The sequence below is a fragment of the Spongiactinospora sp. TRM90649 genome (assembly GCF_029382225.1).
In the GTDB taxonomy this organism is placed as follows: Bacteria; Actinomycetota; Actinomycetes; order Streptosporangiales; family Streptosporangiaceae; genus Spongiactinospora.
Genome location: NZ_JARLTC010000005.1, coordinates 167,590 through 224,382, shown reverse-complemented (window position 1 = coordinate 224,382; position 56,793 = coordinate 167,590). Strand labels below are relative to the sequence as shown.

Here is a 56,793-nt window from a genome sequence, read left to right as displayed (position 1 = left end):
GGCCCGTGCCACGGACTGCTCACCCGCGTCGACCAGGATCTCGGCCTCGTCCGCGTGCCAGTGCCGAACGACACGGGGCCGGACGACACGGGGCCGCGTGGCACGGTCACCGCCGAGTACCTCGTGACCCGCGAACGCGTCCACCAACCAGGCCAGTCCGGGCCGCTTCTCGCCCTGCACTGGGCGGGCGTGCCGGTGCGTGTCTGCCGGGGCGGAGGGCCCTGAGCGACACCGGACTTTTCTGTCGGTGGCACCACCTATGCTGACCGGGCCTGACCGGCCCGGTCGCAGGAATCGGGCCGCTGACATGGGAGGACACACGATGGCACCGCTTCAGTCGCGGATTCAGCGGATCGCCGACGAGTTGGTGGGCAGCGGTGCGGAGGTCGGTCTCCAGGTGGCCGTCTACGAGGGCGGCGAGCAGATCGTCGACGTCGTCGCCGGCCAGGCCGACTCGGTCACCGGCCGGCCCGTCACCGCCGACACGCCGTTCTACGCCTATTCGGTGGGCAAGGCGATGACGGCCGTAATCGTGCACATGCTCGCCGAGCGGGGCGCGTTCGGCGAGGCCGGATACGACGCCCCGATCGCCCAGTTCTGGCCGGAGTTCGCCCAGCACGGCAAGGAAGGCGCGACCATCCGGCACGCGCTCACCCACACCGCGGGCATCCCCGGGCTGCCGTCCGACGTGACGCCGGAGGAGGTCTGCGACTGGGAGCGGATCTGCGCACGGGTCGCCGGGCTGGAGCCGTGGTGGAAGCCGGGCACGGCCACCGCCTACCACGCCTACACGTTCGGCTTCATCCTCGGCGAGCTGGTCCGGCGCGTCACCGGGCGCCCGATCTCCGACCTGCTGCGCACCGAGATCGCCGAGCCGCTCGGTGTCGTGGGCGAGCTGTGGTTCGGCGTGGCCGAGAGCGACATCCCGAGGGTCGCCCGGCTGGAGGACGACCCGGCCGCGGCCGGGTTCGAGATGCCCGACGACTCGCCGTTCTGGAAGCTCGCGCCGCGCGCGGTGAGCCCGGACGCCACCTTCGGCAACCGCCACGACGTGATCGCGGCCGACATCCCGGCGGGCGGCAAGGTGTCGGCCCGCGCCGTCGCGCGCATGTACGCCGCGCTGGGCGGCGAGGCCGGCGGCGTGCGCCTGCTGCCGCCGGAGCGGGCCGCCGGGCTTACGCGCGTCGCCTACTCCGGCACCGACGAGATCTTCGGCATGCCGTCCTCGTGGAGCCTGGGGCTGGCGCTCGGCCGCCCCGGCGCCGCGCCCGGCGCCCCCGACACCTGGTACGGCTGGGGCGGCGTCGGTGGCGCGTACGCCGGGCTCGACACCAAGACCGGCCGCACCCTCGGCATCTGCAAGAACCGTCTCAGCGTCGACTTCGAGACGGCCGCCCGCATCGCCGCCGCCGTGGCCGAGTAGCCAGGGCCGAGAAACCGGGGTGGCCCCCTGGCCAGGGGGCCACTCCGAGTTGTTTCATCCCTTTTCGCCGGAAACCCGATGTTGACCCCCTGGATGGCCGTTCTTCGCGAATCCCCGCGTGATTGGCCATAGTTAAAAGGAGAGTGGACGGTCGTTACGGGGGAGCGAAATGACTCACGTCTCGCGCGCGCCGCGCCGAGCTGGAACACTCATCGACATCCTGGCGGCCAGGGCGGAGGAGACGCCGGAAAGGCTCGCCTACTCCTATTTTCCCGCGCCTGACTCCGGCCCTGACCGGCTCACCTACGGCGAGCTGTGGCGCACCGCGGCCGGGATCGCGGGCCGGGTACGGGCGGTGGGCGGGCCCGGTGACCGGGTCCTGCTGCTGTCCGGGCTCGGCGCGCACTTCGTGGGCGGCTTTCTGGGCTGCATGCTCGCGGGACGCGTTCCCGTCCCCGTCGTGGCCACGCACGAACCGGCCGCCATCGCCGCGCTCGCGGCGACCGCCGCCGACTGCGACGCGACGGCCGTCCTCGCCCCGGCCGCGATCATCGACGCGGCCCGTGCGCTGTGCGCGGGGCATCCGCCGCTGGCCCGCCTGCACTGGATCCCGGCGGACGGCCCCGCGCCGGAGCCGGAGCCGGGGGAACTGATCCTCCCCGAGCCGGGCGACATCGCGTTCCTGCAGTACACCTCCGGCACGACGACGTCGCCGCGCGGGGTGATCGTGCGGCACGAGAACCTGATGCGCAACCTCGACGCGGTGCGCGGCGCCTACCGGCACTCACCGGAGAGCCGGGGGGTCATCTGGCTGCCGCCGCATCATGACATGGGGCTTATCGGCGGCATTCTGCAGCCGCTCTTCGTGGGATTTCCGGCGAGCCTGATGTCGCCGATGACATTTCTCGGCGACCCGCTCACCTGGTTGCGTGAAATCGCCACCGGAAACGCCCCGACCACGGCCGGTGGGCCGAACTTCGGCTACTCGTATTGTGTGCGGAAAGTGTCCGCCGAGCAGGCAGCCGACCTCGACCTGAGCAATTGGCGGGTGGCGTTCGCCGGAGCCGAGCCGATCGACCCGGGCGTGCTCGCCGCCTTCGCCCGCCATTTCGCCCCGAGTGGTTTTCGCGCCGACGCCTTCACCGCCGGATACGGCCTGGCCGAGGCGACCCTCGGCGTGAGCAGCGCGGTTCCCGGCACCGGGCTGGTCACCGCGCGGCTGTCCACGCCGGCGCTGGAGCGCGGCACGGTCGAGGAGGTCGCCACCGGCGGCCGGGTGATCGCGAGCTGCGGCGCCCCGATGGACGGCACGGTCGTCATCGCCGACCCGCACACCCTGGAACGCCGCGCGCCCGGGGAGATCGGCGAGATCTGGCTGAACGGCCCGGGCGTCGCCGCCGGTTACTGGGGCAGGGAGGAGGGGAGCGAGCCGGTCTTCCGCGCCCGCCTGGCCGATGAGCCCGGCTCCGCGACGACCTACCTGCGCACCGGCGACCTCGGCTTCCTGCGCGGGGGCGAGCTCTACGTCACCGGACGCCTGAAGGACCTGATCATCATCCGGGGCCGGAACATCGTCCCCCACGACGTGGAGCGGTCGATCGAGGCGAGCCACCCCGAGGTCCGCAGGGGCGGCTGCGCGGTGGTCGCCGTGGACGTGGGCGGCGAGGAGCGGCTGGCCGTGCTGGCCGAGATCGACCGGTCCAAGACCTCCCGCCCGGAGGACGACCTGCGGGCCTCGATCCGGCACATCGTCTCCCGCGACCACGCACTCGACGTCCACCGGGTGGTACTGCTCGGCCCGAAGGAGATCCCGAAGACGACCAGCGGCAAGATCCAGCGCGTCAGGGCGGGCCAGATTTTCCTCGGCCGGGAGACCGAGCGCGGCGCCGACACCGAGACCCACCTGCGTGCCTGGCTGTCACGCCAAACCGGCCTCGACCCCGCCACCCTCGACCCCACCCGCCCCCTGACCTCCTTCGGCTTCGACTCCCTCAAGGCCGTCGAACTCAACACCTTCCTGGAGGAGCACTACGGCCTGAAGATCCCCGCCGAGACCCTCTTCAACGGCCTGACCCTCGCCACCCTCGCCACCCACATCGACTCCCTCCCCTCACCCTCGCACCCCGCACCTTCAGAGTCCGCGTCCCGCCGGGCGGTACCGCCGGAGGCCGCGCCGCCGCAGGCCGTCCCTTCACGGGCTGTGCCCTCGGTGCCGATAGAAGGGGCAGGGGTGTTGCGTGAGGTGGGGGGCGGCCCAGGCTCGCAGGGACTGGACTTTAGTTTGTTCTTCTTTTCCAGTGATGCGGGGGGTGAGGGGGCGGGAGATGGAGGGAGGTATCGGCTGTTCTTGGAGGCTGTGAAGTTCGCGGATCGGCATGGGTTCAGGGCGGTTTGGACGCCGGAGCGGCACTTTCATCGGTTTGGGGGGTTATTTCCTAATCCGTCGGTGCTTGGGGCGGCGGTGGCGGCCACTACCGAGGGGATTCGGATTCGGGCGGGGAGCGTCGTGCTGCCGTTGCACGATCCGGTGCGGGTGGCCGAGGAGTGGGCGGTGGTCGACAACCTGTCCGGTGGGCGTGTCGATCTGTCGTTCGCGGTCGGCTGGAACGCCGACGACTTCGTTCTCGCCCCCGCCGACTACGAGGCGCGTGCCCAGGTCACCTTCGACGGCATCGAGACCGTGCGCCGTCTGTGGCGGGGCGAGTCGGTGACCCTTCCCAACGGGAAGGGGGCGCCCACCGAGATCCGGATCTTCCCGCCGCCGGTGCAGTCCGAGCCGCCGCTCTGGATCACCTGCAGTGGCGGAGTGGAGCGGTTCGAGCAGGCCGGACGGCTCGGCGCGAACATCCTCACCGCGCTGCTGTTCCAGGACGTGGACGAGCTGCGGACCAAGCTGGACGCCTACCGCAAGGCCAGGGCCGCCGCCGGGCACGATCCGCGGACCGGCCATGTCACGCTGATGCTGCACACCTACCTCGGCCCCGACGAAGCCTCCGTCCGCGCCGCCGTCGAGGCGCCGTTCAAGAAATACCTCAGAGACTCGGTGGACCTGTGGCGGCGCGGTTCGACCGCGCTCGACCGGCTCGGTGAGGCCGAGCGGGCCACCGTCCTGGACTACGCCTTCGAGCGCTACTACCGCACCAGCGCCCTGTTCGGCACACCCGACCAGGCCGCCGGGCTGGCCGGACGGCTGGCCGCCGCCGGAGTGGACGAGATCGCCTGCCTGATCGACTTCGGCGTGGACGACCAGCGGGTGCTGCAAGGGCTCGGCCACCTGCGCGACCTGAAGGACCGTCAGGCGCGCCCCGCGCCCCCGCCCGGTGACGACGAGCTGAACGCCGCGCTGGCCGAGCGCCACGCGCTCCCGCACCGCAACGCGCTCGGCGTGCTGGCCAAGGCGCGCGGCTTCGACCTGGCCGCGAAGCTGGGAGACGCCGGGCTGCTCCCCTTCTACCTCGACCTCGGCGACAACGACGGCGCGACGGTGGTCCACGAGGGCCGACGGCTCGTCATGCTGGGCTCCAACAACTACCTCGGCCTGACCGCCGACCCGCGGGTCAGGGAGGCCGCGTCGGCGGCGGCGCTCGCCGACGGGCCGAGCGTGACCGGCTCCCGGCTGATGAACGGCTCCACGCCCGCCCACGGCGAGCTGGAGCGCCGCCTGGCCGCGTTCGTCGGCCGGGAGGACGCCCTGCTGTTCACCACCGGCTACCAGGCCAACATCGGCCTGCTCTCCGCGTTCGTCAACGGCGGCACCGTGCTGCTGGTGGACGAGGAGTGCCACGCCTCGATCTTCGACGGCGCGGCGGTCGGCGGCGGCCGGGTGCTGCGGTTCCGCCACAACGACCTGGCCCACCTGGAGCTGCGTCTGGCCGAGGACGTGCGGTCGACACCGGCGATGGTGATGGTGGACGGCGTCTACTCCATGTCGGGAGACCTTGCCCCGTTGCCCGCGCTTCGCGAGATCTGCGACCGGTACGGCGTGCCGCTCGCCCTCGACGACGCCCACGGCCTGGGCGTGGCCGGTCCCGGCGGGCGCGGCGTGGAGGAGGAGTTCGGCATGGTGGGCGCGTCCGACGTGCTCACCGGCACCTTCTCCAAGAGCCTGGCCTCCGTGGGCGGCTGGCTGGCCGGGCCGCGCCACCTGATGGACTGGGTCCGCTACTACGGGAGGTCCATGCTGTTCTCCGCCTCCATCCCGCCGCCCGCCGTGGCCGCCGCCTCGGCCGCCCTGGGCGTCCTGGCCGCCGAACCGGCGCTGCCCGCCAGGGTGCGCGAGCTGTCCGACCGCTGGCGGCGGGGCCTGCGCGAACTGGGCTTCGACACGGGCACGTCACAGACCCCGATCGTGCCGGTGATCATCGGTTCGGAGCTCGACTGCCTGCGCTTCAACCGGCTGCTGCTGGCGAGGGGCGTCTACGCCAACTGCGTGATCGCGCCCGCCGTCGCCCCGGACCGCGCGCTGATCAGGACCACCGTCACCGCGGCGCACGAACCGCACCATCTGGACCGGGCGCTGGCGGTCTTCGCCGCCGCCGGGCGCGAGAGCGGGCTGATCGGGTGAGGCCCGCCGGGCCTCACCGGCGGCCGTAGAGGAGGCGGAGCAGCCCGGCGATGCGCCGGTCGTCGGACGGCCTGCGGGTGAACGTGGTGGTGCGCAGCGGCCCGGGGAAGCGCTGGCGGGTGACGGCCTTGGACCTGGACCACTCGCGCAGGCCGTCCGGGCCGTGGATGCGCCCGAACCCGGAGTCGGCGGTGCCGCCGTAGGGCAGCGACGGCACCCCGGCGAAGGACAGCACGGAGTTGACCGAGGTCATGCCCGAGCGCATCCGGCGGGCCAGTTCGACGCCGCGCGCCCGGGAGTAGACCGCGCCGCCGAGCCCGAACCGGGTGGCGTCGGCCAGGCGCAGCCCTTCGTCCATGTCCGTGACCCTGGCGACGGTGAGTACCGGGCCGAAGGTCTCCTCGCGCACCACCAGGGCGTCTTCCGGGACGTCCACCAGGACGGTGGGCTGCACGTAGCGCTCGCCTACCGCGCCGGGGCCGCCGACCACGGCCCGGCCGCCCCGGTCCAGCGCGTCGGCGATGTGCCGCCGGACGATCTCGGCCTGCGCGGGCATCGTCATCGGCCCGATCGGCGCGCCGGGGCCCGCGCTCAGCCGCCCGGCGATCGCGGTGACCTTGGCCACGAAGGCGTCGTAGACCCGCTCGTGAACGTAGACGCGCTCGATGGCGATGCAGGTCTGCCCGGCGTTGCTCATCGCGCCCCACACCGCGCCGTCGGCGGCGGCGTCGAGGTCGGCGTCGTGGTCGACCAGCATCGCGTCGGAGCCGCCGCCGTCGATCAGGACGGGGGTGAGCGTGTCGGCGCAGGCCCTGGCGACCTTCTGGGCGGTGGCGGGACACCCGGTGAAACCGATCTTGTCCACGCCGGCGCGGCACAGCGCCTCGCCGGTGGCCGCCGCCCCGGTGACGACCTGGAACAGCGCGGGGTCGCCGCCCGCCTCGCGCCAGGTCGCGGCGAGCCGGAGCCCGGTCGCGGTGGTGTGCTCGCTGGGCTTGAGCACGGCCGCGTTGCCCGCCGCCAGCGCGTAGCCGACGGTGCCGATCGGGCCGAAGACGGGGTAGTCCCACGTGCCGAGGACGCCGATCACGCCGAGCGGGCGGTATTCGACCCGGGCGGAGTGGTTCGCCATCAGGATTCCGGACGGCGCCCGCCTCGGCCCGAGCACGGCGCGGGCGTGTTTCGCCGCCCACGTGAGGTGCTGAGCGGTGACGAGCAGTTCAAGCATCGCGTCGGGGTAGGACTTGCCGTTCTCCTGGTGCACCAGCCGGGCCAGTGAGCGGGCCTCGCGCACCAGGGCCGCCCGCCATGCCCGCAGCACCCGCCCGCGCGCGGTGAAGCCGGTCTCGGCCCACGCCCCGGCCGCCGCGCGGGCCCGGCGCACCGCCGCGCCGACCTCGGCGGCTGAGTGCACGGGGAAGTGGGCGATGATTTCCCCGCTGGCCGGATTGAACGATTCGAATGTGTCTCCGGACAGGGCTGGACCCCCGATGGCCACCATGGCGATATTTTACTTCACCGGCCCCCGCCCTGCGGGTTTTGCTCACCGGCCGGTGAATCCGGCCATTCTGTCCGGCGAATTCGTGCCGGATTTTCCCGGCGGAGGTTTCGCTTCGAATGCCCGTGGACGGTCCCCGCGGCGGTCGCGCGGACCCCGTCTCCGGCCCCCGTGGGCGCCTCGAACCCGCGATCGCGGGACGTGTGCGGTCGCCTGGCGGCGGCGGAGCGTTTCAGGGAGCGTGGGCGAGTACTTCTTTTTTATTCAACAATTTCCGGCCGAACGGACCGTCCCGATGTTTGCCCCGTTGTGCGGAACGCTTATATTGAAGGAGACGGGCAGGTGGGGATCGCGGGCTCCACCGCTCGGTGACATGTCGTTTTCCGCTGTGCGCGGGCACCGTAGCATACGGGCTTTGGGTGGGGTGTCTCCATGTTACGAGTGGCATTATCGGGCTGTATTCTGTGCGATTTGAGGTCCCCCCGGACGAAAGACGGCCGATGAACAGCGGCCCGCCGGGGGAGCGCCCCCAGATCCTGGACCTGCTGGCGGCGGGCCGTGAGGTTCGCCCCGACTCACCGGCCGTGACCGACCCCGAGGGCGTGCTGACCCGGCGTGAGCTGGAGGAACACGCGCTGCGGCTGGCCGCGGCACTCAAGGGAAGGGGCCTCCGGCGGGGCGAGGCCGTCGAGATCAGGGCCAGGCCGTCCCGGTGGGCGGTGGCCGCGATGCTCGGCGTGCTGTACGCGGGCGGCCACTACGTGCCGATCGACGTGGCGCTGCCGCCGGGCCGCCGCCGCGCGATGGCCCGTGCCGGGGGCGCGCGGCTCACCGTGGTCGAGCCGGACGCGGATCCGCCGCAGGGCGTCGCGCCGGAGGCGGTGGTGCGGATGGGGCGGCTGCCGGCCGTACCGGCGTGCCCTGAGGCCGGCACCACGGCCCGGCAGGGCTCCGACGGCGCCGAGCTGCCCGCCTACGCGCTGCTCACCGGCGGCCCGGACGGCGAGCCCGCGCCCGTCGTGGTGACCAGACGCGCGCTCGGATACTCCACCGCCGCGCGGATGGGCCACTACTCGGAGCCGCCGTCGGTCTTCCTGCTGTGCTCGTCCATCTCCTCCGACAGCTCGGCGGCGGGCGTCTACTGGTCGCTGGCGACGGGAGCGCACCTGGTCGTCCCGGCCGCCGATCCGCTCGACGTGGCGGCGATCGGCGCGGCGGCCGAGCGGCACCGCGCCTCCCACGCGCTGCTGCTCCCGTCGCTCTACGACATCCTGCTCGACCGCGCCGAACTGCTCCCGTCGCTGCGCACGGTCATCGTGGCGGGCGAGCCCTGCCCACCGGCGCTGGTGCGCCGGCACTTCGCGCTGCTGCCCGGCACCGCGCTGCACAACGAGTACGGCCCGCCGGAATGCACCGTGTGGGCGCTGGTCCACCGGTGCGAGCCGGTGGACGGCGAGGGCGGCGACGTCCCCATGGGACGGCCCATCCCGGGCACACGCGCCCACGTCAGGGCCGACGGCCACCCGGCGCGCACCGGCCAGGTGGGGGAGCTGTGGATCGAAGGGCCGGGTGTCGTGGCCGGTGGCAGGGCGGGCGGCGATCCGCCGCCGTTCCGCACCGGCGATCTGGTCCGCCGCGACGCCCGGGGGCACCTTCGCCTCGCCGGGCGGCGCGACACCCTGGTCACCCTGGCGGGCACGCGGCTGGAACTGGAGGAGGTCGAGCGCGCGGTCCGGGAGCGCAGCGGCGCGCGGTCGGCCGCCGTCGGGGTGGTGCGGCGCGACGGCCTGCCGCACGCGCTGGTGGCCTTCCTGGTGCCGCCCGCGCCTGGGCTGGCCACGCTGCGCCGCGTGCTGTTGTCCGACCTGCCGCCAGCCGTGGTGCCGAGGACCGCGTGCGTGGTGGACCGGCTGCCGGTGCTGCCGGACGGCAGGCTCGACCGCGCCGCCCTCGACCGGATGGCCGCCGACCGCCTGGGCTCGGCCTGGACCGGCCGGCCCGGCACCCGGCGCTGGACCGGCCACCACGAGGTGGACAACGACGAGCCGCCGGGCCCGGACCGCCGCAGGCGCCACCACTGAGCGGGATTCGCGGCCCGGGTGAGACACCCGGGCCGCGACGCGTCACAGGTGGTAGGAGTACTCGGCGAACTCCCAGTCGGTGACGTGCCGGGAGAAGCGCTCGACCTCGTTGCGCTTGTAGGCCAGGAACGCCGAGGCGAAGCCCTTGCCGAGGATCTCGATCAGCGCGCTGTCGGCCTCGAAGGCGTCCAGCGCCTGCGGCAGGCTCATCGGCAGCACGGGCGCCTTGGACTTGTCGTAGCCGTAGCCGACCAGCGGCGCCGGGGGCTCCTCGGCCGCGCGCACGCCGAGCAGCGCCGCCGCCGTGACGCCAGCGATCATCAGGTAGGGGTTGGCGCTGGCGTCGCCGAGGCGGACCTCCAGGCGGGCTCCCGCGCCCCGCTCCGGCGGGATGCGGATCATGGCGCTGCGGTTGTCGAGGCCCCAGTCGATCAGCCAGGGGGCGGCGGTGTCGGGGCCGAACCGCTTGTAGGAGTTGATCGTGGGGTTGGCCAGGGCGGCCAGCGCGGGCGCGTGCGCGAGGATCCCGGCGATGGCGTGCCGTGCCGTCGCGGACAGCCCGTAGGGGGCCGAGGGATCGTCGAAGGTGTTGCGGTCGGCGTCGTCCAGGCAGGACAGGTGGATGTGGAAGCCGGAGCCGCCCTCGTCGTTGAACGGCTTGGCCATGAACGTGGCCAGCCTGCCGTCCACGCGGGCCAGTTCCTTGATCGTCGTCTTGAACCAGAAGGCCCGGTCGGCGGCGTCCAGCGCGGGGGAGTGGGTGAGGTTGATCTCGAACTGCCCGCTGCCGAACTCGTGGTTGCCGCCGGACACGCCGAGGCCCAGGTCGCGCAGGTGGCGCAGGGTCTGGGTGAGGTGCCCGTCGGGGTCGCCGCGGCGGCCCGCCGTGTAGACGTTGCCGCTCCCCTCGCCGTACCGTCGCCAGCCGCCGGCGGGGTCGGGCTCGCACAGGTAGTACTCCAGCTCGGGGCCGGCGACCGGGCGAAGGCCGTGTTCCGCGCAGCGGGCGAGGACGCCGCGCAGCAGGTCGCGGGGCGATTCGGGTGCGGGCGCGCCGGTCGCCGGGTCGATCACGTCGCCGTGGCACCAGGCCACTCCCGGCTCCCACGGCACCGGGGCCAGTGTGGCGAGGTCGGGCATGACGACGATGTCCGGCATTCCGGCGTCCATGCCGCCGCTGATCTCCAGCGTGTCGCCGCGTGGGCTGGTGTGATAAACCGCACGGCAGAACGCCAGGCCGTGGTCGCACGCGTTCGGCAGGAAGTCCAGCAGGACGTCGCGGGCGCGGTCGGTCCCTGTGAGATCGGGATAGATCACGCGGACCACGTCGACGCGCTGCTCGGCCAGGCGCTCGATGTGCTCCCGGACCTGGGCGGATGTGGAACCGCTCACCGGCGGGTCTCCTCGGGGACGGGGATCGTTTGAGGTCAAACGTAATGCCCAGCCGTCCGGGGTGGCAAGGGTGTTGACCGCATCGCCCGTCGCTCCCTATTTTGTTTGGAGCCAAACGAATTGGAGGGAACCACTGTGGCCGGCGTTCGCGGCTTCTTTCATCCCAAGACGGCGACGGGCCGGTCGTCCCTCATACCCCGGCCTCCGTGGCACTACTCCGGCGACCTGCTCACCGTGGAGTACCGCACCGATCCCGAGCGGGTGCGCGAACTGCTGCCCGAGCCGCTCGGCCTGGCCGAGGAGGACCCCGGCGCGGTCGCGCTGATCTGGGCCGACTGGCAGTCCTGCGCCGCCTCGGGCGAGGAACTCCTCGACCCGGTGCTCGCGCAGTACAAGGAGGCGTTCGTCGTCGTCCGCTGCTCCTACCGGGGCCGCACCTACTCCAGGTGCGTCTACATCTGGGTGGACAAGGACTTCGCCATCGCCCGGGGCTGGCACCAGGGTTACCCCAAGAAGCTCGGCTCGATCCACATGACCAGGCCGCACCCGTACGGCCCCGCGCCCCGGATCGAGGCCGGAGCCCGGTTCGGCGCGACCCTGGCGGCAGCCGACCGCCGCCTGGCCCAGGCCGTCGTGACGCTGCGCGAGCCCGCGAGGACCAACGGCTTCGTCAACGGCCACCCGATGGCGCACCACCGCTGGCTCCCCGCCATCGGAGGGAACGGCGGGCTGGCCCTGGACGAGCTGATCGAGTCGGGCGCGGCCTCCTTCGAGGGCGGCACCCCCTGGGCCGCCGACGCGGAACTGGAGCTGTTCGACTCCCCGACAGAAGAGCTGTCCCTCCTGGAGATCCGCGAACCGATCGGCGCCTACTACCGCCAGGTCGGCGTGGTGTGGGACGGCGGCACCCTGCTGGAGTCCGGCACGTCCCGCGCCGAGTAGCCGCCCGTCTCCCGAAGCCTTCCCGGAGGTAACCGAAATGTCAGATCAAATCACCGTCGCCGGCGTGAGCGTCGACACACGCCACTGGATCGGCGGCGAGCGCGTCGCCTCCGCCACGACCTTCACCGACGTCTCACCGGTCGACCAGGCAGAACTCGGCGAGATCGCCAGGGGCGGCGCGGCCGAGGTGGACGCCGCCGTAGCCGCCGCCCAGGCCGCCTTCCCCGGCTGGGCCGCCACCTCCCGCGAGGAGCGCGCGGGCGTGCTGCGGGCCATCGCCGACGGCGTCGAGAAGCGCCTGGAGGAGCTGGCCAACGTCGAGACCCTCGACAACGGCGCGCTGCTCCGCTCCCACCGGCGCGGCGTCATGCCCCGGGTCGCGCACAACTTCCGGTTCTTCGCCGACTGGCTGGAGGGCCTGGCCCACGACGACTTCGACACCCGGGGCCATGGCAACCACGTCTCCTGGGACCCGGCGGGGCCGTGCGCCCTGATCACGCCGTGGAACGCCCCGCTGATGCTGGCCACCTGGAAGGTCGCCCCGGCGCTCGCGGCCGGGAACACGGTGGTGCTCAAGCCCGCCGAGTGGTCGCCGCTGACCGCCTCGCTGCTCGCCGACATCGCCGCCGAGGCGGGACTGCCGCCCGGCGTGCTGAACGTCGTCCAGGGGTACGGCGCCGAGGCCGGGGCCGCGCTCGTCGCCCACCCCGGCGTGCGGCGGATCAGCTTCACCGGGTCCGTGCCCACCGCCAGGCACATCGCCCAGGCCGCCGCCGCCAATCTCACCCCGCTCAGCCTGGAGCTGGGCGGCAAGTCGCCGCTGCTGGTGTTCGCCGACGCCGACCTCGACCTCGCCGTGGACCTCGCCGTCGAGCAGTACGACAACGCGGGGCAGGTCTGCCTGGCGGCCACCCGCCTGCTGGTCGAGTCGCCGATCGCCGAGGAGTTCGCCCGCCGGTTCGCCGAGCGGGCCGCCGCCCTGGTCCAGGGCGACCCGAGGGACGAGGCCACCGACATCGGCCCCAACATCCACCCCCGCCAGCTCGACAAGATCGACGGCTTCGTCCGCCGCGCCGTCACCGGAGGGGCCCGCGCCCTGGTCGGCGGCGGCCCCAACACCGACCTGGGCGGCCTGTACTACCGGCCCACCCTGCTCGCCGGGGTCGAGCAGGACTCCGAGATCGTCCAGGAGGAGGTCTTCGGCCCGGTGCTCACCCTGCAGACCTTCGACGGCGAGGACGAGGGCGTACGGCTGGCCAACGACACCCGGTTCGGCCTGGCCGCCACCGTCGCCACCGGCGACCGGGAGCGCGCCGAGCGGGTCACCGCGCGGCTCGTCGCCGGGACCGTCTGGGTGAACTGCTTCTTCGTCAGGGACCTGCGCGCCCCGTTCGGCGGCTCCCGCGAGTCCGGCGTCGGCCGCGAGGGCGGCAACTGGAGCTTCGACTTCTACTGCGACGTCAAGAACACGGTCAGCGCGCCGAGAGGGTGGCGGGAGAATGGGTGAGATCGTCGGAGCGGGCCTGCTGGCCCACGTGCCCACCATCGTCCTGCCCGAGGCCGTCCGGCTGGAGCTGAACGACGGCAAGGAGATCAGCCTGGTCACCGGCCTGCGCCGGTTGCGCGAGGAGGTCTTCGAGACCCTCGACTACGACACCGTGGTCGTGCTCGACTCGCACTGGGCCACCACCGTGGAGTTCGTCGTCACCTCCCACCGGCGCCGCTCGGGGCTGTTCACCTCGGAGGAGCTGCCGCGCGGGATGTGCCGCATGCCGTACGACTTTCCCGGGGACCCCGAGCTGGCGCACAACATCGCCTCCTTCGCCGGGGCGCACGGCACCTGGATCACCCCGATCGACGACCACTACCTGCCGATCTACTACGCCACCACGAACCTGTGGAAGTACCTGGGCGAGGGCCTGCCGGACAAGAGCTGGGTGACCATCGGCGTCTGCCAGACCGGCGACATGGAGGACCACCTGCGGCTCGGCCGCGCGCTCGCCGACGGCATCGCGCTCACCGACCGCCGGGTGCTGGTGATCGCCTCCGGGGCGCTGTCGCACACCTTCTGGCCGCTGCGCCAGTTGCGCGACCACGAGGCGAGCGACCCCGTGCACATCTTCTCCCCGGAGGCCAGGGCGGCCGACGAGGAGCGCATCGGCTGGTTCAAGGAAGGCCGGCACGACCGGGTGCTCACGACCATGCCGGAGTTCCGCAGGTTCAAGCCGGAGGCGGGCTTCTCGCACTACCTGATGATGGCGGGCGCCCTCGGCGAGGAACGCTGCACCGCGCCCGCCCGCCAGTACGGCGAGTACGAGAACTCGGTCGGCACGGGCCAGGCGCTGCTCTGGTTCGACCGGCCCGCAGACGGATGGACCGCACCCCGCCAGGAGATCGAACATGCCTGAGTACCGCCGCATCCTCCTCGACGGCGCCGCCGTCCAGGTCGTCCGCGAGGGCGACGACCTGGTCTCGCCGGACGGGCGCCGGGTGCGCGCCGAGGAGGCCGCGCACCTGCCCCCGGTCGTGCCCTCGAAGATCATCGCGGTGCACCTCAACCACATCAGCCGGGTGCGGGAGTTCCAGATCGGCCTGCCCGCCACGCCGACGTACTTCCACAAGCCGACCTCCGCGCTCAACTCGCACCGGGGCGCGATCGTCCGCCCAGAGGGCTGCAAGTGGCTGAACTACGAGGGCGAGGTGGCCATCGTCATCGGCAGGACGTGCCGCAACATCGCGCCGGAGGACGCCGGGGAGCACATCGCCGGATACACCGTCGCCAACGACTTCGGGCTGCACGACTTCCGTGACACCGACGCCGGTTCGATGCTGCGGGTCAAGGGCTCCGACACGCTCTGCCCGCTCGGCCCCGGCCTGGTCACCGACTGGGACTTCCGGGGCAAGTACCTGCGCACGTACGTCAACGGCGAGGTCGCGCAGGACGGCAACACCGACGAGATGACCTGGGACATGAACTACCTGGTCGCCGACATCGCCCGCACCATCACGCTGTACCCCGGCGACGTGCTGCTGTCCGGAACCCCGGCCAACTCCCGCCCGGTACGGCCGGGCGACGTGGTCGAGGTCGAGGTGGAGGGGCTCGGCAGGCTCACCAACCAGGTGGTCACCGGTCCCGTCCCGATCCGCTCCGACGTCGGCGCGCAGCCGACGGAGTCGGAGGAGGTGCTGTCCACGGCCCTGGGCGGCGACTGGGAGTTCCGCGGGATCCGGCCGCCCCGGCGATCCTGACCCCCGCGCATATAATTCGGCCCCGAACGGAGATGCAGGAGGGAACCGCGGGTGCCAGGTCAGCGTTCCATCACCGAGACAGAGAAACTGGTCGCGTCACGCCTCGGTGACATCACCATCCGGCACGAGCAGATGGCGGTCGTGTCCAACATCCATCGCGCCGCCGCCGCCGTGCGGCAGCACCTGGAGAACTCCGTCCTGCGCGACGTCGATCTGACCTGGACCGGGTTCGTGGTGCTCTGGGTCATCTGGATCTGGGGAGAGTCGGAGTCGCGGCAGATCGCCGAGGAGGCGGGCGTCTCCAAGGGCACGCTGACCGGCGTCTCGCGGACGCTGGAGTCGCGCGGGCTGGTCGCCCGGTCCGAGCACGCCAGCGACCGGCGGCTGGTGCTGCTCCGCCTCACCCCGCAGGGCGAGGACCTGATGCGGCGGGTGTTCCCCGACTTCAACGCCGAGGAGGCGTTCGTGGCCGAGGGGCTGTCCGCCGAGGAGTGCCTGACCACCGCCGACGCGCTGCGGCGCATCGTGCGCCAGGTGGAGGAGAACGGCGAGGAACGCCGCCTGCGCCTGCTCGGCGGATCTCCGCCCGCCCCGCGCCGCAGCGGCCGCCGCCCGAAGGCGGCGGGCATCGACCGGGCCCCGGACGCCCAGCCCTAGCGGGACGCGGCGACCAGGGCGGTGAACAGCGCCTGCTGGGCGTCGTCGTCGCGGGCGGTGTCCTCCGGGTGCCACTGGACGGCGACGAACCAGCCGGGCGAGCCCGGCCGTTCGAACGCCTCCAGCGTCCCGTCGGCGGCGTGGGCGGTGGCGACCAGCCCGTCGCCGAGCCGGTCCACCCGCTGGTGGTGGTAGCAGGAGGCGTCGAGCTTCGGCACGCCCGTCAGGCGTCCGAGCAGGGAGTCCGGCCGCGGTTCGACCGGATGGACGACATGGCGGTGCTCGCGCCCGGGGCCGCCCATGTCCTGTTCCAGGGTCCCGCCGAGCGCCACGTTGACCACCTGCAGGCCCCGGCACACCGCCAGGGTGGGCAGGCCCGAGGTGAGCGCGGCCCTGGCCAGCGCCAGGTCGAAGCCGTCCTGCTCGTCGTCCACGTCGTAGACGTCGCGGTGCGTCTCGGCGGCGCCGTAGCGGTGCGGGGCCAGGTCGCCGCCGCCCGGCAGCAACAGGCCGTCGAACCGGGACAGCCGGGCCGCCACGTCGTCCGGGTCGGCGTGCCCGCCCGGCGCGTGCGGATGCACGACGGCGGGCTCGCCGCCCGCCCGCCAGACCGCCTCCACCAGGGCGCGGGCGGCGACCTCCGCCGCGTAGCGCAGCGCCGAGGCCGAGGCGGAGAACCGGGCGGGTACGGCGATCAGGGGTCTCACAACTGGATCCAGGTGGTCTTGAGCTCGGTGTACTTCTCCAGGGCGTGGATCGACTTGTCGCGCCCGTTGCCGGACCGCTTCATGCCGCCGAACGGCACGGTCAGGTCGCCCTCCTCGTAGCAGTTGACCCACACCGTGCCCGCCCGCAGCGCCCGGGAGACCCGGTGCGCCGTGCTCAGGTCGGAGGTCCACAGCCCGGCCGCCAGGCCGTATTCGCTGGCGTTGGCCAGCGCGACGGCCTCGTCCACGTCGTCGAAGGCGAACACCGACAGCACCGGCCCGAAGACCTCTTCCGTGGCCAGGCGGCTGCGCGGGTCCACCTCGTCGAACACGGTGGGCTCCAGGAACGACCCGCCACTGGGGTCCAGCGTCCGGATGCCTCCGGTGCGCAGCCGCGCGCCCTGCGCGATGCCCCACTCGATGTGGCCGAGCACGCGTCCCAGATGGCTCTCCCCGGCTAGCGGGCCCATCTCGGTGGCCGGGTCCAGGGGATCGCCGACCCGCAGCGCGCGGGCACGTTCCACGACGGCCTCGGTGACCCGCTCGGCGATCGAGCGGTGCACCAGCAGCCGCGAGGGCGCGGTGCACATCTCGCCCTGGTTGAAGAAGATGCCCCACGCGGCGGTGGCGGCGGCGGCCTCCAGGTCGGGCGCGTCCGGCAGGATGATGTTGGGGGATTTGCCGCCCAGTTCCAGCCAGACGCGCTTGAGGTTCGAGTCGGCCGAGTAGCGCAGGAACTCCCGCCCCACCGTGTCCGAGCCGGTGAATGCCAGCACGTCGACGCCGGGGTGCAGGCCGAGGGCGCGCCCCGCCGTGGGGCCGTCGCCGCAGACCACGTTGAGCACGCCTGGCGGCAGGCCGGCCGCTGTGGCCAGGCGCGTCAGCTCGATCGCCGACAGCGGCGAGCGCTCCGACGGCTTGAGCACCACCGTGCAGCCGGCGGCCAGCGCGGGCGCGATCTTCCAGGAGGCCAGCGTGAGCGGGAAGTTCCACGGCACGACCGCGCCGACCACCCCGGCCGGTTCGCGGGAGACCAGGGCGAGCGCGTCGCCGGGCACGTGCGGGGCCTCGTCGGTGAGCTTGCCGGCCAGCTCGCCGTACCAGCGGAAGGTGCCGATGGCGGCGCGCAGCTCGATGCCGTGGGCGTCGGCGATCGGCTTGCCCATCTCCAGGGACACCAGCAGGGCCAGCCGGTCGCGGTGCTCCTCGATCAGGTCGGCCAGGCGCAGCAGCGCCCGGCCGCGCTCGGCCGGGGCCATCCGAGGCCAGGGCCCGGTGTCGAAGGCGCGGCGGGCGGCGGCGACCGCGAGCGCGACCTCCGGCTCCCCACCGTCCGCCACCTCGGCCAGCGTGCGGCCGTCGCGTGGTGAGACGACCGAGAACACCCCGGCGCCGCGCGGTTCGTCCACGCCGTCGATGTGGTGGCCGGTGGGCGGGTCCAGCTCGCTGGCCAGCGCCAGCCAGGTCTCGTGGGTCGCGCCCGCCGTCACCGGGCGCCCTCCCGCTCGCGCGCGAAGCGCCCGTCGAAGACGGTGAGGTCGATGGACATCGGTGGGTGGTCCCCTCTCGCCGTGGCTCCACCACAGGTGCTGAAACGAGAATGTATGGGTCCAAACGATTTTCGTCAACGATGCCTGAACCGGTCGATCGTGGATATCGAACGTGAGGCACTGTTATCTTATGTATCCTTACTAAGATTAGAGATCGGTGTCCGGCATGTCACCTCCCCGGTTCGTAGGCGCCCACATGCATCGATGGCATCTGACCGCCAACAACAGGAGACCGCCGTGCTTGACCACCTCAGCGAGGGACGGCTCGACGTCACGGTCGGCTCGGGGCACAGCCCCGCCGAGTACCGCGCCCTGGGCTACTCGCCCAAGACTCGCCCCTCCAGGATGGAGGAGGGCCTTGAGGTGCTGAAGCTCGCCTGGACCGGCGAGCCGTTCACCCACACCGGCGCTACTGCGACCCCCAGGACCTGATGGTACGGCCGGCGCCGCTGCAGTGGCCGCACCCGCCGCTGTGGATCGCCGCCGGCGTACGCCGACCTCAAGCGGTTCGCCGATGAGGTCCTGCCGGTCGTCAAGAGCTGGTAGCCCGGCGTGGACGACGGCCGCGGTCCGCACGGACCGCGGCCGTTCGCTCAGTTCTCGGGGTAGTAGCGGCCGACCGTCTCGGCGACACAGGCCGGTTTGCCCGACCCCTCGACCTCCAGCGTCGCGCGCAGCACGACCTCGACGCCGCCGCCCGCCTCCTTGGCCGACAGCAGCGCCGCGCTGACCCGCACTCGCGAGCCCACCGGCACCGGGCTGGGGAACCGCACCCGGTTCAGCCCGTAGTTGACCGCCATCCGCACGCCCTCGATCCGGAACACCTGGCGGACCAGGCCGGGCAGCAGCGACAGCGACAGGTAGCCGTGCGCGATCGTCGTGCCGAACGGCCCCCGCGCGGCCAGCTCCCGGTTCACGTGGATCCACTGGTGGTCGCCGGTGGCGTCGGCGAAGGTGTCGACGCGCTCCTGGTCCACCGTCATCCACTCGCTGACGCCGAGCTCCTGGCCCACGCACGCGGTGAACCGCGCGAGGTCGTCGAAGACGCGCACTACATGTTCCTTCCGCCGGCCACCTCGATGACCGTGCCGGTGATGAAGCCGGACAGGTCGGAACCGAGGAACAGGGCGGCGTTGGCCACGTCCTCGGGCTCGCCGATCCGGCCGAGCGGGATGCTCTCCAGCATCCGGTCGAGCACCTCGGGCGGCATGGCGGCGGTCATCGCGGTGCGGATGGGGCCGGGTTGGATGGCGTTGACGCGGACGCCGTACTTGGCCATCTCGCGGGCGGCGGCCTTGGTCAGGCCGATGATGCCGGCCTTGGCGGCGCTGTAGTTGGTCTGCCCGAAGTTGCCGACCTTGCCGGAGATCGAGGAGATGTTCACGATCGCGCCGCGCCGCTGCTCGCGCATGACGCGCCCGGCGGCGCGGGTGCCCAGCCACGCGCCGGTGAGATGCACGTCCACGACGGTGCGGAAGTCGTCGAGGGACATTTTCGCCATGGTGGAGTCACGAGTGATGCCCGCGTTGTTGACCATCACCTCGATCGAGCCAAAGGACTCGCGGCAGGCGTCCACCAGGGCTGTGACGGCCGCCTCGTCCGTTACGTCGCAGGGCACCGCGATGGCCCGGTGCCCCTCGGCGACGAGCCCGGCGGCGGCCTCGCCCGCCGCGTCGGCGTCGATGTCACTGATCACGACCGACGCTCCGTGCCTGGCCAGCACGGTCGCGATGGCCAGGCCGATGCCCCGGGCGGACCCGGTGACGACGGCGCCGCCCCCCTCGAAATTGCTCATCTCTCTCCTAATCCTATTTTTATCATTAATAACAGAAAGTTATATGACTCAGTGCGGTGGGCGCTTCTCCACGAAGGCCCGCGGCCCCTCGGTCTGGTCCGCATGGCCCCACAGACCGACCAGATGCTGCGCGCCGACCCGGCACGCGTCCGTGAGCCCCAGCTCCAGCGCCGCCCACAGGGCCTTCTTGGTCGCCGCCATCGCGGCGGGGGAGTCGCGCGCGATCTTCTCGGCCAGTTCCTGCGCCTCCTCCCTGAGCCGTTCCGGCGGGTCCACCACCTGGCTGACCATGCCCAGCTCGTAGGCGCGCCGCGCCGTCAGCCGCTCGTGCGAGCCGCACAGGGCCATCCGCATGACCGCCTCGAACGGCATCTTCTTGGCCAGGCCGATCATCTCTATCGCGGTCACCTGGCCGACGCTGAGGTGCGGATCGAAGAACGTCGCGTCGGAGGCGGCGATCACGATGTCGGCGTCGGCGACGAAGTGCAGCCCGCCGCCCGCGCAGATGCCGTTCACCGCGGCGATGACCGGCTTGGCCACCTTCTGGTGCCAGGAGGTGAAGTGCAGGTCGAGGTCCAGGAGGTCGTGCTGGTAGCGCCGCATGCCCACGCCGTCGCCCGCCATCTCGGAGAGGTCGGCCCCGGTCTGGAAGGCCCGCCCCTCGCCGGTGTGCACGATGACCCGCGGCGCGGGGTCGCGGTCCGGTTCGAGCCACGCCTCGGCCAGCTCGGTTCGCCAGCCGCCGGGTCTGGTCTAGCGCGCAGGGCCGGTCCGGCGACGCCGGACCGGCCCTGCGAAGCACCCCACATGGACTACGACGGTGCGCCGCCGTAGTCCATGTTGTCGAGCAGGTCGGTGTCGACGATGGCGCCGCTGGTGGAGCCGAGGCTCGACCGCCTGGTCGCCGCCAGGTGGGCACTGGCCAGCCGGACGGCACGCGCGCCGTCGCCCGCCTCGATCGCGTCCACGATCTTCTCGTGGTCGCGCAGCGCCGCCCGCAGCGACTTGCGCGCCATCGGGGAGTCGGGCTCGGCCTGCTCGTCGACCTCGGACCACACCGTGGACTCGTGCGCGGTCCAGATCATCTCCAGCGAGCCGATGATCACGATCATGGTCTCGTTGCCGCAGGTCTCCACGATGGTCTCGTGGAAGCGCCGGGCGCCGATCGGGAATTGCTCCGGGTCGTCGAAGGTGTCCTGCTGCTCCTCGATGACCCGCCGGAGCTGCGGCACCGTGGTCTCGGCGCGGTCGGGCCGCGCGGCGCACAGCGCCACGCAGGCCGGCTCCAGGTGGAGCAGCGCGCCGCTGACGTCGGCCATGGTGGTCTGCCGCGTCTGCAGGACCATGCTGATGGTGCGGGCGATGCGCTGCGGCGTCGGCAGGTGCACGACGGCGCCGCCGACGTTGCCCCGGCGCACGGAGACCAGTCCTTCGGTCTCCAGGATGCGCATCGCCTCGCGGACGGCGGGCAGGCTGACCCGGAACTCGGTGAAAAGGTGCTCCTGACGGGGCAGGCTGTCACCTTCCGTCAGCCGGCCCGACAGGATGTCGTCGCGCAACTTCGCGGCTACGATCTCTGCGAGGCGCGGCTGTCGTAGTTGTCGCACAGGAACCCTCTCGGATTAGGCACCGGCGCAGGTCAGGGTCGAACTCGCGCCATCGATGTCGTGTTTGGCCCCACTGTAAATCATACAATCATTACGGCTACAGCGTAGCTTGCCTGCCGGGGGTGGCGAGGCCTTGTTCGCGCAGTTCGCGGCGCAATAGTTTGCCCACGTCCGATCGGGGGATCTCGCTCGTCACCCGGAAGGCCGCGGGCACCTCGTAGGGGGCCAGGTGCTCCCGGCACCACGCCGTCAGCGCGGCGGCGTCCACCTCCGTCCCCGATGGCACGATCCAGGCGTGCGGCACCTCGCCGAGGCGCTGGTCCGGCATCCCGGCCACGTCGCGGGCCAGGGCGGCGGCGGGCTGCATGGGGCTGAGCGAGACCACGCTGAACCGAGAGACCAGCGCGCCGACCACGGCGCCGACGACGCCGGGGCGGCCGGATCGACGGCCAGGACGGCCCGCAGCCGGGCCGGCAGATCGTGGTCCTCGGGATGGGCCTCAGCCGTCATTCGTCCTGCCCTGAGCGAACCGGCCAGCGCCCGTCGCATCGGCTCGGTGGTCCGTTCCGTCGGCAGCCCGTGCTCGGCGCGCACGATCGCCACCTCGCACGCGGGGGCGAACAGGTCGTCGGTGGTGAACCGGCTCTGGCCGAACAGCCCGGGGTCGAAATTCCAGGTCCAGCCGCCCTCGGTGGGCCGGACCGACGTCTCAGCCAGGTGGTCGACGATGAAGCGGTGCGCCCGGCCGATCTCGGGGATGGGGTTGAAGCGCGCCACCGCCTCCTCCGCGTCGCGTACAGGCGTGGACGCCGCAGGTCGTCGCGGCGGTCACGGGCGCTCTACGCCCTGCGACGCTCGCCATCGCGGCCAGGCCGAGCACCGCCACGGCGGCGAAGAACCAGAACCCCCACGGGTAGGCCACGCCCGCGGTGACCAGCGCCCCGGTGACGAACGGGCCGACGATCGACCCGATCCGGCCGACGGCCGAGGTCAGCCCGAGCGCGGTGCCCCTGGCCCCCGCCGGGAAGGAGTGCGCCACGAACCCGAAGATGAGCACCTGGGCGGAGAACACGAACACCCCGGTCAGCAGCACCATCAGGTTGAGCACCACTTCGCTGCCGACCCGCAGGCTGAGCCCGGCCAGCAGCACGGCGGCGGCGGCGAACCAGATCACCGCGACCCGCCCGATGCCGAAGCGGTCGGCGACGGCCCCCGCCACCAGCAGCCCGGCGATCGCGCCCACGTTGAGCACCAGCAGCAGCGCGATCGACGTCGTGATCGGGTAACCGGCCGTGGCCATGAGCTGCGGCAGCCAGGTGTTGAGCCCGTAGACCAGCAGCAGCCCCATGAACGAGCCCACCCACACGGTGACGCTGATCCGCCGGAACCTCGGGCCGAGCAGGTCGCGTGGCCTGACCCGCTCGCCGGCGCCCGACTCCCTGGCGGCCAGGAACGCCGCCGACTCCGGTAGCCGCGCCCACATGAGCGGGAGCACGACCAGCCCGGCGACGCCGCCGCCGTAGAAGAGCACGTGCCAGTCGCCGACCACCGCGAGCGCCAGCAGCGAGGTGAGGACCGCGCCCACGTGGTAGCCGGTCATGGTGATCGTGTTGGCGCTGGCCCGGCGGCGCTCGGGCAGGTTCTCCGACATCATGGTCAGCGCGACGGGCATGCACGCGCCCAGCCCGAGACCGGCGACGAACCGGAACGCGCCGAACATCGCGACGCTCGCCGACAGCGGGATCAGCAGTGTGAAGACGGAGAACAGCAGGACCGAGCCGATCAGCGTGAGCCGCCGCCCGAACCGGTCGGTCAGCGGCCCGATGCACGCGGCGCCGATCCCCACGCCGACCAGTGACACGGTGGCGACCGCGGTCGCGCCCGCCGGGGTGAACCCCAGATGGCCGGTGCGCAGCAGGGTGGGGATCGTCGCGCCGAGCGCGACCAGGTCATAGCCTTCGAGCAGGACGGTCAGCCAGCAGAGGACCGCGGTCCACGCCGTACGGCCGGGGGGTTTGGTCAAGGCTGTTCTCCCTTCGCGTGGCGCTACTCCGGAGTGGTGAGGTGCGTGTCCACCTGGATGAGCCGGGGCCCGCGCGTCGCCTCCTTGAGCCGGGCGCGCAGCTCGTCCGCGTCGGCGACCGCGACGGCGGGTACGCCGTAGCCTTCGGCGATGCGGGTGAAGTCCATGCCGGGCAGCTCGGTGCCGGGCACGTCGGGGGTGCCCAGCAGTCCGCCGAACCATTGCAGCGCGCCGTAGCTGCCGTTGCGCAGGATCACGAACGTGACCGGGACGGCGTGGTGGGCGGCCGTCCACAGCGCGGTGACGCCGTAGTTCGCCGATCCGTCGCCGACCACGCCGACCACCGGCCGGTCGGGGCGGCCCATCGCCATCCCGACCGCCGCGGGCAGGCCGAACCCGAGCCCGCCCGCCGCGGGGAAGAAGTACGAACCCGGCTCGCGCAGGTCCATCTGCCGCCACCACGCCGCGTTCGTCGAGGTGGACTCCACCACGTAGGCGGTGTCGGCGGGCAGCGTCTCGCGCAGCGCGGCGAACACCTCCTCGGGGTGCAGGGCGCCGCCGTGCGGGCCGATCGCCGCGGCCGGGGGAGCGACGAAGCGCGGTGACGGGCTCGGCGTGGGCCGTGCGGGTCTGGCGGGCACGCCGGTCAGCAGCGCGTCCATCACCGCGCCCGGGTCGGCGACCAGTGACCGGCCCACCGGGGCCCGCGCGGCGGCGTCCGCGTCATCGGTGACCTGCACGAGCGTGGCGCCCTCCGGCAGATAGGGGCCGGGGACGTGCTGGTGGTAGCGGAAGACCGGCGCCCCCAGCACCAGGATCAGGTCGTGCCCGGCCAGCCTGTCGGACAACGCGCCGATGCCCGCCGGGAGCACGCCCCGGCACAGCCGGTGCCGGTTCGGGAAGGGCAGCCGGAACGGCGAAGGCGCGATCCAGACCGGCAGCTCCAGGTGTTCGGCCAGCGCCACGGCCTTGCCGAACAGGCCCGCCGTGTCGATGTCGCCGCCCAGCACGAGCACCGGGTTCACGGCCGCGGCTACCTGCCCGGTCAGCTCGGCGAGCTGGTCCGCGGACGGGGTGAGCGCCCGCCGTACCTCGCGGTCCAGCGTGGCCAGCTCGTTGCCGCCCAGCTCGGCCGCCCAGTCGTCGTACGGCACGGACAGGTAGGTGGGACGGCGGCGCAGCTCGGCCTCGAAGACCGCCTGCGCCACCGAGCGCGGCACGTCGGCCGCGCAGGTGGGCTCACCGGACCAGCCGACCAGCGGGCGCATGAGCTGCGTCGCCTCGGTGTTGGCGAGCATCGCCTCCAGCCCGATCGCCGAGCGAACCTGCTGCCCCGCCGTCAGCACCAGCGGCGAACGCGACTGAACCGCGTTGGTCAGCGCGCCCATGGCGTTGCCCGACCCGGCGGCGGCGTGCAGGTTGACCAGTACCGGACGGCCGGTGGCCTGTGCGAACCCGTCGGCCATGCCCACCACGACGCCCTCGTGCAGGCCCAGAACATAGGTAAAGGAATCGGGCAGCTCGGCGAGGAACGGCAGCTCGTTGGAACCGGGGTTGCCGAAGATCGTCGTCAGGCCACGGCGTTCGAGGAACTCATGAACGATCCGGCGGGCGGTCGGCATGGAACGGGGTCCCCCTTCGGAGGGCGATGTGACCTGTCTCTCATGGCCACCTGTCACCTCGACCCTAGGAAGACGTCAGAGTGTGTTCAAATAGATGTTTCCGAGGCGGTGACATAGACGGGATCGATGATGCGCGACTTCGACCTCAACCTCGTGCGCACGTTCGTGCTGCTCTACGAGACCCGCAGCGTCACCGCCACCGCCGAGTCCATGCACGTCACCCAGCCGACGATCAGCTACGGCCTGCAGAAGCTGCGCCGCAGGTTCGGCGACGAGCTGTTCCGCAGGAGCAGCGGCGGGCTGGTCCCCACCACCACGGCCCGGCAGTTGTACGAGCCGCTGCACGCCGCGCTGTCCGGCATCGAGGCCGCCGTGAGCGGCGCGCGCACCTTCGACCCGGCGAGCGCGCACGACGCGTTCACGCTCTGCCTGTCGGACCTCGGGGAGGTGTCCCTGCTGCCCCGGCTCATGGCCGCGCTGCGCGAGCGGGCGCCGGGCGTCACCCTGCGCGTCCGCCCGCTCGACGTCGTCAACGCCGCCGATCGGCTCGGCCGGGGCGAGATCGACGCGTTCATCGCCTCACCGCTGCTCGGCTCGCAGCGGGTGACCCGGATCCCGCTCTTCACCGAGGGCTACGTGGGCATGGTCGCCGACGACCACCCGAGACTGCGCGGCGACCGCGCCCGCATCGCCGACCTGCGCGCCGAACGGCACATCACGGTGCTCGGCCCGTCCGGGCACGAGGGCCCGCGCCGCGCCCTTGAGGGGCTCGGGGTGCTGCACCGGGTGGCGCTGGAGGTGACCAGGTTCGCCGCGCTGCCGTACCTGGTGCAGACCAGTGAACTGTTCGCGATGGTGCCGCGCAACGCCGCCGAGGTCTTCGCGGCCGAACAGCGCGTCCGGCTGCTGGAGCTGCCCCTGGAGATCGAGCCCGTGCGGGTGTCGGTCTACGCGCGCCACGCGCACGCGCGCAGCCCGGCGCAGCACTGGCTCGTCGGGTTCATGCGCGAGGTCCTCGGCGACGAGGAGGCGCCGGTCTAACCGGCGATGAAGAAGAACGTCTGGTTGTGCACCACGGTGTCGCCGGTGTCGCCGCCGGTCTCCGGAAGGGTGACGAGGAAGGTCTCCGTGAAGGGAACGGCCCGCTGGTCCTCGTGCCGCAGCCGCCCCGTGATCACGATCAGCTCGGCCCCGAACGGCGTGCGCTGCTCGGAGATCACCTCAGGCTCGATCCCCAGCTTCGGCAGATTCGCCAGGTGCTTCCCGATGGCCGCGAGCCCCCGGTTCTCCTTGCCCTTGGCGATCAGTACCGAGGCGTCGGTGTAGTAGGCCGTCAGGGCCGCACGATCGTCCTGAAGCTGGACGTAGTACCGTTCGATGAACTCGCGTGGCGTCATAGTCGAGCTGACCACGCCGAACCACGAGACACCAGAGACCCTCACTTTCTTCGTGAGGTCCCCCCACGACTTCGCCGCCCCGCCCGCCGGACGGGGCATCCCCGGCTCGATCTTGGGGTGGCGGTTAGGTTAGCCTTGCCTGATCTGGGTGGATTTGGGTGGGGTGTGCAGGTGAAGTCAGGGCGGGACGTACTCTCGCGTGCGATCGGCGGGCAGCGGGGCAGGCTGGGCTGGGGCTCGTTGCTGGGCGCGGGGCATCAGGCGGGTGAGGCGCTGGTGCCGGTGCTGATCGGGGCGGCGATCGACCAGGCGGTGGCCGGGGAGAGCTGGAACCGGCTGCTGGTGTGGCTGGGCGTGCTGGCCGTGGTCTACCTGGGCCTCTCGTTCAGTTACCGGTTCGGCGCGCGGCTCGGCGAGCGTGCCGCCGCGGAGGCGGCGCACGAGATCCGCATGGCCGTGGTCGCCAGGGTGCTGCACCCCGGCGGCGGCGCCGGGCGCGACCGGCTGCCGGGCGCGCTGACCGGGGTCGCCACCGAGGACGCCCGCCGGGTCGGCATGGCGCTGATGGCGGTCCTCGCCGGGATCGCCGCCTGTACCGGCCTGGGCGTGGCCAGCGTGGTGCTGCTCCGCACCTCCGTGCCGCTCGGGCTGATCGTCCTGGTCGGCACTCCCGCGCTGCTGTGGCTGGGGCACCGGCTGAGCAGGCCGCTGGAGCAGCGCAGCGCCGTCGAGCAGGAGAGCGCCGCGCACGCCTCGGGAGTGGCCGCCGACCTGGTGGCCGGGCTTCGCGTGCTCAAGGGCCTCGGCGCCGAGACGGCCGCGGTCGAGCGCTACCGGCGCACCAGCCGGAATTCCCTGGCCGCCACCCTGCGCGCCGCCCGCGCCGAGGCGTGGCAGAACGGCGTCGTGCTCGCCCTCACCGGCGCGTTCATCGCGCTGCTCGCCCTGGCCGGGGGCACGTTCGCGGCGAACGGCACGATCACCCTAGGCGAGTTCGTGGCCGCGGTCGGCCTGGCGCTGTTCCTCCAGGGGCCGCTGCAGACGCTCGCCTGGGTCAACGCCGAGCTCGCCCAGGCCCGCGCCTCCGCCGCCAGGGTGGCCGCGCTGCTGTCCGAGCCGCCCGCCGTCACCGGCGGCGGTCGCGACCTGCCCGCCCGCGTCGAGGGCGCGGTACGGCTCAGCGGCGTCAGCCACGGCGTCCTGCGCCACCTGGACCTGGACATCCCGGCGGGCGAACACGTCGCCATCGCCGCCGCCGACCCCGCCGCCGCCGTCGCGCTGCTGCGCTGCCTGGGGCGGGAGGCCGATCCCGAGTCGGGGACCGTCGAACTCGACGGCGTCCCGCTGTGCGAGGTGGATCCGGCGAGGCTGCGAGAGGCCGTTCTGGTGGCCGAGCACGACTCCGTGCTCTTCGATGGGAGTATCGGCGACAACATCGGCGGCGACGAGGCGTCGGCGGGCGAGGTGCTGGCGGCGGCCGGTGCCGGCGAACTGTCCCCCGCGGCTCAGGTCGGCGAACGCGGCGGCGCGCTGTCCGGCGGCCAGCGACAACGGGTCGCGCTGGCCAGGGGGCTGGCGGCAGGCCGTCCGGTGCTGGTCCTGCACGACCCGACCAGCGCGGTGGACGCCGTCACCGAGGCGCGCGTCGCCGAATCCGTCAGGCGGCTGCGCCACGGCCTGACCACCGTCGTGGTGACCACCAGCCCCGCCCTGCTGGCGGCGGCCGACCGGGTGCTGTTCCTGGACGGCGGGCGCGTCGCCGACGCGGCCCCCCACGACGACCTGCTGCGGCGCAACGAGGACTATCGCAAGGCGGTTCTGGCGTGAAAGACCTGCTCCCCACCGCGACCCCGGCCCGCACCCGCGCCGCCGTACGAGAGATCATCCGGCCCCATCGGCGCATCGCTTTCGCGGGCTTCGGCCTGCTGATCGCCGCCACCGCCACGGGGCTGCTGGTGCAGCCGCTGCTCGGGTACATCGTGGACCTGGTGGCCGGGCACCGGTCCGCCACCGCCCTCACCGCCCTCACCGTCCCCACGGTCGCGCTGGTGCTGGCCGGTGTGGTCCAGGGCGTGCTGGCCGCCTGGGGGCTGGTGCTCGTGGCCAGGTTCGGCGAGACCGCGCTGGCCGACCTGCGCGAGCGCTTCGTCGAACGCGTCCTGACACTGCCGCTTGAGCGGATCGAGCGCGCCGGTTCCGGCGACCTCACCTCCCGGGTGACCGGCGACGTGGCGCGGGTGGCCGAGGCCGTCCGGTCGGCGCTGCCCGCGCTGGCCCGCTCGCTGCTGTCGATCGTGCTCACCCTGGTGGCGATGGCGCTGCTGGACTGGCGCTTCATGCTCGCCGCCCTGCTGGCCATCCCGGTGCAGGTGCACACCGGACGCTGGTACGTGCGCAACGCCGTGCCGCTGTACGCGGCCCAGCGGGTCGCCACCGGCGAGCAGCAGCAGCAACTCCTCGACACGATCGCGGGGGCCTCCACCGTCCGCGCGCTGCGCGCCGAGACCGAGCACCTGGAGCGGGTCGGCGTCCGCTCGCGCGCCGCGCTGGAGATCACGATGCGCGGCGTGCGGCTGGTGCTGCGCTTCTACAGCCGCCTGCACATCGCCGAGTACATCGGGCTGGCCGCCGTGCTGGCGGCGGGCGTGCTGCTGGTGCGCGACGGTTCGGCCACCATCGGCACGGCCACCGCCGCCGCGCTGTACTTCCACAACCTGTTCGGGCCGATCAACACCGCGCTCGTGCTGCTGGACGACGCCCAGTCGGCGACGGCGGGCCTGGCGCGCCTGGTCGGCGTGGCCGACCACGTCACCGAGAGTACGCCGAGGACCGGGCAGGGGGAGAGCGGCGTGGCCGTGCGGGGGCTGCGCCACGCCTACGAGGCCGGCCGTCCGGTGCTGCACGGGGTCGACCTGGACATCGAGCCGGGGCAGCACGTCGCGCTGGTCGGGCCGAGCGGCGCGGGCAAGACCACGCTGGCCAAGATCGTGGCGGGAGTCCACGAACCGACGGCGGGCACGATCCGCATGCCGTTCAAGGTGGGCATGGTGACCCAGGAGGTGCACGTCTTCGCCGGTCCGCTCGCCGACGACCTGCGCCTTGCCCGCCCGCAGGCCACCGACGAGGACCTGCGCGCGGCGCTGGCCCGCGTCGAGGCCCTCGACTGGGCCGAGGCCCTGCCCCAGGGACTGGCCACGGTCGTCGGCCAGGGCGGGCACCGGCTCACCGGCGCGCAGAGCCAGCAACTCGCGCTCGCCCGGCTGGTGCTGGCCGACCCCGACCTGGCCGTCTTGGACGAGGCCACCGCCGAGGCGGGAAGCACCGGTGCCCGTGCCCTGGAGCGCTCGGTGGAACAGGCCATCGACGGCCGGACCGCCCTCATCGTGGCCCACCGCCTGACCCAGGCCGCCTCCGCCGACCGCGTCGTCGTCATGGACGCGGGGGCCGTCGTGGAAGACGGCCCGCACAAGGACCTGCGGGAGGCGAACGGCCCGTACGCCGCCCACTGGACCGCCTGGACCCGGCACCACCCCCAAGAGGCCCACCCCCAGGAAGCCGCTGATGCCTGAGCCAGCGATAACGTGCGATCGAGTGATCCGCGCCGGTGTACGCTTCCGCGCGTGTCCGAAATTTCGGTACCTGGTTACACGATCAAGGGTGTACTCGGCCAAGGCGGTTACGGGGTCGTCTACCTCGCGCTGCAGTCGGCCGTCGGCCGCGAGGTCGCGCTGAAGGTCGACAACCGGGTACTGCTGTCCGAGCGGGACCGGCGCCGATTCATGCGCGAGGTCACCGCCGCCGGCGCGCTGTCCGGCCATCCGCACGTCGTGCCCGTCTACGACGCCGGTCTGCTGCCCGACGGGCGGCCCTACATGGTGATGGAGCTGTGCCCCGGCGGATCGCTGGCCGGCCGGATCCTCTCCCCGGCCGAGGCGCGCGACGTCGGCGTCCGCATCGCCGACGCGCTGGCCGCCGCGCACGCGCAGGGCGTGCTGCACCGTGACGTGAAACCCGGCAACATCCTGCTCAACCGGTACGGCGGGGTCGCGCTGTCCGACTTCGGACTTGCCACCATGCCCGCCTCAGGACCCGACGCCTCCGTCACCCGCGAGTCGCTGACGCCCGCGTACGCCGCGCCCGAGGCGTTCGAACTGGCCGAGCCGACGCCGACCGGCGACGTGTACGCGCTGGCGGCGACCGTCTACGCGCTGATGTCCGGCCGTCCGCCGCGCTTTCCGGAGAACGGCGTGCCGAACCTGGTGACGATCCTGGCCCTGCACCGGCTGCCGGTCCCGGAGATCCCCGGGGTGCCGCCCGAGTTGACCGACGTGCTGCGTCAGGGGTTGGCGTCCGACCTTCGCGCGCGGATCCCGACGGCCGCCGCGTTCCGCGACGCCCTCGCCGCCGTTCCGCTGCACGCGTCGTCTCAGAGCGGCTCCGCCTCGCTCGCCCGCGCGGTTCCCGTGACCGCCCTCGCGCCCGTGCCGGACAGGCAGCCCGGTTCCACCTCCGGCCGCCACGCCGCGCGGAACGCGGCCGTCCGTGCCGTCCGTCCCATCCGTGGTGTCCGCTTCATCGGCGCCCTCGACCGCGGGCCGTTCCCCGCGGCCGCAGGCCGACACCAGGCCGTCCGCGCCGCATCGGGTCAACCGGGTTCTGGTCGGGATCATCGCCGCGCTGAGCCTGGTGATCGTGGCCGGGGCGGGCACGTTCGTCTACACCCAGATCATCCAGGGAGACCCCGGGGGCCGCCCGTCGGCCACCGAAGGCGCCGGCACGCCTCCCACCACGAAGACCGCAGAGCCCGCCGGCGTGTTCACCGGCGTGGACACCTACACGGAGAACTGCCCGGCCGCGAAGATCTCCGGCGCGGCGGCGGCCTGCGTGCGCGAGTCGGAGTGCTGGGGCGGCCTCGTCATCATCGTGGGCGACACCAAGGCCAGGCGGCTCGGCTGCGAGGAGACGCACTCGTGGGAGACGTTCGCCGTCGCCCCGATCCCCAAGGACGCCGAGACCTACGTCCAGCAGGACCTCGCCAAGCACCCGACGGTCAAGCGGGTCTGCGCCCGTTCCGTGCTCATGGCCAGCCGGGTCGGCTCGGCCAGGACCATCGCCGCCTCCAACTGGCAGGCCGACGTAATGCCGCCGTCCCAGGCGCAGTTCGACGCGGGCACCCGCTTCTACCGCTGCATCGGCACCGTGACCGGCCAGGAGACCCGCGGATCCTACTTCCGTTAGAGTCCGCCCCGGCCGAGTCATCGTGTTTCCGGCAGTACGCCGCTACGCTGCCGGGTCATGCAGGGAACGCGCCTCGACATCGGCCGGATCCGGGCGGCTCGCCGGGTGATCGATCCGATCTTCCTGGACAGTCCGCTGTACCGCTGCGAGGCGCTGGAGCCCCACCTGGGGTGCGCGGTGAGCGTCAAGCTGGAGACGGCGAACCCGATCCGCAGCTTCAAGGGGCGGGGCACCGAGCTGGTCGCGAGCCTGCTCGCCGATTCGGACGGCGGGGCGCGGGCCGTGGTGTGCGCCAGCGCGGGCAACCTCGGGCAGGCGCTCGCCTGGTCGGGGCGTCGCCGTGGGCTGGACGTCACCGTCGTGGCGTCGCGCTTCGCGCCCGCCGTCAAACTGGACCGCATCCGCGCGCTGGACGCCAGGCTGGAACTGGTGGACGGCGACTTCGACACGGCCCGCGAGCGGGCGGCGGCCATCGCGCGCCACGACGGCATCCGTCTCGTCGTGGACAGCCTGGACATCGAGACCTGCGAGGGCGCGGCGACCATCGGCCTGGAACTGGTGGACTCCGGCCCGCCGGTCGACGCCGTCCTGATCGCGCTCGGCGGCGGCGCGCTGGCCACCGGTGTGGGGCACGTGGTGAAGGCCCTGGCGCCCGGCGTCGAGGTGATCTGCGTCCAGCCGCTGGGCGCGCCCGCGATGACGCACTCGTGGCGTCAGCGAAGGGTCGTCACCACCGATTCGACCGACACCATCGCCGACGGCGTCGCGGGCCGCCGCCCGATCCCGGTCGTGCTGGACGACCTGCTCCAGGTCGCCGACGACGCCGTGCTGGTGCGGGAGGAGTCGATCATCGCCGGTATGCGGATGCTCCTCGACCAGGCCGGTCTGGTCGTCGAGCCGTCGGCCGCGCTGGGCATCGCCGCGATCCTGGAGGATCGCGACCGTTTCGCGGGCCGCCATGTGGTGACCATCGTGTGCGGCAGCAACGTCGACGTGGACGACTATCGCGGCTGGATGGAAATGGCCCCCGCGCTATAGCGAACGCGTGGAATGAGAAACGCGGTAAAAGTGGGTGGTGGGCGATACTGGGATTGAACCAGTGGCCTCTACCGTGTCAAGGTAGCGCTCTCCCACTGAGCTAATCGCCCTAGATGAAACACCAGAGCGGACGACGGGATTCGAACCCGCGACCCTCACCTTGGCAAGGTGATGCTCTACCAGCTGAGCCACGTCCGCGTGATCGCCATGGGCTGGGGTGCCCCGGCTCGCGTGACCACCTTAGCGGATGTCACGGGTGGGCGGTGCCATCGCGAGCGGGACGTGGAGGTGGAGACGGGATTTGAACCCGTGTACGCGGCTTTGCAGGCCGCTGCCTCGCCTCTCGGCCACTCCACCGGGAAAGGGGACCCGAGCGGACGACGGGATTCGAACCCGCGACCCTCACCTTGGCAAGGTGATGCTCTACCAGCTGAGCCACGTCCGCGTTACCTGCGGATTCTACCGCGACCGCCCGTCCGGCGCGGGGGGACGCGCGGTCACGCGGGGGATTGGCGGACGTCCTTGGCCTTGACGAACATCACCCGGTGGCCGAACTGGATCTGGTGGTAGGTGAGCGCGCCGCGGATCAGCCGGTGGCGGGCCGGGTTGAACGTGGAGGCGCGCAGATAGGTGGCGGGCACTGTCATGCCGACGGTGTAGCGCTGCCCGGCGGGCAGGCGGTACTGCAGCGGGATCAGCGGCTGCCGCTTGACGTGTCTGGGGTAGGCGGCCCCGCCCGGGTACGCCCTGCCGTACACGGGGACGGAGGAGTGGCGGGCGGTGACCGTCCGGGCCTTCACGGGGACGGCGGTGGGCACGCTCGCGGGGTTGTGGAACCAGGCCCGCTGGCCGAGGTACCAGATGGCGGTCCAGTCGCCGCTGCGACCGGCGACGGCGTAGCGCTGCCCGGTGGACGCGCGGGCCGCGTGGTCGTAGACGCTGCGCGTGGAGCCGCCGCGCGGGTGCTTGCCGATGTCGGTGACCAGCGGCGCCCCTGGACGCGGCGCGGTGTAGAGCCACACCGAGGCCGCTCCCCGCGCGGGGCAGGGCACGCCGGGCCGCTTCTTGTCGCAGCCGGTGAAGTAGGGCTGATGGTCATCGTAGGACGGCAGGATCATCACACTGTCGGGAGCCTGCTCCGAGGTCGCCAGGCGTGACTCGCCGCGCAGCGGGTCGCCGGAGTAGAGGTCACCGCCGGAGGACAGGTCGTCGTAGGGATCCCGCTCCTCGTAGGTCTCGCCAGGTTCCTGCGAGTACGGCTCGTCGTAGCCGTCGTACGCCGAAGCGGGCGGAGAGGGCGGCGGCGCCGAGGCCGCCCCGATGCCCGGCCCCGAGCGGTGCAGCGGCGCGCCGAGCAGTTCGAAGTAGTGCGCCCAGTCCCAGTAGGGCCCCGGGTCCTCGTGCATGCCGCTGACGAGCTCGGGGCTGATCCCCGGGACGTTGTCGTGGCCGAGGATGTGCTCGCGGTCCAGCGGGATCTTGTACCGGTCGGCCAGGTAGCGCACCAGCCTGGCCGACGAGCGGTACATCGCCTCGGTGTACCAGGCGCCGCCCCTGGCCAGGTAGCCCTCGTGCTCCAGCCCGATCGAGCGGGTGTTGAAGTACCAGTTGCCGCTGTGCCAGGCGATGTCCTTGGTCCTGACGTGCTGGGCGACCTGGCCGTCCCGGGAGCGCAGGGTGTAGTGCCAGCTCACGTACTTGGGGTTGCCGGCGAGGCCGGTCATCGCCTCGTAGGTGGTCTCGCCGTCGTGGATGATGATGTAGTCGATCGCCCTTCCGCCCCGGGTCCGGTCGTGGTTGCCGTATGAGCCCTTGCCGGTCTTGCGGTAGGCGGCCGGGATCCACGCGCACGACAGCGACGAGGGGCACTCGGCCTGCCCGGCGGAGGCGGTTCGGCGCGGGCGGGGCGGCACGGCGACGGGGGCCAGTCGTACGGCGTGCCCGTCGTCGGTGGTGCGGGCCGCGCCCGACCTGATGGTGGCGAACACCTCGTCGGCGAAGTCGGGCGTGGCGTAGGAGGCCACCGCGTCGTACCAGGCCCGGGCGTCGGGTGAGAGGGGACGGCCGAGACGGCGCTGCCGTTCGGCGAGCAGGGCCGCCCCGCCGAGGATGTTCGCCTCCGCCTGGGTGCGCAGCCGTTCGGCGGGCAGCCCGGTCAGCCGCGCCGCCCGCCGCAAGGGCGAGTCCTGAGGCCGCTCGGGCCGCGCGGCCGCCCGTGGCACGGTCACGCGCAGCGGCCCTCGGCTGTCGTCGCCGCGCCGGTCGGCGACCCCGTGTCCCGGGCCGGGCGCGGGGGCCCCGTCCACCAGGTGCATCGGCCCGTATCCGCCCGCCGTGCTCGGCCGCCAGCCGTGCGTGTCCCACCGGGAGTGCAGGTACGACACCGCGAGCAGCACGCTCTCGGGCACGTGCTGCGCCCGGGCGGCCCGCTGGTAGGCCGCCTGGCGCTCACCTTCGCCCGGCCGGGCGGCGGCGGGCGGCGCGACGCAGGAGGCGAGGGCGACGGCGGCGGCCAGGAACACACGGCGCATGATTACTCCCCGGTGAGGACTAGCTACACAGGGTAGACGATAATGACCCATGTCCGCTTTGAGGGCTTCTTGATCGTGTTCTATGGGGAAGGGAGTGGAAGGGGAGATCTCCTCTAGAGTTCGGGCCATATCCTGCCCGGAATCGGGCAGAAGGCTTGGTATTCGTCGCTGCGAGTGCGTAATGTCCTGCGCTGTGTCCCATGCCTGGCATCCACATGAGGATCTGATCGCGCATCTGACCCGGACGAGCGCACTCGGCCGTGGCGAGGCCGCGCGGGTGGTGGCCGACGTTCTGACGTTCTTCTCCGAGCCGGTCGAGGAGTACGTCCGTCGCCGCCACGTGGAGCTGAAGGCCCAGGGGCTCACGAATGAGGAGATCTTTCCGAGGATCGCCACCGAGCTGCCGATGCGCAGGGTCGCCGCCCCCGCGCTGTCGCTACGGCAGCTCCGCAGGATCGTCTATGGGTAAGGAGCTGGTTCGATGTGCGGAATCGTCGCCTATGTAGGGCCGAAGGACGCGGCGCCCATCCTGCTTGAGGGGCTGGCGCGGCTGGAGTACCGCGGCTACGACTCGGCCGGGATCGCCATCGTCAGCAAGACGCTCAAGATGCGGAAGGTCAAAGGCCGGGTCGCCGACCTGGCCGCCGCCGTCCCCGCGCGCTTCAAGGGCGGCCTGGGCATCGGGCACACCCGCTGGGCCACGCACGGCGTGCCGAGCGACGTCAACGCCCACCCGCACCTCGACGGCGCCGAGCGCATCGCCGTCGTGCACAACGGGATCATCGAGAACGCCGATGAGCTGCGCGCCAAGCTCACGGTGGACGGCGTCACGTTCGCCTCGGAGACCGACAGCGAGGTGCTCGCGCACCTGATCGCGCGCACGGTCAAGGACACCGACTCGCTGGAGGAGGCCGTCCGCACCGCGTTGAAGCGGGTCGTCGGCACCTACGGCGTGGCCGTCGTGGACGCCGAGCGCCCCGGCGAGGTCGTCGTGGCCCGCAACGGCAGCCCGATCGTGCTCGGCATCGGCGAGAAGGAGATGTTCGCCGCCTCCGACGTCGCCGCGCTGGTCCGCTACACCCGCCAGGTCGTCCACCTGGAGGACGGCGAGCTGGCCACGATCAAGGCCGACGGCTTCCACACCTTCACCATGGACGCCAGGGAGACCGCCAAGGAGCCCCTCACCGTCGACTGGGACGCCGGGCACTACGACACCGGCGGCTACGAGCACTACCTGCTCAAGGAGATCTCCGAGCAGCCCGAGACCGTGGCCCGCACCCTGCGCGGCCGGCTCGACGACCGGTTCCACATCGCCCACCTGGGCGGCCTGAACCTCACCCCGCACGAGACCCGCGCCTTCCGCCGTGTGAAGATCATCGGCTGTGGCTCGGCGTACTACTCGGGCCAGATCGGCGCCCAGCTCGTCGAGGAGCTGGCGCGCATCCCGGCCGACGCCGAGCCCGCCAGCGAGTTCCGCTACCGCAATCCGGTCGTTGAGCACGACACCCTCTACGTCGCGATCAGCCAGTCCGGCGAGACCTACGACACCCTCGCGGCGGTGCAGGAGCTCAAGCGCAAGGGCGGGCGGGTGCTCGGCATCGTCAACACGGTCGGCAGCGCGATCGCCCGCGAGTGCGACGGCGGGATGTACCTGCACGCCGGTCCCGAGGTCTCGGTCGCTTCGACCAAGGCGTTCACCTCGACAGCCGTGGCGTTCGCGCTGCTGGCCCTGCACTTCGGCCGGGTGCACGACCTCTCGCCCGCCGACGGGCGGCGGATCAGCGAGGGCCTGCGCCGGCTGCCCGGGCAGATCGAGGAGATCCTCGCCAAGGACGCCGAGATCGCCGCGCTCGCGCGCAAGTACGCCGACCACACCGGGATGATGTTCGTGGGCCGCGTCCGGGGCTACCCGGTGGCCCGCGAGGGGGCGCAGAAGCTCAAGGAGATCTCCTACGTGCACGCCGAGGCGTATCCGGCGAGTGAGCTGAAGCACGGCCCGCTCGCGCTGATCGGGCCCGACATGCCGACGGTGGCGATCGTCCCGGACGACGAGTTGCTGGACAAGAACCTCACGACGCTCGGCGAGATCCGCGCGCGCGGCGGCCGGGTGCTGATGATCGGGCACCGCGCGGCGGATCCGAAGCTGGCCGACGACTGCGTCGTGGTCCCCAAGAACGAGACCGAGCTCGACCCCATCCTGCTCACCATCCCGCTCCAGTTGCTGGCCTACCATGCCGCCGTCGCCCTGGAGCGCGATGTGGACAAGCCGCGCAACCTCGCCAAGAGCGTCACCGTGGAGTGAGCCGGGACCGGGCCGTCACGGGACCAGCAGGCCCCAGTACAGGGCCCAGGGGACGAACACCACGCCACCGGTGACCAGCAGGCCGAGCCGTACCCTCTCCGCCCCGGACACGGCGCGCCCCGCGCGGCGCCAGGCCAGGGCGGAGAGGGCGGTCGCCGCGACGGTCGCCACGGCGAGCATGTGCAGCAGGAGCCAGGGCAGCGGACGGCCGGCGAGCAGCGGCCCGGGTTCCGCCGTCCTGCCGCCGGTCACCACCGCGTAGACCAGGTAGCCGGTCAGCAGCGGCCCCGCCACCAGCCCGCAGCCCGAGGCGACCCGGCCCGCCCAGCCGGCCACCGGCCGCCCGTCGCGCCCGCGCACCCGGCGGACCGCGGCCGTCGCCGCGTATCCCCCGAACGCGACGAGGAAGAGGACGAGCGCGGCGAGCTGGACCGCCACGGACTCCCCCCAGGCGGACGGCGGCGCGGGCACGGTCAGGGAGTGCTGCGGCGTCGTCGGCGGCAGCGCGCCCGCGACCGGCGCGCGCCCGGAGGTCGCGTCGGCGATCCAGGAGCCGACCAGCTCGGCGTAACCGGGGGGAAGCGTGGTCAGCCGGGTCACGCCGCGGTCGGGCGTCAGGCGCCCGGCGTGCTCGGCTCCGGGGAGGATCCGCAGGGTGAAGTGCCGGTTGCCGCCGCTCCGCAGCGCGCGGTCCACCAGCGGCGGGCTCTCGCCCGGCGGCGTGAGCAGGTCGTGTTCGCCCCAGATGGCGAGCAGCGGCTGGGTGACGCGGCGCAGCGCGGCCGCCGCGTCGTGCTGGGCCTGGGGGAAGAGCCCGCCGTCGGCCACCGCCCGGTAGATGGCGGGCACCCCGCGGTTCACGAGCGACCCCGTCACGCCCGCCCGGAGGTACGCGTCGCGCACGGCCCAGGTCTGCTGCCGCAGCGGCGGCATCCCGTTCCCGCCCACCATGATCACGAAGGCCACGTCCTTCGAGGCGGCCGCCGCCATCGGCGCGATCCAGCCGCCCTCGCTGACGCCCCAGACGCCGACCTTGGCGGGATCGACGCCCGGATGCGCGCGGAGGGTCGCCACGCCGGCCAGGGCGTCGCCCGCGAGCGCCCGGTAGTCCCGCTGGTACATCGAGTACCCGGCCGACCGCTTGTCGGGGACGAGCACCGCCATGCCCCGCAGCGCGAAAGCCGTCGCCTCGGGCATCAGCTTCTTCCTGGGGGTGCCGGGGCCGGAGCCGTGGATCAGCACCACGCCGGGCAGCGGGCCTCTGGGAGAGGCGGGGGTGAGGACTGTGCCCGCGAGCCGGGTTCCGTCGCCCGATCGGAAGGCGACGTCGGTGGCGGTGAGACCGGCGGGCACGGGTTCGGTGAGCGCCGGTTCGTTGAGCGCGGTCACGGTGAGCGCTGTTTCGGCGGGCGGCGAGGCCCACGCGGGCAGGGCCGTCGCGACGACGGCGAGCAGGGCCACGAGGGCCGGTAGGGCTTTCCTCATACCGCCGAAGCTATTTTGCAGAGACTTCTCTGCAAAGAGAAATCGGTAAATATCCGCCTGGAGGACTACGCTGCTCGTCATGAAGGACGACGCCGACCCTGACGCGCCCCTGATCCTCGACGACCCGGGCAGGCTGCGGGCGCTGAGCCACCCGCTGCGCCTGCGGATGCTCAAGCATCTGGGCCTGCACGGACCGGCCACGTCGACCACGCTGGGCGAGCTGTTCGGCGTCAAGACCGGCACCACCAGCTACCACCTGCGCCAGCTCGAACGCTACGGCTTCATCGAGGAGATCCCCGAGCGCTCGGCGGGCCGCGAGCGCTGGTGGCGGAAGTCCAGGGAGCAGCGTGACCTGCGGATGCCCCCGCCGGGAACGCTCCCGCCCGAGGACCGCGCGGTGCTCGCCGAGCTGCTGCGCGCGGGCTACGAGGAGGACCTCGCCCTGTTCCGGCGCTTCCCGGCCGAGTACCGGCGCGACCCGGCGTGGGCCAAGATGTCGCGCGGCCTGACCTGGATGACCGCCGAGGAGCTGGACGCCTTCAACGAGGAGTACATCCGGCTGCTGCTGCGGCACGGCCACCAGGTGGGGGATGCCCCCGAGGGGGCGCGCCCGGTCTACGTCCGGTTCTTCACCGTGCCGGGTGACACTGATCCGGCATAACCGGATGGATCGCTGTTTGTGATGATTTGGTGGCGTTGGGTAATGGGCTGATAGGGGGTGTTCCGGGGGAGGGGGCAGCGATGCGCCGTCGGCGGTTTCTGGTGCTCGCGGCCGGGGCGGCGGCCGTGGCCGGATGCGCCGCGCGCCCGGCCCGGGAACGGCCCCTCGTCGGCCGGGTCTCCATCGTCGCCTCCACCGCCGCGGGCGGCTCCTGGGAGGCGGTCGCCCGTGTGCTGTCCTGGGCGTTGCGCAGGGAGGGGCTCGTGCGCGACGTGGACATCGACTACCGGCACGGCGCCCCCGCCGCGGTGGCCACCGCCGCGCTCGGCGGCGACCGCGCCGGGGCGACGCCCATCGGCCCGGCGACCCCGACGCACCGCGCGGGCGCGCGCTGGCTGATCACCGGCGTGCCGATGCTGGCCGCCGCCGAGATGGACGACTCCGGCGAGATCCTGTCCCGGGCCACCCCGATCGCCCGGCTGGTGGGGGAGCGGGAGGTCCTCGTGGTGCCCGCGGTCTCACGGCTGCGCGACTTCGAGGGGTTCGCCGCCGAGCTGCGGCGGGACGCCGAGGGACCGCTGGTGGCGGGCGGGCCGCTGGGCGGCGCGGAGCACGTGCTGTTCGGAATGATCGCCCAGGGCCTCGGAGTGGACGCCCGCCGCGTGCAGTACGCGGGATACGGCGGGCCGGACGCCGTCGCTTCGGCGGTGCTCGGCGGGCGCGCCGCCGCCGGGATCGGCCCGGTCCACCAGTGGGAGCGACGGCTGGGCAGCGGCGACGCCCGGGCGCTGGCGGTCTCCTCGGCGGCGCGGGTGGAGGGGGTCGACGCGCCGAGCCTGCTGGAGTGCGGGGTCCGGGTGGACTACGCCGACTGGTGCGGGCTGCTCGGGCCGGGCGGGATGAGCGACGACGAGCGGGCGCTGGCCGTCGAGGTCTGCGACCGGCTGGGCGACTCGCCGTACTGGCGGGAGGCGTGCCGTGGCCGCGAGTGGATCTCGCACCACCTCAGCGGCGACGGCTTCGCGCAGTGGCTGGGCGGGGAGACCATCAGGATGCGCGCCGCGCTGCGCGATCTCGGCCTGCTCAACCGGCCCGACGTGATCCACGCGAACACGAACTGCTGGGGCGACTGTGTAGATCATCAGTAGCCCGAAAATTCGGACGGGGGCACCTGAAGACCCCTTTACTCCCTTGCGGCACTCTTGGTAGAGATGTCGTAAAGGGGGGCTCAAAGGGTGTCATCCACGTCCAGCTGGGTCGGACTGATCCTCGCCGTCATCGCCGCGGTGGCCGCGGTGGAGATCGTCCGACGCGTGCTCAAGTCACGGCTCGTCGGCCCCCGGTGGGTGCTCGCCGAACCGCTGGTACGGCGGTGCACCTGGCCGGGCTTCGGCACCGCGGCCATCGTGGCCGCCAACATCGCCTACGAACCGGTCGCGATCACGGACGACGCCGTCCTCATCGAGCGGGGGCTCGGCCTGTTCACCATCGGCACGGTGACCTGGCTGGTCATCCAGGCCGCGTACGCCATCACCGACGTGGTGCTGGCCCGCCTGCTCACCGTGGAGGGCGACGGCAACCGCCGCGCCCGGCGCATCCGCACCCAGATCACCCTGGTGCGCAGGGTGGCCGCCGCGGTGGTCATCGTGGTGGCGATGGGGGCCATGCTGTTCACCTTCCCCGCCGTCCGGGCGCTCGGGGCCGGGCTGCTCGCCTCGGCGGGCATCGTCGGCGTGGTGGCCGGCATCGCCGCCCAGTCCACGCTGGGCAACCTGTTCGCCGGGCTGCAACTCGCCTTCAGCGACGCGATCAGGCTGGACGACGTGGTCGTGGTGCGCGGCGAGTGGGGCCGGATCGAGGAGCTGACGCTCACGTACGTGGTATTGCGCCTGTGGGACGAGCGGCGGCTGGTGCTCCCGGTGTCCTACTTCACGCAGAACCCGTTCGAGAACTGGACCAGGCACAACAGCAGGGTCATCGGGCACGTGTACGTCCGGGTGGACTGGACGGTCCCGGTCGCCGAACTGCGCTCCGAGCTGTACCGTTTCCTGCGCGGCCACCCGCTGTGGGACCAGAAGGACTGGACCCTCCAGGTCACCGACCTGCTCCTCAACGGCCTGGTCGAGCTGCGCGCGCTGATGAGCGCCGCCGACTCGGCCAGCGCCTGGGACCTCAAGTGCGACGCCCGCGAGCACCTGCTCACCTACATCCGGGCCAACCACCCCGAGGCGCTGCCCAGGTTCCGGGTGCTGGACGACCGGGGGGCCGGCGCCTTCGGCAAGGCCGCCGCCGGCTGGGCGGCCGTGGCGGCCAACTACCCGGCATCGCCGGACGGGCGCGAGGACCGCGACGAGGACGGCGACGGGTCAGGCGGAGGCGACCGGCCGTAGCACCCGCGTGGCCCCGGCGATCAGCGCGGTGGCCAGCACCCAACCGGCCGCGATCAGCACGTTGGCCAGCCACTGCGTCCACCCGACCGGTTCCCAGGCCCCGCGCTGCTCGAACACGCTCACCGGGACCAGCAGGTCCAGCGTGTAGACGAACGCGTCGAAGCTGCGCACCTCCTCCATGTCGATCTTGGCGGGCGGCATGAAGCGGAACACGGTGGTGCCGATGACCAGCAGCACCGCCGCCCAGACCCCGGCCAGCCAGGGGCGGTAGCCGTACCCGACGATCGCGTCCAGCAGGCGGCCCCACACGCGGCCGGCCAGGCGCAGCGTGGCCCGGCGCTCGCGCTGCTTGGCCAGCAGCACCCGCCGGGCGTCCGGCTCGTGGCCGATCCTGCGGTACCACGCGGCGAGCTGTTCGTACGGCTGCGGCCGGTAGCCGTCGGGGTCGAGGCTCAGCCAGCGCAGCCGGTCGGCCACGCTCCAGTCGCCGCGCAGCGACTCGTAGACCAGCCCGTTCAGGTGGACGTGCTCGTGGTAGGCGTCCGGCCGGTCGAGGAGCACGCCGATGCGGGAGTAGCCCAGGTTGATCGCGCCGTCGATCGAACCGGCGGTCAGGATGAGCTCGTCCACCTGCATGTGGCTGAGGTGCAGCGCGCGGCTGCCGGGCGTGTCGATGTCGGCGCCGCTGAAGGAGAGCACGCCGTCGATGCGGGCGCCGCGCAGCCGCACGGTGCCCTCGGCGTGGAACCCGTCGCTGAACTCCACGGCGCTGGCCTGTAGATGGTCGCCGTTCACCGCCATCGGCCCGCTGACCTTCGCGCCGCGCAGGTACAGGCCGCCGTTGAACCGCCCGCCGATCAGCCGCAGCCCGCCGGTGGCGTTCAGCTCGCGCATGAAGGCGCCGCCCTCGACGGTCAGCCCGCCCGCCCACAGCGCCCACCGGTCGGCGGTGATGCCGCGCTCTTCCAGCTCGGCCGCCGAGAAGGGGCGGCGGACGTCGTGCTTGCTCACCGAGTTCTGGCCGCGCCGCTGCGGCGCGGCCACGTGCAGGTGCGACATCCGAAGCTGCCCGGTGACGCGGGCGTTGTCCAGCCTGATGCCGCGGTGGACCCGCGAGCCGTCCAGTTCCAGCAGACCGTCCACGGTGCAGCGGGCGCCGCGCAGGCGGTGCAGGTCGCAGCCGCGCAGCCGGACGCCGTGGACGCTGGCGTCGGTGAGGTCCACCACGTCGGTCAGCAGGCAGTTGAGCAGATGGATCTTCGAGGTGACCGTGGCGTCGGACAGGTCGAGCGGGCCGGTGATCCGCGCCCCGGCGAGCCGGAGCCCCGGCGTGCGGCCGGGTTCGGGATCGCGGACCCCGAGCAGCAGCGCCACCAGGACCTCGGCGCGGATGGTCCGCTCCGGGCCCCAGTCCGCGCCCACCGCCGGATCGTCGCGCTCGCGGTCGCCGACCCGCAGATCGACCCACTTTCCGGTGGGAAAGGCGTTCCAGACACGGCGCTCGGGGGGAGTCAATCGCCAGAACGGTTGCGATCTACGCACAGCCGGAACGATAACGCAGACCAGACCTTTTCATTAGATCAACCGGATGGTCCTGCCGATCCGGTCGAAGAGCGGCTGCCGGTCCTGCTGGTCGGTGCTGAGCGTGACGATGCACATCCTGCCGTCGCCGGGGACGTAGAACTGGGTGCCGTGCACGCGCAGGCCGCCGGTGGGGAACATGTACACGATCCGCACCGCCGTGCCGGGGCCGAGCGGCATCTCGCCGGCCTCGGTGACGGCCGCCCCGAGGCCGCGGAGCCGCTTCCGCGCCGCCTCGATGAGCCGCCCGGCCGGTACGGCGCGCTCCGGACGGCAGAAGCCGTTCAGGTTCGTGGCGAACCGCTTGGCGGACTGCCGCGCCGACTCGCGGTCCGACGCCCACACCGCGCTGTTGGCGGCCAGCGCCCGCAGGCTCTTCCTGGCCTCGCCGAGCGCCGTCCCCGACAGGCCGGCCCCGGCCAGCCCGCGCTCCAGGTCGTCGTTGGCGAGGTCGAGGACGGTCCAGTCGTCCGGCACCGACACCATCACGCCGTTCGCCGCCCCGCCCACCCGCTTGAACCCCTCGGGCGTCGTGTTCCCCGGCACGGCGAGCCCCGGCGGCGGCCCCGCCGCCCGCCGTACGGCGGGACCGGCGCACGACACCGTGCCCGCCAGCAGCACCGCGATCGCCATCGCCGCCGATCCCGGCTTCGCGGGCGCCGGGGCAGGTTGGCGCGTGGTCCGCCGACGCTCAATCACCGCGGTGCCTCCTCGACCCTGTGACCGGGGGGATCCTACTCTTTGTGTTTCCTTCGTCGCCCCAGGTATCCGGGCGTGGGAGGAGTAAACGCGGGCTGTCGTGGTAGGGGGTCGTTGGGGTGGTGGAGATGTCGCAGAACGCGATCGTGCGCCTGGGCCGATGGCTCGGCCTGGGGCCGAACCCGCTGCGCCGCCGCTGGGACCGGATCGAGGCGGCGGGCCGGGTCATGGTCCTCATCGCCTTCGTGGCGTCGGTGGTGTTCGGCGTCATCGCCGCGAGCGGCGCGTACCAGGCCCACGCCCGCGCGGCCGAGCGGGAGACCAGGGTCTCCTATCCCGCCTCGGCGGTGCTGCTGACCGACCCGGCCGCGATGAACGCCGGGCCGGCGGGCACCGCGCAGGGCAGGCCGTCGTCGAGCGGCTTCGCGCAGGCCCGCTGGAAGGCGCCGGACGGCTCGATCCGCCAGGGCACGATCCCGGCGGTGTCGAGCTGGCGGAGCGGGGACCACATTCCGATCAGGGTCGACGCCTCCGGCACGCCGGTCGGCGACCAGCGGCCCAACCGGTTCACGCTGCTGTCCGCGGTGATGATGGCGGTGTCGTTCCCCATCGGGGCGGCGGCGCTGCTGTGGCTGGGGCTGCTCGGCCTGCGGGCGGTCGCCGAGCGGCGGACGCTGCGCGACTGGGAGGACGAATGGAGCATCGTCGAACCCAGGTGGCGTAAGCGGATCATCTAGCCGTCCGGGTGGCGGCGGTCCGGCGAGCGGGTGCTCGCCGGAGGTCGTCGCGCCCGCGCTCAGCGATCCACCACCTCGTTCTTCGGGATGACCACGATGCCCTGCCGGGTCACGGCGAACCTCTCCCTGTCGTGTTCGAGGTCGAAGCCGATCCGCGCGCCGTCCGGGATGACCACGTTCTTGTCGATGATGGCCCGCCTGATCATCGCGCCCCTGCCCACCTTGACGCTGTCCATCAGCACGGAGTCCTCGACCACGGAGTGGGAGTGCAGGACCACGCGCGGAGAGAGGATCGTGCGGACGGCGAGCCCGCCGGAGACGATGACGCCGGGGGAGACCAGCGAGTCCAGTGCCCTGCCGACCCGGTCGCCGTCGTTGTGCACGAACTTGGCGGGCGGCAGCGGGTCGTGCCCGGTATAGATCGGCCACTGTTCGTTGTAGAGGTTGAAGACCGGGTGGGCGGAGATCAGGTCCATGTGGGCTTCGTAGTAGGCGTCGAGGGTGCCGACGTCGCGCCAGTAGCCGCGGTCGCGGTCGGTCGAGCCGGGGACCGTGTTGTCGGCGAAGTCGTAGACCTCCGCGCCGCCCGACTTGACCATCATCGGGATGATGTTCCCGCCCAGGTCGTGCCTGCTGGTGGGGTCGAGCGCGTCCTCGCGCAGCGCGTCGATCATCGACTGCGTCCGGAAGACGTAGTTGCCCATCGAGGCGTAGATCTGGTCCGGGGCGTCCGGCAGGCCGATGGCGTCCAACGGCTTCTCCCGGAAGGCCGCGATCTTGCGGCCGCTCGGATCGGTCTCGATCACCCCGAACTGGTCGGCCATCGACAGGGGCTGCCGGATGGCGGCCACCGTGACGTCGGCGCCGCTCTCGACGTGCTGGGCGACCATCTGCCGGGGGTCCATCCGGTAGATGTGGTCGGCGCCGAACACGATCACGTGCTCGGGCATCTCGTCGTAGATCAGATTGAGGTTCTGGAAGAGGGCGTCGGCCGACCCGGAGAACCACTTGGGGCCCAGCCGCTGCTGGGCGGGGACGGGGGTGACATAGTTGCCCAGCATGGCCGAGAGACGCCAGGTGCGGGAGATGTGACGGTCCAGGCTGTGGTTCTTGTACTGCGTCAATACGACGATCTTGAGAAAGTGTCCGTTGGCCAGGTTGGACAGCACGAAGTCCACCAGCCGGTAGATCCCGCCGAAGGGCACGGCCGGCTTGGCCCGGTCGCCCGTCAGCGGCATCAGCCGCTTGCCCTCGCCGCCGGCGAGCACGATCGCAAGAACTCGGGCCGTTGTCATAGCCAGGACGATAACCCTTCGATTCGCCCTCAAACCAACCCCAGTCGTCCAGGGTGAACGGCGGGCGGCCGGTGTCCCCGACGCCGGGGGCCGCACTAGGGTTTGGGGGTATGCGCGTCGATCTGTTGACCCGGGAATATCCGCCCGAGGTGTACGGCGGGGCGGGCGTCCACGTCGAGTACCTCGCCCGCGAACTCCGCAGGCTGACGGACGTCCGGGTGCGGTGCTTCGGCGCTCCCCGCGCCGAGCCCGGAGTGGAGGCGTACCGGACTCCGGGCGGTCTCGCCCCCGCCAACGCCGCCCTCCAGGTACTCGGCGTCGATCTGGAGATGGCCGCTGGGTGCGAGGGCGCCGACGTGGTGCACAGCCACACCTGGTACGCCAACTTCGCAGGGCACGTGGCCAAGCTGCTGCACGGCGCCGCCCACGTGGTCACCACGCACAGCCTGGAGCCGCTGCGCCCCTGGAAGGCCGAGCAGCTCGGCGGCGGCTACACGCTGTCGAGCTGGGCCGAGCGCACCGCGCTGCTCGCCGCCGACGCGGTGGTGGCGGTGTCCGCCGGGATGCGCAGCGACGTGCTCGCCACCTATCCGGAGATCCCGCCGGAGCGGGTGAGCGTGATCCACAACGGCATCGACACCGCCGAGTACGCCAGGGACGACGACACCGCCGCGCTGGAACGCCACGGGATCGACCCGCGCCGGCCGTACGCCGTGTTCGTGGGGCGGATCACCCGGCAGAAGGGCCTGGTGCACCTGCTGCGCGCGGCCCGCCACCTGGACCCCAAGGCCCAGCTCGTGCTGTGCGCCGGGGCCCCCGACACGCCGGAGATCGCGGCCGAGGTCACCGATCTGGTGCGCGGCCTGGACCGCGAGGGCGTGGTGTGGATCTCCGAGATGCTGCCGCGCCGCGAGGTGATCCAGATCCTCTCCCACGCCACCGTGTTCGTCTGCCCGTCGGTCTACGAGCCGATGGGCATCGTCAACCTGGAGGCGATGGCCTGCGAGACCGCGGTGGTGGCCACCGCGACCGGCGGGATCCCGGAGGTGGTGGACGATGGGGTCACCGGCCTGCTGGTGCCGATCGACCAGGCCGCCGACGGCACGCCGCACGACCCCGAACGCTTCGCCGCCGACCTGGCCGACGCCGTCAACGCGCTGCTCGGCGATCCCGCCCGCGCCGCCGAGATGGGGCTGGCCGGGCGCGCCCGCGCGGTGGAGCACTTCTCCTGGGCGTCGGTGGCCGAGCGGACCGCCGCGCTGTACGAGCGGGTCCGCGCGGCGAGGGGATGATCCGGTGATCTCGATCGGCGATGGCCGCGTCCGGATGGCGTTCACCGATCGGCACGGTGGTGTCAGCGGCGACCCGTACTCCAGCAGGAACCTCGGCGGGCTGGTCGGCGACGCCCCGGAGTCGGTCGCGGAGAACCGCGCGCGGACGGCGGGGGAGCTGGGGCTCGGCCCCGGGCGGCTGGTCTTCCTGCGCCAGGTGCACAGCGCCGACGTGGCCTACGTGACCGAGCCGTACGGCGACGACGCCCCGCCCCTGGACGGCGCGGTGACCGACCTGGCCGGGCTCGGCATCGCCGTGCTCGGCGCGGACTGCGCCGCCGTGCTGGTGGCCGACCCGGTGGGCGGGGTGATCGGCGCCGCCCACTCCGGCCGGCCGGGCACGCTGGCGGGCGTGGTCACGTCGCTGGCTGAGGAGATGTCGCGGCGCGGGGCCGACCTGTCGCGGGCGACGGCCGTGGTGGGCCCGGCGGCCTGCGGGCGGTGCTACGAGGTGCCGGCCGGAATGCGCGAGGAGGCCGCGCGGGTGCGCCCGGAGACGTGGTCCACGACGAGCTGGGGAACCCCCGCGCTCGACCTGCGGGCCGGGATCGTGGCGCAGCTCGGCGAGGCCGGGGTGACCGACATCCGCCACGACGCCCGGTGCACGATCGAGTCGCCCGAGCTGTTCTCCCACCGCCGTGAGCACAAGACCGGCAGGTTCGCCGGAATCGTGTGGATGCCCGGCGGCTGACCCCGCGTTCCCCCGCCCACCTGGAGCCCCGATAGGAGTGCGTGGCGGGGCGCGCGGTTGGCTAGTGTCGATATATCGCGTCTTTGCCGTTCGCGGGGGAGGGCTTTGATGGAGGGAAACCGGGGGCTGGTCGCCCGCGGAGTGCTGGCGGCCGCCGCCGTGACCGTGGCGGCGGCCGGAGCGTGGGTGGCACGCGACGTCCGCGCCGCGCTGGGGTCCGTGCCCAGGGGGTCGCGCGCCGAGCGGGTCCGCAGGTCGCCGCAGTTCGCGGGCGGCGCGTTCCGCAACCGGATGCCGGCCGCGATCGTGCCGCCGGGCGCCGGCGGCCGGATGCTGGCCGAGATGCTGTTCGGCAGGCAGCGGCGCAAGCCCGCCGTGCCGGTGCCGGTCGTGACCCAGCCGCCGGGGGCGTCGGCGGCGGCGGCGCCCGCCGGGCTGCACGCCACCTGGCTCGGCCACGCGACGACCCTGGTGGAGATCGAGGGCCGCCGGGTGCTGTTCGACCCGGTGTGGAGCGACCGCTGCACGCCCGTGCCGCTGGTCGGGCCGAAGCGGATGCATCCGATGCCGATGCCGCTCACCCGCGTGCCGCATCTCGACGCCGTGGTGATCTCGCACGACCACTACGACCACCTGGACATGCCGACGATCCGCACGCTGACCCGCACCAGGGCGGTGCCGTTCGTGGTGCCGCTGGGCATCGGCGCGCACCTGGAGAAGTGGGGCGTGCCCGCCTCGCGCATCGTCGAGCTCGACTGGGACGAGCACGCCACGGTCGCCGGGCTGCGCTTCACGGCCACCGCCGCCCGCCACTTCTCCGGCCGCTCGCTGCGGCGCAACCCGACCCTGTGGAGCTCCTGGGTGGTGGCCGGGCACCACAGGCGGGTCTTCTACACCGGCGACACCGGTTACTTCGACGGCTACTCGGCCATCGGCGCGCTGCACGGCCCGTTCGATCTGACGCTGATCCAGATCGGCGCCTACAGCCCCGCCTGGCCCGACATCCACATGACGCCGGAGGAGGCCGTGACCGCCCACCGCGATCTGCGCGGCGACGTGCTCATCCCGGTCCACTGGGGCACGTTCACGTTGTCGTACCACGGGTGGTCCGAGCCGGTGGAGCGGCTGTGGCGCGAGGCCAAGTCGAACGACGTGCGCCTGGCCGTCCCCCGGCCGGGCGAGCGGGTGGACATCGACGACCCGGGCCCGGTGGACGCCTGGTGGCAGACGGTCGCCGCCTCCTAACGGCTCGGCGGTGATCCGGCCCGGTAGATCTGACCGGCCAGCGAGGTCGTGCGCCGCACCGACTCACGCCACGAGGTGCCGGACGGGTGGGCGGTCAGCAGCACCATGATCAGGCGCTCCTGCTTGCCCGCCAGGCCGGTCGTGTGCAGCACCGGACGGCCGAGGTCGGGCACCACGATCGGGCCGAGCCCGGCGGCCGGGGCGGCGGCGGGCACGATGGAGGATGCGTCGCCGCCGAGCGGCACGCCGCCCGCGGGCGCGCCCGCCGTCCCGCTGACACAGCGGACCGGCGGCACGGTGCCGAAGCCCGACCACCCCTGCTTGACGGCGAACGGCCGGGGCACCGCGCTCGGGATGCCGAACGACTGGTCGAAGCCGTCCGCGCCGCACTTGGCGGCCTTGCGCAGGTGGCCGAGGATGAGCGAGCTCACCCTCGGCTCGGCGCGCTCCAGCAGGTATCGGTAGGTCGTGGCGATGTCGGACGCGCTGATCGAGGTGTAGCCCCAGAAGCCGGGCTTGTCGGCGGGCGGCGGGAGCGTGTCCTTCAGCCCTGCCCGCTTGACCATCCGCTGGATGATCCGCCGTTCCCCGCCGCGCCGCCAGAAGATAGTGGCCGCGTCGTCGTCGCTGGCCCGGAGCATGCCGGACAGCAGCGCGCGGTCGCCACGGGTGACCGTCTCGCGCGACTCCAGCAGGTCGATCGCGATGAGGATCTTGACCACGGACGCCGACCGGAACCTGCGGTGCGCCTCGCGCTGCACGGTGACCTTGCCGGTGGTGCGGTCGAAGACCACGTATCCGGCGGTCGTGCCACGCGGGACCTTCGGCTTCGGCGCCCGTTTCGCCGTGGGCGCTCCGCCGGTCGCGGGCGACCGCCCGGTGGCGGTTTCCACTGGGCTCTCCACTGGGCTCTGCGCCGTGCTCTCGACCGGGCGCGGGTCCCCGGCCGAGGGGATCGCGCCTCCCGCGGCCGGGCCGCCGCCCGCCGTCGCGGGGGCACAGGCGGCCACGAGCGGTACGACGGCCATGGCCATCACCAAGGGGTTCACTCGCCTCATCCGCACATACCTACCAGATCATGGCGAAGTCCGCCCCCTCACAGCCGACAGGCACGAAGCGGCCCGAGCGGGCTTCAGGACTCGCGTTCGAGCACGACGACCGGGATCTCCCTGCTGGTCTTGCGCTGGTAGTCGTCGTAGTCGGGCCAGGTGGCCGCCATCGTGCGCCACATCTCCGGCTTCTCCTCGGGGGTGGCCGTGCGCGCCCGCGCGGGGAACCTGTCGGCGAGGACCTGCACCTCCACCTCGGGGTCGGCCTCCAGGTTCAGGTACCACAGCGGCGGTGCGTCGGCGCCGCCCTTGGAGGCCACCACGAGGTAGTCGTCGCCGTGCCGCTGGTAGATGAGCGGGGTGGTGTGCTTCTGCCCTGACTTGCGGCCGGTCGTGGTGAGCAGGAGGGTGGTCGTGCCGTTCCAGTCGTGCCCCTCCGCACCGTCGGTCTGCTGGTAGCGCTCGACGTGTTCCTTGCCGTAAAGCATGGTCATAGACCTTTCCCCCGTGGTGTGCAACGTTCCATGGTCACCTACCCAGCGAGCGACGTCCCTCCCACTCGCCCTCCAGGGCGGAGTGCACGACCGAATCGCGCCACTGTCCCTTGGCCCTGACGTGGTGCCGGATGCGGCCTTCCTCGACCATCCCGGCGACGAGCATGGCGAGCTGGGCGGCGGTGTTGGCGGGGGAGCGGGCGCCCCAGATCCGGTGCAGGCCGAGCCGTCCGAAGCCGAGCCGCAGCACCAGGCGGACCAGGTCGGTGCCCATGCCGCGGCCCCAGTGGTCCGGGCGCAGGCCGAGGCCGATCTCGGCGCTGTGCGGGTGGTCGGCCTCGATCCTGATCCTGGCCACCCCGATGACCTGTCCGGTGTCCACCTCGACGACGGCGAGCAGGTAGAGGAACCGGGGTTCGGCCTCGGCCGCGGCGAGCGCCTCCTCGACGATCCCGATGACCTCGTCCCGGCTCTTGGGGTCGAACGGCAGGTGCTCTGTGGCGGCGGGGTCGCCGTAGACGCCGAGCAGGGCGTCGATGTCCCCGGGGTCCACCTCGCGCAGCCGCAGCCGTTCTCCGATGATCTCAACGCCGCGCATGGGGCAGACGCTAACGCCTCTTGGGACCACAGTGCCATAGGCGGGTCCCAGTGAATCAAAATATGCCGCCTTATATCCCCACATATGGGGTGTGGTATGGATTGACGGTAGTTTCGGGGGAGGTCGTCATGCTGGTGCCGGAGGCCGGATCCGGCGGGGAACGTTCGCTCCGGCGGTGGTGCCACGGGCGCGCCGTCCGGTGACGAGCCGCCGCGGCCCGGTCGTCGCCGGGCTCATGCTCACCATGGCGCTCGCCGCCATGGACCAGACCATCGTCGCCACCGCGGTCCCCGCCCTGGTGCGGGACCTCGGCTCCTTCTCGCTCTTCCCCTGGGTGATCGCCGCCTACATGCTGACGCAGGCGGTCTGCACGCCGATCTACGGCAGGCTCGCCGACGTCTACGGCCGCAAGCCCATGCTGATCGCCGGGATCGTGGCCTTCCTGGCCGGATCACTGCTGGCCGCGGTCTCCTGGAGCATGCCGATGCTGATCGTGGCCCGCGCGATCCAGGGCATCGGTGCCGGGGCGGTGCAGTCCGTCACGCAGACCGTCGCCGGAGACCTCTACCCGATCGCCGAACGCGGGCGCATCTCCGCCTGGCTGTCCACGGTGTGGGGCGTGTCCGCGCTGGTCGGCCCCGCGCTCGGCGGGCTGCTCTCCGAGTACGCCTCCTGGCGCTGGATCTTCTGGCTCAACCTGCCCGTCGGCGCGGCGGCACTGGTGGTCATCGGGGTCTGGCTGCGCGAACCGGGCGTGCGCGGGTCCGGCTCCAGCCGCCTGGACATATCGGGCACGCTGCTGCTCGCCGGAGCGGTCGTCACGATCATGCTCGGCCTCCAGTTCGGCGCCTGGTGGCTGATCGGCTGCGGGCTGATCCTCGTGGCCGCGTTCGCCTGGTGGGAGCGGCGCGCGGCCGAGCCGCTGATCCCGCCGTGGATCTGGCGCGACCGGATGCTGCTCGGCTCGTTCCTGGGCAGCGCCGTGGTCGGCATGGCGCTGATCGCGCCGACCGTCTACCTGCCCACGTTCGCCCAGGGGGTACTCGGGGCGAGCGCCGTCGCGGCCGGGTTCGCGCTGGCCGTGCAGTCGATGAGCTGGCCGCTCGCCGCGTCCTTCGCCGCGCGCCTGTACCTGCGCTTCGGCTTCCGCGACACCGCCCTTGCCGGGATCGTCCTGCTGCTGGTCTCCGGCGTGATGTTCGCGATGCTCTCACCCTCCTCGTCGGTCCTCTACGCCGGGCTGTGCTCGTTCGTCAACGGGGGCGGGCTGGGGCTGATCTCGGTGTCCATGCTGGTCGCCGCGCAGTCGCAGGTCGGCTACGACCGCCGGGGCGTCGTGACCGGCGGCGTGATCTTCTTCCGCATCACCGGCGGTGCGCTCGGCACCGCCGTGTTCGCCGCCGTCGCCAACGCCGCCCTGGCGCGGGAACTCGGCGGCCGGGCGGGCTCGGTGGACGAGGCGGCCCGCGCCCTGAACGGCGGCGCGGACGGCCCGCAGGTCGAGATGATCAAAACCGCACTGGCCGGCGCCGTGCACCAGGTCTTCCTGGTCATGATCGGTGTCGGGGTGCTCGGGCTGCTGGCGATCTTCGTGCTGCCCCGGCGCAGGATCGATCCGGCGGCGGCGGAGTCCTCCCCCTGACTACGGGGGCGGGCGTTGACACGGACGTTGATCCAGAGCATCGTTTGCCCCCAAGAAGCGCGTTCTAGAACACACTTCAATGGCGTCGCCCGGGGGGCCGAGCGAGGATGCGGTGAGACCGTGAAGCCGTTCTATGTCCGCGAGCTGACGACGTATCCGACCGGGGCCCGGAGGATCCGGCTGCTGGCGATCGCGGTCCTGGCCTGCCTGGTCGCCAACTTCGAGACCACCATCGCCACGATCCTGCCGCTGCTGCGCGAGGACCTGGACATGTCGCTGTCGGCCTACGGCCTCATCGCGGCGACCTCGGTGCTGGTGGGCGGGTTGTCGGCGGGCGTCGGCGGCGTCCTGAGCGACCGGTGGGGGCGGGTCGTGCTGCTGGTGCCCACCCTCACGATCACCGCCGCCTGCAACTTCCTGCTCGCCGCCGTGGACTCGGTGGCCATGCTGTTCTGGGTGCGCTGCCTGATGTTGTTCATCGAGGGCGCGGGAGTCACGATCACCGCGAGCCTGGTCCGCGACTTCTCCCCCCGGATGGGCCGCGCCCAGGCGTTCGGCTTCTGGACCTGGGGCGCGGTGGGCGCGTCCTTCCTCGCCTCGGCGCTCGCCGGGCTGACGCTGCCGCTGTTCGGCAACGCCTGGCAGTCGCAGGCGATCCTGATGGGCGTGGTCTCGCTCGCGCTGTGCGCGGTGATCGCCTGGCGGATCGCCGAGCCGTCCGCCGCGCTGCGCGCCGCCGTCTTCACCGTGGAGGACGAATCCGCCGCGCCGCAGCCGTCCGGGACAGGGGTGGCGCGGGCGCGCGAGCTGTTCCGCCACGGGCACCTGTGGGGGCACGTCCTCGGCAACACGGCGTGGCAGGTGCTCTACTGGACCTTCACCCTCTTCGGCCAGACCATCATGGTGGACTCCTTCGCGCTGGACACCGCGCAGGCCAACGGCGTGGTCGCGATCGGGGTCGTCCTCAACGCGCTCACCGTCGTCGCGGTCGGGCGGCTGTCGGACCGCACCCGGCTGCGCAAGCCGTTCACGCTTGCGGGCACGCTGGCCACCGCCGCGGCCCTGGCCTACTACATCGCGCTGATCGGCGACGGTCCCGACGCGCTGCACGTCGCGATCGTCTACACGGTCCTTTTCGTGGCCATGGGCGTCGCCTACGTGCCGTGGATGGCCAACTTCTCCGAGGACGCCGAGGACGTCCGGGCGGGGCTGCAGGGCACCGCGCTCGGCATGTGGGGGCTGGCCGTGCGCGTCATGATCGTGCTGATGCTGCTGGTCGCGCCGCAGGTGGTGGGACTGGGCGGCTGGGCCGCGTGGCTGCTGGTGGCCCTGGCCGGGCAGCTCGTCTTCCTGGGGGCGATCGCCGGGTTCAGGGGCCGATGGCGGCGACCGGCCGCGGTCGGTCACGTCGGCGCGGCCTGAGGGCCTGCGCGATGCGCGTCACCGTGGTGATCGGGCCCGGGCTGACCGGCGACCCCGGCCTGATGGAGGAGATCGCCGGACGCGAGCTGGCCCGGCCGGGCGCGAGCGGCCGGGTCGTGGCCGTGGGCGACGCGTCCGGGCTGCGCGCGCGGCTGAACGCCGCCGCCATCGACACGTCGGCGGCGCTGGTCGCGCTGCCGGGCCGGAGCCGGCCGTCCGGTGCCTGATGGGCGAGCCGGGGCCGCGCCTGCCGTACGGCGGGCACCCCGACCAGTGGGGCGAACTGCGCACGCCCGCGCCGCCGCGCAGAACCCCGGCGTGGGGAGGCGCGCAGACCCGCCGACGCGGCCCGCCCGGTGGCCGGGCCTGGACTTCGCGGGCACACCGTCATACGACGGTGAAAACCCCCTGCGTTAGGAGCGCTCAGTGGAGGTCTCGATCGTCGGCGCCGGGCTCGTCGGCTGCCTGCTCGCGTGCTTTCTCGCCCGCCGGGGCCACCCGGTGACCCTGTACGAGCGGCGGCCCGACCCGCGCGGGTCCGGGGCCGAGCGCGGCCGGTCGATCAACCTGGCGCTCTCCGAGCGCGGCCTGGACGCGCTGCGGCGCGTGGACCTATCCGGCGCGGTGCTGGCCGAGGCGCTGCCGATGCCCGGGCGGATGATGCACGACGTCGGCGGCGGGCTGACCTTCCAGCCCTACAGCGCGGACGGCAGGCGCGCGATCAACTCGATCGGCCGCGGCGACCTCAACCGGACGCTGCTGGACGCGGCGGCCGGGCTGCCCGGCGTCCGGCTGTGCTTCCGCCACCGCCTGCTCACCCTGGACGTGGACACGGGCCGGATGGTGTTCGACACCCCGGAGGGCACGGTCACCGAAGAGGCGCGGGTGATCATCGGGGCGGACGGCGCGTTCAGCGCGGTGCGCGGCGCGCTGCAGTCCCTGCCCGGCTTCGACCTCGCCCAGGAGTTCCTCGACTACGGCTACAAGGAGCTGACCATCCCGCCGCGCGCGGACGGCGATTTCGCGATGGACCCCGGGGCCCTGCACATCTGGCCGCGCGGGCGGTCCATGATGATCGCCCTGCCCAACCCGGACCGCTCGTTCACCTGCACGCTGTTCTGGCCGAAGGCCGACTTCGAGCGGCTCACCACGGCCGAGGACGTCACCGGGCTGTTCGCCGGTCGCTACCCCGACGCGCTGGCGCTGATGCCGGGCCTGGCCGGGGACTACCTGCGCAACCCGACCGGCCACCTGGTCACCATCCGGTGCGCCCCGTGGGTGGTGACCGGAGCGTCGGCGGTCACCGCGCTGGCGGGCGACGCCGCCCACGCCATCCTCCCCTTCTACGGGCAGGGGGCCAACTGCGGCTTCGAGGACTGCGTGGAACTGGACCGGTGCCTCGCCGAGACCGGCGACGACTTCGCGGCGGCGCTGCCGCTGTACCAGGCGCGGCGCAAGCGCAACGCCGACACCATCGCCGATCTGGCGCGGGCCAACTTCGTGGAGATGCGGGACAAGGTGGGGTCGCGGATGTTCCTGGCCCGCAAGCGGGCGGAGCACGCGCTGGAGCGCCTGCTGCCCGGCCGCTTCGTCTCCCAGTACGAACTGGTCTCCTTCAGCACCGTGCCGTACGTCGAGGTGGTCCGGCGGATCTCCCGCCAGCGGCGCTGGGCCGCCGCGGCGGGGGCGGGGATCACCGCCGCCACCGCCCTCGCGGCGATCCGCGGGGTGCGAAGCCGCCATAAGTAGGTCGCCTACATGTAGGCTGTCTATAGATGCGGCGGTGACGTGCTCGGAGGAGGGGCGATGCGGACGTTCGGTGTGGTCCTGGCGGGGTTCATCGGCGGGTTCATCCTG

General features: G+C 72.6%; 50 protein-coding genes and 4 tRNA genes (2 of these 54 cut by a window edge). 29 read left to right on the top strand and 25 right to left on the bottom strand.

Annotated features, from left to right (window positions below; genetic code table 11):
• The 3 genes from P3X83_RS06535 to P3X83_RS06525 form a co-directional block, all read left to right on the top strand.
• On the top strand, positions 1-225 hold the 3' portion of the coding sequence (locus tag P3X83_RS06535; RefSeq protein WP_277303945.1) for a hypothetical protein. 81 nt of this gene lie to the left of the window's left edge; 225 of the gene's 306 nt are visible here — the last part of the coding sequence; the start codon falls outside the window, past its left edge; its stop codon occupies positions 223-225.
• A 97-nt stretch (positions 226-322) separates the two neighbouring features.
• A complete protein-coding gene (locus P3X83_RS06530) occupies positions 323-1,423 on the top strand; it encodes a serine hydrolase domain-containing protein (protein WP_277303944.1) in 1,101 nt (366 codons plus the stop codon).
• A 169-nt stretch (positions 1,424-1,592) separates the two neighbouring features.
• Positions 1,593-5,987 carry a MupA/Atu3671 family FMN-dependent luciferase-like monooxygenase gene (locus P3X83_RS06525; protein WP_277303943.1) on the top strand — a complete coding sequence of 1,465 codons (4,395 nt, stop codon included), beginning with the start codon at positions 1,593-1,595 and terminating at the stop codon, positions 5,985-5,987.
• A gap of 13 nt (positions 5,988-6,000) precedes the next feature.
• Here the strand turns inward: P3X83_RS06525 and P3X83_RS06520 are convergent, their stop codons facing one another.
• On the bottom strand, positions 6,001-7,488 hold the full coding sequence (locus P3X83_RS06520) for an aldehyde dehydrogenase family protein (protein WP_277303942.1): 1,488 nt from the start codon (positions 7,486-7,488) through the stop codon (positions 6,001-6,003).
• 497 nt (positions 7,489-7,985) lie between these two features.
• Between P3X83_RS06520 and P3X83_RS06515 the strand changes: the two genes are divergently transcribed.
• Positions 7,986-9,566 carry an AMP-binding protein gene (locus tag P3X83_RS06515; protein WP_277303941.1) on the top strand — a complete coding sequence of 527 codons (1,581 nt, stop codon included), beginning with the start codon at positions 7,986-7,988 and terminating at the stop codon, positions 9,564-9,566.
• A gap of 42 nt (positions 9,567-9,608) precedes the next feature.
• On the opposite strand, the gene P3X83_RS06510 is transcribed toward P3X83_RS06515, so the two are convergent.
• The gene (locus tag P3X83_RS06510; protein ID WP_277303940.1) at positions 9,609-10,958 is read right to left on the bottom strand and encodes a glutamine synthetase family protein; all 1,350 of its coding nucleotides are present in this window, start codon (positions 10,956-10,958) and stop codon (positions 9,609-9,611) included.
• Positions 10,959-11,093: 135 nt separating this feature from the next.
• Here P3X83_RS06510 and P3X83_RS06505 point away from each other — a divergent pair, with 135 nt between their 5' ends.
• The 5 genes from P3X83_RS06505 to P3X83_RS06485 all read left to right on the top strand — a co-directional run bounded on the left by P3X83_RS06505 (position 11,094) and on the right by P3X83_RS06485 (position 15,806).
• Entirely contained in the window at positions 11,094-11,900 is an 807-nt protein-coding gene (locus P3X83_RS06505; protein WP_277303939.1) for an acetoacetate decarboxylase family protein, read from the top strand.
• A gap of 64 nt (positions 11,901-11,964) precedes the next feature.
• Entirely contained in the window at positions 11,965-13,407 is a 1,443-nt protein-coding gene (locus P3X83_RS06500) for an aldehyde dehydrogenase (protein WP_277303938.1), read from the top strand.
• Positions 13,400-14,308 (top strand): 3,4-dihydroxyphenylacetate 2,3-dioxygenase, encoded by a 909-nt coding sequence (locus P3X83_RS06495; protein ID WP_277303937.1) that lies wholly within the window; start codon positions 13,400-13,402, stop codon positions 14,306-14,308. Before P3X83_RS06500 ends, P3X83_RS06495 begins: the two co-directional genes overlap by 8 nt.
• On the top strand, positions 14,301-15,149 hold the full coding sequence (locus P3X83_RS06490; RefSeq protein WP_277303936.1) for a fumarylacetoacetate hydrolase family protein: 849 nt from the start codon (positions 14,301-14,303) through the stop codon (positions 15,147-15,149). The genes P3X83_RS06495 and P3X83_RS06490 overlap by 8 nt, the downstream gene beginning before the upstream one ends.
• A gap of 51 nt (positions 15,150-15,200) precedes the next feature.
• Entirely contained in the window at positions 15,201-15,806 is a 606-nt protein-coding gene (locus P3X83_RS06485; protein WP_277303935.1) for a MarR family transcriptional regulator, read from the top strand.
• Here P3X83_RS06485 and P3X83_RS06480 read toward each other — a convergent pair.
• A complete protein-coding gene (locus P3X83_RS06480; RefSeq protein ID WP_277303934.1) occupies positions 15,803-16,513 on the bottom strand; it encodes a gamma-glutamyl-gamma-aminobutyrate hydrolase family protein in 711 nt (236 codons plus the stop codon). The genes P3X83_RS06485 and P3X83_RS06480 overlap by 4 nt on opposite strands.
• Positions 16,510-18,003: an aldehyde dehydrogenase gene (locus P3X83_RS06475; RefSeq protein WP_277303933.1), complete on the bottom strand. Its 1,494-nt coding sequence runs from the start codon at positions 18,001-18,003 to the stop codon at positions 16,510-16,512. The genes P3X83_RS06480 and P3X83_RS06475 overlap by 4 nt, the downstream gene beginning before the upstream one ends.
• A 297-nt stretch (positions 18,004-18,300) precedes the next feature.
• Here P3X83_RS06475 and P3X83_RS06470 point away from each other — a divergent pair, with 297 nt between their 5' ends.
• Positions 18,301-18,495 carry an LLM class flavin-dependent oxidoreductase gene (locus tag P3X83_RS06470; protein ID WP_277303932.1) on the top strand — a complete coding sequence of 65 codons (195 nt, stop codon included), beginning with the start codon at positions 18,301-18,303 and terminating at the stop codon, positions 18,493-18,495.
• 161 nt (positions 18,496-18,656) lie between these two features.
• On the opposite strand, the gene P3X83_RS06465 is transcribed toward P3X83_RS06470, so the two are convergent.
• The 7 genes from P3X83_RS06465 to mdlC all read right to left on the bottom strand — a co-directional run bounded on the left by P3X83_RS06465 (position 18,657) and on the right by mdlC (position 25,110).
• The gene (locus P3X83_RS06465; protein ID WP_277303931.1) at positions 18,657-19,115 is read right to left on the bottom strand and encodes a MaoC family dehydratase; all 459 of its coding nucleotides are present in this window, start codon (positions 19,113-19,115) and stop codon (positions 18,657-18,659) included.
• Positions 19,115-19,858 (bottom strand): 3-oxoacyl-ACP reductase FabG, encoded by a 744-nt coding sequence (fabG, locus tag P3X83_RS06460; RefSeq protein ID WP_277303930.1) that lies wholly within the window; start codon positions 19,856-19,858, stop codon positions 19,115-19,117. The genes P3X83_RS06465 and fabG overlap by 1 nt, the downstream gene beginning before the upstream one ends.
• Positions 19,859-19,906: 48 nt before the next feature.
• On the bottom strand, positions 19,907-20,584 hold the full coding sequence (locus P3X83_RS06455; RefSeq protein WP_277304116.1) for an enoyl-CoA hydratase/isomerase family protein: 678 nt from the start codon (positions 20,582-20,584) through the stop codon (positions 19,907-19,909).
• A gap of 86 nt (positions 20,585-20,670) precedes the next feature.
• On the bottom strand, positions 20,671-21,465 hold the full coding sequence (locus tag P3X83_RS06450) for an FCD domain-containing protein (protein ID WP_277303929.1): 795 nt from the start codon (positions 21,463-21,465) through the stop codon (positions 20,671-20,673).
• 97 nt (positions 21,466-21,562) lie between these two features.
• Positions 21,563-21,880, bottom strand: a complete 318-nt coding sequence (locus P3X83_RS06445) for a hypothetical protein (protein ID WP_277303928.1) — start codon at positions 21,878-21,880, stop codon at positions 21,563-21,565.
• A gap of 294 nt (positions 21,881-22,174) precedes the next feature.
• Positions 22,175-23,488, bottom strand: coding sequence for an aromatic acid/H+ symport family MFS transporter (locus tag P3X83_RS06440; protein WP_277303927.1), 1,314 nt, complete (start codon positions 23,486-23,488; stop codon positions 22,175-22,177).
• A 23-nt stretch (positions 23,489-23,511) separates the two neighbouring features.
• The gene (mdlC, locus tag P3X83_RS06435) at positions 23,512-25,110 is read right to left on the bottom strand and encodes a benzoylformate decarboxylase (RefSeq protein WP_277303926.1); all 1,599 of its coding nucleotides are present in this window, start codon (positions 25,108-25,110) and stop codon (positions 23,512-23,514) included.
• Positions 25,111-25,239: 129 nt separating this feature from the next.
• Between mdlC and P3X83_RS06430 the strand changes: the two genes are divergently transcribed.
• Positions 25,240-26,151: a LysR family transcriptional regulator gene (locus P3X83_RS06430; protein ID WP_277303925.1), complete on the top strand. Its 912-nt coding sequence runs from the start codon at positions 25,240-25,242 to the stop codon at positions 26,149-26,151.
• Here P3X83_RS06430 and P3X83_RS06425 read toward each other — a convergent pair.
• A complete protein-coding gene (locus P3X83_RS06425) occupies positions 26,148-26,522 on the bottom strand; it encodes a ketosteroid isomerase family protein (protein ID WP_277303924.1) in 375 nt (124 codons plus the stop codon). The two genes, P3X83_RS06430 and P3X83_RS06425, sit on opposite strands and share 4 nt — an antisense overlap.
• A gap of 156 nt (positions 26,523-26,678) precedes the next feature.
• Between P3X83_RS06425 and P3X83_RS06420 the strand changes: the two genes are divergently transcribed.
• Positions 26,679-28,334, top strand: coding sequence for an ABC transporter ATP-binding protein (locus tag P3X83_RS06420; protein ID WP_277303923.1), 1,656 nt, complete (start codon positions 26,679-26,681; stop codon positions 28,332-28,334).
• Positions 28,331-30,076 carry an ABC transporter ATP-binding protein gene (locus P3X83_RS06415; RefSeq protein ID WP_277303922.1) on the top strand — a complete coding sequence of 582 codons (1,746 nt, stop codon included), beginning with the start codon at positions 28,331-28,333 and terminating at the stop codon, positions 30,074-30,076. Before P3X83_RS06420 ends, P3X83_RS06415 begins: the two co-directional genes overlap by 4 nt.
• An 857-nt stretch (positions 30,077-30,933) precedes the next feature.
• Here the strand turns inward: P3X83_RS06415 and P3X83_RS06410 are convergent.
• The gene (locus P3X83_RS06410; protein WP_277303921.1) at positions 30,934-31,065 is read right to left on the bottom strand and encodes a hypothetical protein; all 132 of its coding nucleotides are present in this window, start codon (positions 31,063-31,065) and stop codon (positions 30,934-30,936) included.
• A 5-nt stretch (positions 31,066-31,070) separates the two neighbouring features.
• Between P3X83_RS06410 and P3X83_RS06405 the strand changes: the two genes are divergently transcribed.
• Together P3X83_RS06405 and P3X83_RS06400 are read left to right on the top strand one after the other, a co-directional pair.
• The gene (locus P3X83_RS06405; protein WP_277303920.1) at positions 31,071-31,745 is read left to right on the top strand and encodes a hypothetical protein; all 675 of its coding nucleotides are present in this window, start codon (positions 31,071-31,073) and stop codon (positions 31,743-31,745) included.
• A 57-nt stretch (positions 31,746-31,802) separates the two neighbouring features.
• Positions 31,803-32,783, top strand: a complete 981-nt coding sequence (locus tag P3X83_RS06400) for a pyridoxal-phosphate dependent enzyme (protein WP_277303919.1) — start codon at positions 31,803-31,805, stop codon at positions 32,781-32,783.
• 35 nt (positions 32,784-32,818) lie between these two features.
• Here P3X83_RS06400 and P3X83_RS06395 read toward each other — a convergent pair.
• The 5 genes from P3X83_RS06395 to P3X83_RS06375 form a co-directional block, all read right to left on the bottom strand.
• Positions 32,819-32,893, bottom strand: a tRNA-Val gene (locus P3X83_RS06395).
• 15 nt (positions 32,894-32,908) lie between these two features.
• Positions 32,909-32,981 (bottom strand) — tRNA-Gly (locus P3X83_RS06390).
• Positions 32,982-33,066: 85 nt separating this feature from the next.
• Positions 33,067-33,140: transfer RNA gene (locus tag P3X83_RS06385), tRNA-Cys, on the bottom strand.
• Positions 33,141-33,155: 15 nt separating this feature from the next.
• Positions 33,156-33,228: transfer RNA gene (locus P3X83_RS06380), tRNA-Gly, on the bottom strand.
• A gap of 52 nt (positions 33,229-33,280) precedes the next feature.
• Positions 33,281-35,314 carry a peptidoglycan recognition family protein gene (locus P3X83_RS06375; protein WP_277303918.1) on the bottom strand — a complete coding sequence of 678 codons (2,034 nt, stop codon included), beginning with the start codon at positions 35,312-35,314 and terminating at the stop codon, positions 33,281-33,283.
• 181 nt (positions 35,315-35,495) lie between these two features.
• On the opposite strand from P3X83_RS06375, the gene P3X83_RS06370 reads away from it, so the two are divergent.
• Together P3X83_RS06370 and glmS are read left to right on the top strand one after the other, a co-directional pair.
• Positions 35,496-35,783: a hypothetical protein gene (locus P3X83_RS06370; RefSeq protein WP_346742684.1), complete on the top strand. Its 288-nt coding sequence runs from the start codon at positions 35,496-35,498 to the stop codon at positions 35,781-35,783.
• Positions 35,784-35,795: 12 nt separating this feature from the next.
• Positions 35,796-37,616 (top strand): glutamine--fructose-6-phosphate transaminase (isomerizing), encoded by a 1,821-nt coding sequence (glmS, locus tag P3X83_RS06365; protein WP_277303916.1) that lies wholly within the window; start codon positions 35,796-35,798, stop codon positions 37,614-37,616.
• Positions 37,617-37,631: 15 nt separating this feature from the next.
• Here glmS and P3X83_RS06360 read toward each other — a convergent pair whose 3' ends face one another.
• Positions 37,632-39,101: a prolyl oligopeptidase family serine peptidase gene (locus P3X83_RS06360; RefSeq protein ID WP_277303915.1), complete on the bottom strand. Its 1,470-nt coding sequence runs from the start codon at positions 39,099-39,101 to the stop codon at positions 37,632-37,634.
• A 79-nt stretch (positions 39,102-39,180) separates the two neighbouring features.
• Between P3X83_RS06360 and P3X83_RS06355 the strand changes: the two genes are divergently transcribed.
• From P3X83_RS06355 to P3X83_RS06345, 3 genes are all read left to right on the top strand, one after another.
• Positions 39,181-39,762 (top strand): helix-turn-helix domain-containing protein, encoded by a 582-nt coding sequence (locus P3X83_RS06355; protein ID WP_277303914.1) that lies wholly within the window; start codon positions 39,181-39,183, stop codon positions 39,760-39,762.
• Positions 39,763-39,842: 80 nt separating this feature from the next.
• Positions 39,843-40,910 (top strand): tripartite tricarboxylate transporter substrate-binding protein, encoded by a 1,068-nt coding sequence (locus P3X83_RS06350; RefSeq protein WP_277303913.1) that lies wholly within the window; start codon positions 39,843-39,845, stop codon positions 40,908-40,910.
• Between the two features lie 87 nt (positions 40,911-40,997).
• Positions 40,998-42,152, top strand: coding sequence for a mechanosensitive ion channel domain-containing protein (locus P3X83_RS06345; protein WP_277303912.1), 1,155 nt, complete (start codon positions 40,998-41,000; stop codon positions 42,150-42,152).
• Here P3X83_RS06345 and P3X83_RS06340 read toward each other — a convergent pair.
• Together P3X83_RS06340 and P3X83_RS06335 are read right to left on the bottom strand one after the other, a co-directional pair.
• Positions 42,129-43,694 (bottom strand): hypothetical protein, encoded by a 1,566-nt coding sequence (locus P3X83_RS06340; protein ID WP_277303911.1) that lies wholly within the window; start codon positions 43,692-43,694, stop codon positions 42,129-42,131. The two genes, P3X83_RS06345 and P3X83_RS06340, sit on opposite strands and share 24 nt — an antisense overlap.
• A 33-nt stretch (positions 43,695-43,727) precedes the next feature.
• A complete protein-coding gene (locus tag P3X83_RS06335; protein WP_277303910.1) occupies positions 43,728-44,366 on the bottom strand; it encodes a hypothetical protein in 639 nt (212 codons plus the stop codon).
• A 194-nt stretch (positions 44,367-44,560) separates the two neighbouring features.
• Here P3X83_RS06335 and P3X83_RS06330 point away from each other — a divergent pair, with 194 nt between their 5' ends.
• Positions 44,561-45,169, top strand: a complete 609-nt coding sequence (locus tag P3X83_RS06330; RefSeq protein ID WP_277303909.1) for a hypothetical protein — start codon at positions 44,561-44,563, stop codon at positions 45,167-45,169.
• Positions 45,170-45,228: 59 nt separating this feature from the next.
• Here the strand turns inward: P3X83_RS06330 and glgC are convergent, their stop codons facing one another.
• Complete coding sequence (gene glgC, locus P3X83_RS06325; protein WP_277303908.1) at positions 45,229-46,464, bottom strand: glucose-1-phosphate adenylyltransferase; 1,236 nt, start codon at positions 46,462-46,464, stop codon at positions 45,229-45,231.
• Positions 46,465-46,574: 110 nt separating this feature from the next.
• Here glgC and glgA point away from each other — a divergent pair, with 110 nt between their 5' ends.
• The 3 genes from glgA (at position 46,575) to P3X83_RS06310 (ending at position 49,731) form a co-directional block, all read left to right on the top strand.
• The gene (glgA, locus tag P3X83_RS06320) at positions 46,575-47,756 is read left to right on the top strand and encodes a glycogen synthase (RefSeq protein WP_277303907.1); all 1,182 of its coding nucleotides are present in this window, start codon (positions 46,575-46,577) and stop codon (positions 47,754-47,756) included.
• Positions 47,757-47,790: 34 nt separating this feature from the next.
• The gene (gene pgeF / locus P3X83_RS06315; RefSeq protein WP_277304115.1) at positions 47,791-48,486 is read left to right on the top strand and encodes a peptidoglycan editing factor PgeF; all 696 of its coding nucleotides are present in this window, start codon (positions 47,791-47,793) and stop codon (positions 48,484-48,486) included.
• A 108-nt stretch (positions 48,487-48,594) separates the two neighbouring features.
• A complete protein-coding gene (locus P3X83_RS06310) occupies positions 48,595-49,731 on the top strand; it encodes an MBL fold metallo-hydrolase (RefSeq protein ID WP_277303906.1) in 1,137 nt (378 codons plus the stop codon).
• Here P3X83_RS06310 and P3X83_RS06305 read toward each other — a convergent pair.
• The 3 genes from P3X83_RS06305 to P3X83_RS06295 all read right to left on the bottom strand — a co-directional run bounded on the left by P3X83_RS06305 (position 49,728) and on the right by P3X83_RS06295 (position 51,872).
• Positions 49,728-50,780, bottom strand: a complete 1,053-nt coding sequence (locus P3X83_RS06305) for a hypothetical protein (protein WP_277303905.1) — start codon at positions 50,778-50,780, stop codon at positions 49,728-49,730. The genes P3X83_RS06310 and P3X83_RS06305 overlap by 4 nt on opposite strands.
• An 83-nt stretch (positions 50,781-50,863) precedes the next feature.
• On the bottom strand, positions 50,864-51,268 hold the full coding sequence (locus P3X83_RS06300; RefSeq protein ID WP_277304114.1) for a nitroreductase family deazaflavin-dependent oxidoreductase: 405 nt from the start codon (positions 51,266-51,268) through the stop codon (positions 50,864-50,866).
• A gap of 40 nt (positions 51,269-51,308) precedes the next feature.
• Positions 51,309-51,872: a GNAT family protein gene (locus P3X83_RS06295; protein ID WP_277303904.1), complete on the bottom strand. Its 564-nt coding sequence runs from the start codon at positions 51,870-51,872 to the stop codon at positions 51,309-51,311.
• A 175-nt stretch (positions 51,873-52,047) separates the two neighbouring features.
• Between P3X83_RS06295 and P3X83_RS06290 the strand changes: the two genes are divergently transcribed.
• The 5 genes from P3X83_RS06290 to P3X83_RS06270 form a co-directional block, all read left to right on the top strand.
• On the top strand, positions 52,048-53,514 hold the full coding sequence (locus tag P3X83_RS06290) for an MDR family MFS transporter (protein ID WP_277303903.1): 1,467 nt from the start codon (positions 52,048-52,050) through the stop codon (positions 53,512-53,514).
• 120 nt (positions 53,515-53,634) lie between these two features.
• Positions 53,635-54,936: an MFS transporter gene (locus P3X83_RS06285; RefSeq protein ID WP_277303902.1), complete on the top strand. Its 1,302-nt coding sequence runs from the start codon at positions 53,635-53,637 to the stop codon at positions 54,934-54,936.
• Between the two features lie 11 nt (positions 54,937-54,947).
• Positions 54,948-55,163, top strand: a complete 216-nt coding sequence (locus P3X83_RS06280) for a hypothetical protein (RefSeq protein WP_277303901.1) — start codon at positions 54,948-54,950, stop codon at positions 55,161-55,163.
• Positions 55,164-55,362: 199 nt separating this feature from the next.
• Positions 55,363-56,685 (top strand): NAD(P)/FAD-dependent oxidoreductase, encoded by a 1,323-nt coding sequence (locus P3X83_RS06275; RefSeq protein ID WP_277303900.1) that lies wholly within the window; start codon positions 55,363-55,365, stop codon positions 56,683-56,685.
• 57 nt (positions 56,686-56,742) lie between these two features.
• Positions 56,743-56,793 carry the start of a DUF5957 family protein gene (locus P3X83_RS06270; RefSeq protein ID WP_277303899.1) on the top strand. The gene runs 162 nt beyond the window's last position, so the window shows 51 of its 213 coding nt (coding positions 1-51); the start codon lies at positions 56,743-56,745; its stop codon lies beyond the right edge, outside the window.

Excerpts from the sequence above, each read along its gene's own strand:
- P3X83_RS06530 (WP_277303944.1), top strand. The coding sequence starts at position 323 with ATGGCACCGCTTCAGTCGCGGATTCAGCGGATCGCCGACGAGTTGGTG.
- P3X83_RS06525 (WP_277303943.1), top strand. The coding sequence starts at position 1,593 with ATGACTCACGTCTCGCGCGCGCCGCGCCGAGCTGGAACACTCATCGAC.
- P3X83_RS06520 (WP_277303942.1), bottom strand. The coding sequence starts at position 7,488 with ATGGTGGCCATCGGGGGTCCAGCCCTGTCCGGAGACACATTCGAATCG.
- P3X83_RS06515 (WP_277303941.1), top strand. The coding sequence starts at position 7,986 with ATGAACAGCGGCCCGCCGGGGGAGCGCCCCCAGATCCTGGACCTGCTG.
- P3X83_RS06495 (WP_277303937.1), top strand. The coding sequence starts at position 13,400 with ATGGGTGAGATCGTCGGAGCGGGCCTGCTGGCCCACGTGCCCACCATC.
- P3X83_RS06490 (WP_277303936.1), top strand. The coding sequence starts at position 14,301 with ATGCCTGAGTACCGCCGCATCCTCCTCGACGGCGCCGCCGTCCAGGTC.
- fabG (WP_277303930.1), bottom strand. The coding sequence starts at position 19,858 with ATGAGCAATTTCGAGGGGGGCGGCGCCGTCGTCACCGGGTCCGCCCGG.
- mdlC (WP_277303926.1), bottom strand. The coding sequence starts at position 25,110 with ATGCCGACCGCCCGCCGGATCGTTCATGAGTTCCTCGAACGCCGTGGC.
- P3X83_RS06430 (WP_277303925.1), top strand. The coding sequence starts at position 25,240 with ATGCGCGACTTCGACCTCAACCTCGTGCGCACGTTCGTGCTGCTCTAC.
- P3X83_RS06410 (WP_277303921.1), bottom strand. The coding sequence starts at position 31,065 with ATGGGACGGACGGCACGGACGGCCGCGTTCCGCGCGGCGTGGCGGCCG.
- P3X83_RS06400 (WP_277303919.1), top strand. The coding sequence starts at position 31,803 with ATGCAGGGAACGCGCCTCGACATCGGCCGGATCCGGGCGGCTCGCCGG.
- P3X83_RS06375 (WP_277303918.1), bottom strand. The coding sequence starts at position 35,314 with ATGCGCCGTGTGTTCCTGGCCGCCGCCGTCGCCCTCGCCTCCTGCGTC.
- P3X83_RS06370 (WP_346742684.1), top strand. The coding sequence starts at position 35,496 with ATGTCCTGCGCTGTGTCCCATGCCTGGCATCCACATGAGGATCTGATC.
- glmS (WP_277303916.1), top strand. The coding sequence starts at position 35,796 with ATGTGCGGAATCGTCGCCTATGTAGGGCCGAAGGACGCGGCGCCCATC.
- P3X83_RS06360 (WP_277303915.1), bottom strand. The coding sequence starts at position 39,101 with ATGAGGAAAGCCCTACCGGCCCTCGTGGCCCTGCTCGCCGTCGTCGCG.
- P3X83_RS06355 (WP_277303914.1), top strand. The coding sequence starts at position 39,181 with ATGAAGGACGACGCCGACCCTGACGCGCCCCTGATCCTCGACGACCCG.
- P3X83_RS06350 (WP_277303913.1), top strand. The coding sequence starts at position 39,843 with ATGCGCCGTCGGCGGTTTCTGGTGCTCGCGGCCGGGGCGGCGGCCGTG.
- P3X83_RS06335 (WP_277303910.1), bottom strand. The coding sequence starts at position 44,366 with ATGGCGATCGCGGTGCTGCTGGCGGGCACGGTGTCGTGCGCCGGTCCC.
- P3X83_RS06330 (WP_277303909.1), top strand. The coding sequence starts at position 44,561 with ATGTCGCAGAACGCGATCGTGCGCCTGGGCCGATGGCTCGGCCTGGGG.
- glgC (WP_277303908.1), bottom strand. The coding sequence starts at position 46,464 with ATGACAACGGCCCGAGTTCTTGCGATCGTGCTCGCCGGCGGCGAGGGC.
- glgA (WP_277303907.1), top strand. The coding sequence starts at position 46,575 with ATGCGCGTCGATCTGTTGACCCGGGAATATCCGCCCGAGGTGTACGGC.
- pgeF (WP_277304115.1), top strand. The coding sequence starts at position 47,791 with ATGGCGTTCACCGATCGGCACGGTGGTGTCAGCGGCGACCCGTACTCC.
- P3X83_RS06310 (WP_277303906.1), top strand. The coding sequence starts at position 48,595 with ATGGAGGGAAACCGGGGGCTGGTCGCCCGCGGAGTGCTGGCGGCCGCC.
- P3X83_RS06300 (WP_277304114.1), bottom strand. The coding sequence starts at position 51,268 with ATGCTTTACGGCAAGGAACACGTCGAGCGCTACCAGCAGACCGACGGT.
- P3X83_RS06295 (WP_277303904.1), bottom strand. The coding sequence starts at position 51,872 with ATGCGCGGCGTTGAGATCATCGGAGAACGGCTGCGGCTGCGCGAGGTG.
- P3X83_RS06280 (WP_277303901.1), top strand. The coding sequence starts at position 54,948 with ATGCGCGTCACCGTGGTGATCGGGCCCGGGCTGACCGGCGACCCCGGC.